This is a genomic window from Pseudomonas sp. HY2-MNA-CIBAN-0224 (assembly GCF_040310285.1).
Lineage (GTDB): Bacteria > Pseudomonadota > Gammaproteobacteria > Pseudomonadales > Pseudomonadaceae > Aquipseudomonas > Aquipseudomonas helleri.
In genome coordinates, this window is record NZ_JBEOPQ010000008.1 from 1 (window position 1) to 55,565 (window position 55,565).

Annotated in this window: 55 protein-coding genes and 2 tRNA genes (1 of these 57 running past the window's edge); 34 read left to right on the forward strand and 23 right to left on the reverse strand. The window is 58.7% G+C overall.

Translation table 11 applies throughout. The annotated features are described in order from the left end of the window. The coding region (locus AAEZ03_RS06600) for a hypothetical protein (protein ID WP_350577084.1) at positions 1-183 on the forward strand (183 nt) is incomplete at its 5' end. Between the two features lie 473 nt (positions 184-656). Here AAEZ03_RS06600 and AAEZ03_RS06605 read toward each other — a convergent pair. Further along, the gene (locus tag AAEZ03_RS06605; protein WP_350577087.1) at positions 657-1,094 is read right to left on the reverse strand and encodes a hypothetical protein; all 438 of its coding nucleotides are present in this window, start codon (positions 1,092-1,094) and stop codon (positions 657-659) included. Between AAEZ03_RS06605 and trmL the strand changes: the two genes are divergently transcribed. Beyond that, positions 1,093-1,548, forward strand: a complete 456-nt coding sequence (trmL, locus tag AAEZ03_RS06610; protein ID WP_048366782.1) for a tRNA (uridine(34)/cytosine(34)/5-carboxymethylaminomethyluridine(34)-2'-O)-methyltransferase TrmL — start codon at positions 1,093-1,095, stop codon at positions 1,546-1,548. The genes AAEZ03_RS06605 and trmL overlap by 2 nt on opposite strands. Positions 1,549-1,615: 67 nt before the next feature. Here the strand turns inward: trmL and secB are convergent, their stop codons facing one another. From secB to AAEZ03_RS06625, 3 genes are read right to left on the reverse strand one after another with little or no spacing between them, the layout of a single operon-like run. Further along, positions 1,616-2,101 (reverse strand): protein-export chaperone SecB, encoded by a 486-nt coding sequence (secB, locus tag AAEZ03_RS06615; protein WP_048366783.1) that lies wholly within the window; start codon positions 2,099-2,101, stop codon positions 1,616-1,618. 40 nt (positions 2,102-2,141) lie between these two features. After that, positions 2,142-2,396, reverse strand: a complete 255-nt coding sequence (gene grxC / locus AAEZ03_RS06620) for a glutaredoxin 3 (protein WP_048386465.1) — start codon at positions 2,394-2,396, stop codon at positions 2,142-2,144. A 2-nt stretch (positions 2,397-2,398) separates the two neighbouring features. Continuing rightward, positions 2,399-2,818, reverse strand: a complete 420-nt coding sequence (locus AAEZ03_RS06625) for a rhodanese-like domain-containing protein (protein WP_350577092.1) — start codon at positions 2,816-2,818, stop codon at positions 2,399-2,401. Between the two features lie 147 nt (positions 2,819-2,965). Between AAEZ03_RS06625 and gpmI the strand changes: the two genes are divergently transcribed. The 4 genes from gpmI to AAEZ03_RS06645 all read left to right on the forward strand — a co-directional run bounded on the left by gpmI (position 2,966) and on the right by AAEZ03_RS06645 (position 8,133). After that, complete coding sequence (gene gpmI / locus AAEZ03_RS06630) at positions 2,966-4,501, forward strand: 2,3-bisphosphoglycerate-independent phosphoglycerate mutase (protein WP_350577095.1); 1,536 nt, start codon at positions 2,966-2,968, stop codon at positions 4,499-4,501. A 210-nt stretch (positions 4,502-4,711) separates the two neighbouring features. Continuing rightward, positions 4,712-5,998: a murein hydrolase activator EnvC family protein gene (locus tag AAEZ03_RS06635; RefSeq protein WP_048366787.1), complete on the forward strand. Its 1,287-nt coding sequence runs from the start codon at positions 4,712-4,714 to the stop codon at positions 5,996-5,998. Positions 5,999-6,034: 36 nt separating this feature from the next. Continuing rightward, positions 6,035-7,348, forward strand: coding sequence for a S41 family peptidase (locus AAEZ03_RS06640; protein WP_350577098.1), 1,314 nt, complete (start codon positions 6,035-6,037; stop codon positions 7,346-7,348). 2 nt (positions 7,349-7,350) lie between these two features. Next, the gene (locus AAEZ03_RS06645) at positions 7,351-8,133 is read left to right on the forward strand and encodes a divergent polysaccharide deacetylase family protein (RefSeq protein WP_273220838.1); all 783 of its coding nucleotides are present in this window, start codon (positions 7,351-7,353) and stop codon (positions 8,131-8,133) included. 70 nt (positions 8,134-8,203) lie between these two features. On the opposite strand, the gene AAEZ03_RS06650 is transcribed toward AAEZ03_RS06645, so the two are convergent. After that, entirely contained in the window at positions 8,204-8,959 is a 756-nt protein-coding gene (locus AAEZ03_RS06650; protein ID WP_273220839.1) for a substrate-binding periplasmic protein, read from the reverse strand. Positions 8,960-9,159: 200 nt separating this feature from the next. On the opposite strand from AAEZ03_RS06650, the gene AAEZ03_RS06655 reads away from it, so the two are divergent. Further along, positions 9,160-10,869 (forward strand): hypothetical protein, encoded by a 1,710-nt coding sequence (locus AAEZ03_RS06655; protein WP_350577101.1) that lies wholly within the window; start codon positions 9,160-9,162, stop codon positions 10,867-10,869. An 87-nt stretch (positions 10,870-10,956) separates the two neighbouring features. Continuing rightward, positions 10,957-12,618, forward strand: a complete 1,662-nt coding sequence (locus AAEZ03_RS06660; RefSeq protein ID WP_350577104.1) for a trypsin-like serine peptidase — start codon at positions 10,957-10,959, stop codon at positions 12,616-12,618. A gap of 130 nt (positions 12,619-12,748) precedes the next feature. Here the strand turns inward: AAEZ03_RS06660 and hisF are convergent, their stop codons facing one another. The 6 genes from hisF to AAEZ03_RS06690 all read right to left on the reverse strand — a co-directional run bounded on the left by hisF (position 12,749) and on the right by AAEZ03_RS06690 (position 17,638). Next, the gene (gene hisF, locus AAEZ03_RS06665) at positions 12,749-13,519 is read right to left on the reverse strand and encodes an imidazole glycerol phosphate synthase subunit HisF (RefSeq protein WP_048388931.1); all 771 of its coding nucleotides are present in this window, start codon (positions 13,517-13,519) and stop codon (positions 12,749-12,751) included. A 10-nt stretch (positions 13,520-13,529) separates the two neighbouring features. Next, positions 13,530-14,267, reverse strand: a complete 738-nt coding sequence (gene hisA / locus AAEZ03_RS06670) for a 1-(5-phosphoribosyl)-5-[(5-phosphoribosylamino)methylideneamino]imidazole-4-carboxamide isomerase (protein WP_048388929.1) — start codon at positions 14,265-14,267, stop codon at positions 13,530-13,532. 39 nt (positions 14,268-14,306) lie between these two features. Further along, complete coding sequence (locus AAEZ03_RS06675; protein WP_048366793.1) at positions 14,307-14,567, reverse strand: DUF2164 domain-containing protein; 261 nt, start codon at positions 14,565-14,567, stop codon at positions 14,307-14,309. Next, entirely contained in the window at positions 14,567-15,205 is a 639-nt protein-coding gene (hisH, locus tag AAEZ03_RS06680; RefSeq protein ID WP_350577109.1) for an imidazole glycerol phosphate synthase subunit HisH, read from the reverse strand. Before hisH ends, AAEZ03_RS06675 begins: the two co-directional genes overlap by 1 nt. Then, the gene (hisB, locus tag AAEZ03_RS06685) at positions 15,205-15,798 is read right to left on the reverse strand and encodes an imidazoleglycerol-phosphate dehydratase HisB (RefSeq protein ID WP_019411757.1); all 594 of its coding nucleotides are present in this window, start codon (positions 15,796-15,798) and stop codon (positions 15,205-15,207) included. Before hisB ends, hisH begins: the two co-directional genes overlap by 1 nt. Positions 15,799-15,976: 178 nt before the next feature. Then, positions 15,977-17,638, reverse strand: coding sequence for an OFA family MFS transporter (locus tag AAEZ03_RS06690; protein ID WP_350577113.1), 1,662 nt, complete (start codon positions 17,636-17,638; stop codon positions 15,977-15,979). A 294-nt stretch (positions 17,639-17,932) separates the two neighbouring features. Between AAEZ03_RS06690 and AAEZ03_RS06695 the strand changes: the two genes are divergently transcribed. The 7 genes from AAEZ03_RS06695 (at position 17,933) to AAEZ03_RS06725 (ending at position 23,890) form a co-directional block, all read left to right on the forward strand. Beyond that, complete coding sequence (locus tag AAEZ03_RS06695; RefSeq protein ID WP_350577116.1) at positions 17,933-20,146, forward strand: AsmA family protein; 2,214 nt, start codon at positions 17,933-17,935, stop codon at positions 20,144-20,146. Further along, positions 20,143-21,210, forward strand: a complete 1,068-nt coding sequence (gene mutY / locus AAEZ03_RS06700) for an A/G-specific adenine glycosylase (protein ID WP_123751023.1) — start codon at positions 20,143-20,145, stop codon at positions 21,208-21,210. Before AAEZ03_RS06695 ends, mutY begins: the two co-directional genes overlap by 4 nt. Next, the gene (locus tag AAEZ03_RS06705; RefSeq protein ID WP_048366799.1) at positions 21,207-21,479 is read left to right on the forward strand and encodes an oxidative damage protection protein; all 273 of its coding nucleotides are present in this window, start codon (positions 21,207-21,209) and stop codon (positions 21,477-21,479) included. The genes mutY and AAEZ03_RS06705 overlap by 4 nt, the downstream gene beginning before the upstream one ends. A 104-nt stretch (positions 21,480-21,583) precedes the next feature. After that, a tRNA-Phe gene (locus AAEZ03_RS06710) sits at positions 21,584-21,659 on the forward strand. 167 nt (positions 21,660-21,826) lie between these two features. Further along, positions 21,827-22,297 carry a hypothetical protein gene (locus AAEZ03_RS06715; RefSeq protein ID WP_350577119.1) on the forward strand — a complete coding sequence of 157 codons (471 nt, stop codon included), beginning with the start codon at positions 21,827-21,829 and terminating at the stop codon, positions 22,295-22,297. 59 nt (positions 22,298-22,356) lie between these two features. Continuing rightward, positions 22,357-23,226 carry an alpha/beta hydrolase family protein gene (locus tag AAEZ03_RS06720; protein ID WP_502947901.1) on the forward strand — a complete coding sequence of 290 codons (870 nt, stop codon included), beginning with the start codon at positions 22,357-22,359 and terminating at the stop codon, positions 23,224-23,226. A 412-nt stretch (positions 23,227-23,638) separates the two neighbouring features. Further along, positions 23,639-23,890: a DUF3077 domain-containing protein gene (locus AAEZ03_RS06725; RefSeq protein WP_350577121.1), complete on the forward strand. Its 252-nt coding sequence runs from the start codon at positions 23,639-23,641 to the stop codon at positions 23,888-23,890. A gap of 89 nt (positions 23,891-23,979) precedes the next feature. On the opposite strand, the gene AAEZ03_RS06730 is transcribed toward AAEZ03_RS06725, so the two are convergent. Further along, positions 23,980-24,225, reverse strand: a complete 246-nt coding sequence (locus AAEZ03_RS06730) for a DUF1272 domain-containing protein (RefSeq protein ID WP_082148605.1) — start codon at positions 24,223-24,225, stop codon at positions 23,980-23,982. Between the two features lie 170 nt (positions 24,226-24,395). On the opposite strand from AAEZ03_RS06730, the gene AAEZ03_RS06735 reads away from it, so the two are divergent. Both AAEZ03_RS06735 and AAEZ03_RS06740 read left to right on the forward strand, forming a co-directional pair. Further along, the gene (locus AAEZ03_RS06735; RefSeq protein WP_123751019.1) at positions 24,396-25,001 is read left to right on the forward strand and encodes a biliverdin-producing heme oxygenase; all 606 of its coding nucleotides are present in this window, start codon (positions 24,396-24,398) and stop codon (positions 24,999-25,001) included. Beyond that, the gene (locus tag AAEZ03_RS06740; RefSeq protein WP_350577124.1) at positions 24,998-27,235 is read left to right on the forward strand and encodes an ATP-binding protein; all 2,238 of its coding nucleotides are present in this window, start codon (positions 24,998-25,000) and stop codon (positions 27,233-27,235) included. The genes AAEZ03_RS06735 and AAEZ03_RS06740 overlap by 4 nt, the downstream gene beginning before the upstream one ends. A 90-nt stretch (positions 27,236-27,325) precedes the next feature. Here AAEZ03_RS06740 and gabP read toward each other — a convergent pair whose 3' ends face one another. Continuing rightward, a complete protein-coding gene (gene gabP / locus AAEZ03_RS06745) occupies positions 27,326-28,717 on the reverse strand; it encodes a GABA permease (RefSeq protein WP_350577127.1) in 1,392 nt (463 codons plus the stop codon). Positions 28,718-29,268: 551 nt separating this feature from the next. On the opposite strand from gabP, the gene AAEZ03_RS06750 reads away from it, so the two are divergent. From AAEZ03_RS06750 to AAEZ03_RS06770, 5 genes are read left to right on the forward strand one after another with little or no spacing between them, the layout of a single operon-like run. After that, complete coding sequence (locus AAEZ03_RS06750) at positions 29,269-30,042, forward strand: ABC transporter ATP-binding protein (RefSeq protein WP_048366815.1); 774 nt, start codon at positions 29,269-29,271, stop codon at positions 30,040-30,042. A 13-nt stretch (positions 30,043-30,055) separates the two neighbouring features. Further along, positions 30,056-30,805: an ABC transporter substrate-binding protein gene (locus AAEZ03_RS06755; RefSeq protein WP_048388912.1), complete on the forward strand. Its 750-nt coding sequence runs from the start codon at positions 30,056-30,058 to the stop codon at positions 30,803-30,805. A 58-nt stretch (positions 30,806-30,863) separates the two neighbouring features. Further along, positions 30,864-31,556 (forward strand): ABC transporter permease, encoded by a 693-nt coding sequence (locus AAEZ03_RS06760; protein WP_278939292.1) that lies wholly within the window; start codon positions 30,864-30,866, stop codon positions 31,554-31,556. Next, positions 31,556-32,248, forward strand: a complete 693-nt coding sequence (locus AAEZ03_RS06765) for an ABC transporter permease (RefSeq protein WP_371924568.1) — start codon at positions 31,556-31,558, stop codon at positions 32,246-32,248. Before AAEZ03_RS06760 ends, AAEZ03_RS06765 begins: the two co-directional genes overlap by 1 nt. Next, positions 32,229-33,443, forward strand: coding sequence for a methyltransferase (locus AAEZ03_RS06770; protein WP_350577131.1), 1,215 nt, complete (start codon positions 32,229-32,231; stop codon positions 33,441-33,443). Before AAEZ03_RS06765 ends, AAEZ03_RS06770 begins: the two co-directional genes overlap by 20 nt. Positions 33,444-33,566: 123 nt before the next feature. Here the strand turns inward: AAEZ03_RS06770 and uraH are convergent, their stop codons facing one another. Continuing rightward, positions 33,567-33,977: a hydroxyisourate hydrolase gene (gene uraH / locus AAEZ03_RS06775; RefSeq protein WP_153390724.1), complete on the reverse strand. Its 411-nt coding sequence runs from the start codon at positions 33,975-33,977 to the stop codon at positions 33,567-33,569. 15 nt (positions 33,978-33,992) lie between these two features. Next, positions 33,993-34,475: a GlcG/HbpS family heme-binding protein gene (locus AAEZ03_RS06780; protein ID WP_350577135.1), complete on the reverse strand. Its 483-nt coding sequence runs from the start codon at positions 34,473-34,475 to the stop codon at positions 33,993-33,995. A gap of 135 nt (positions 34,476-34,610) precedes the next feature. On the opposite strand from AAEZ03_RS06780, the gene AAEZ03_RS06785 reads away from it, so the two are divergent. Then, on the forward strand, positions 34,611-35,285 hold the full coding sequence (locus tag AAEZ03_RS06785) for a heavy metal response regulator transcription factor (RefSeq protein ID WP_123751012.1): 675 nt from the start codon (positions 34,611-34,613) through the stop codon (positions 35,283-35,285). Beyond that, positions 35,278-36,708: a heavy metal sensor histidine kinase gene (locus AAEZ03_RS06790; RefSeq protein WP_350577138.1), complete on the forward strand. Its 1,431-nt coding sequence runs from the start codon at positions 35,278-35,280 to the stop codon at positions 36,706-36,708. Before AAEZ03_RS06785 ends, AAEZ03_RS06790 begins: the two co-directional genes overlap by 8 nt. Before the next feature lie 41 nt (positions 36,709-36,749). Here the strand turns inward: AAEZ03_RS06790 and AAEZ03_RS06795 are convergent, their stop codons facing one another. The 6 genes from AAEZ03_RS06795 to AAEZ03_RS06820 all read right to left on the reverse strand — a co-directional run bounded on the left by AAEZ03_RS06795 (position 36,750) and on the right by AAEZ03_RS06820 (position 44,767). Then, complete coding sequence (locus tag AAEZ03_RS06795; protein WP_123751010.1) at positions 36,750-37,823, reverse strand: PAS domain S-box protein; 1,074 nt, start codon at positions 37,821-37,823, stop codon at positions 36,750-36,752. An 85-nt stretch (positions 37,824-37,908) separates the two neighbouring features. After that, complete coding sequence (locus tag AAEZ03_RS06800; RefSeq protein WP_350577141.1) at positions 37,909-38,877, reverse strand: PDR/VanB family oxidoreductase; 969 nt, start codon at positions 38,875-38,877, stop codon at positions 37,909-37,911. 69 nt (positions 38,878-38,946) lie between these two features. Further along, on the reverse strand, positions 38,947-40,395 hold the full coding sequence (locus AAEZ03_RS06805) for an NAD-dependent succinate-semialdehyde dehydrogenase (protein WP_123751008.1): 1,449 nt from the start codon (positions 40,393-40,395) through the stop codon (positions 38,947-38,949). 59 nt (positions 40,396-40,454) lie between these two features. Beyond that, positions 40,455-41,576, reverse strand: coding sequence for an aromatic ring-hydroxylating oxygenase subunit alpha (locus tag AAEZ03_RS06810; protein ID WP_123751007.1), 1,122 nt, complete (start codon positions 41,574-41,576; stop codon positions 40,455-40,457). Between the two features lie 171 nt (positions 41,577-41,747). Then, a complete protein-coding gene (locus AAEZ03_RS06815; protein WP_350577146.1) occupies positions 41,748-43,385 on the reverse strand; it encodes a BCCT family transporter in 1,638 nt (545 codons plus the stop codon). 299 nt (positions 43,386-43,684) lie between these two features. Next, complete coding sequence (locus AAEZ03_RS06820; RefSeq protein WP_048388895.1) at positions 43,685-44,767, reverse strand: tartrate dehydrogenase; 1,083 nt, start codon at positions 44,765-44,767, stop codon at positions 43,685-43,687. Between the two features lie 76 nt (positions 44,768-44,843). Between AAEZ03_RS06820 and AAEZ03_RS06825 the strand changes: the two genes are divergently transcribed. Beyond that, positions 44,844-45,791: a LysR substrate-binding domain-containing protein gene (locus tag AAEZ03_RS06825; RefSeq protein WP_088500274.1), complete on the forward strand. Its 948-nt coding sequence runs from the start codon at positions 44,844-44,846 to the stop codon at positions 45,789-45,791. Between the two features lie 61 nt (positions 45,792-45,852). Beyond that, a tRNA-Thr gene (locus tag AAEZ03_RS06830) sits at positions 45,853-45,928 on the forward strand. A gap of 266 nt (positions 45,929-46,194) precedes the next feature. Here the strand turns inward: AAEZ03_RS06830 and AAEZ03_RS06835 are convergent. Then, positions 46,195-46,668: a helix-turn-helix domain-containing protein gene (locus tag AAEZ03_RS06835; RefSeq protein ID WP_153335858.1), complete on the reverse strand. Its 474-nt coding sequence runs from the start codon at positions 46,666-46,668 to the stop codon at positions 46,195-46,197. Between the two features lie 50 nt (positions 46,669-46,718). Next, on the reverse strand, positions 46,719-47,072 hold the full coding sequence (locus tag AAEZ03_RS06840) for a type II toxin-antitoxin system HigB family toxin (protein WP_123751003.1): 354 nt from the start codon (positions 47,070-47,072) through the stop codon (positions 46,719-46,721). A gap of 237 nt (positions 47,073-47,309) precedes the next feature. On the opposite strand from AAEZ03_RS06840, the gene AAEZ03_RS06845 reads away from it, so the two are divergent. The 8 genes from AAEZ03_RS06845 to AAEZ03_RS06880 all read left to right on the forward strand — a co-directional run. Further along, a complete protein-coding gene (locus AAEZ03_RS06845; protein WP_048366844.1) occupies positions 47,310-48,293 on the forward strand; it encodes a helix-turn-helix domain-containing protein in 984 nt (327 codons plus the stop codon). 157 nt (positions 48,294-48,450) lie between these two features. Next, on the forward strand, positions 48,451-49,485 hold the full coding sequence (locus tag AAEZ03_RS06850; protein ID WP_350577152.1) for a DUF1254 domain-containing protein: 1,035 nt from the start codon (positions 48,451-48,453) through the stop codon (positions 49,483-49,485). A gap of 72 nt (positions 49,486-49,557) precedes the next feature. Beyond that, positions 49,558-50,400: a MipA/OmpV family protein gene (locus AAEZ03_RS06855; RefSeq protein ID WP_350577155.1), complete on the forward strand. Its 843-nt coding sequence runs from the start codon at positions 49,558-49,560 to the stop codon at positions 50,398-50,400. 52 nt (positions 50,401-50,452) lie between these two features. Next, positions 50,453-51,280, forward strand: a complete 828-nt coding sequence (locus AAEZ03_RS06860) for an acid phosphatase (RefSeq protein WP_048366847.1) — start codon at positions 50,453-50,455, stop codon at positions 51,278-51,280. Positions 51,281-51,293: 13 nt separating this feature from the next. After that, positions 51,294-52,070, forward strand: coding sequence for a hypothetical protein (locus tag AAEZ03_RS06865; protein ID WP_350577159.1), 777 nt, complete (start codon positions 51,294-51,296; stop codon positions 52,068-52,070). A 102-nt stretch (positions 52,071-52,172) separates the two neighbouring features. After that, a complete protein-coding gene (locus tag AAEZ03_RS06870; protein ID WP_031633056.1) occupies positions 52,173-52,673 on the forward strand; it encodes a sigma-70 family RNA polymerase sigma factor in 501 nt (166 codons plus the stop codon). 11 nt (positions 52,674-52,684) lie between these two features. Next, positions 52,685-53,620 carry a FecR domain-containing protein gene (locus tag AAEZ03_RS06875; RefSeq protein WP_350577162.1) on the forward strand — a complete coding sequence of 312 codons (936 nt, stop codon included), beginning with the start codon at positions 52,685-52,687 and terminating at the stop codon, positions 53,618-53,620. Positions 53,621-53,731: 111 nt separating this feature from the next. Next, a protein-coding gene (locus AAEZ03_RS06880; RefSeq protein WP_350577165.1) for a TonB-dependent siderophore receptor crosses the window boundary here: on the forward strand, positions 53,732-55,565 show its 5' portion. Its footprint extends 590 nt past the window's final position; 1,834 of the gene's 2,424 nt are visible here — the first part of the coding sequence; it begins with the start codon at positions 53,732-53,734; the stop codon falls past the right edge of the window.

The window sequence follows — 55,565 nt, forward strand, 5'->3', positions numbered from 1 at the left end:
CAAGATCAACAGATCGCGAGCAAGCTCGCTCCTACAGGGCCTTTAGAATCAATCACTTATTTCATGTTTGATAGGAGGGGCCGCCCCGTCTTCGACGCTGCGCTGTCGCGCAGCAAACAGGCCACCGAGTATCTTCAGCATCCCCCAATCGGTTCCCTCTCCTTCGGGAGAGGGCTAGGGTGAGGGGGCTCTTAGACCAAGATCAACAGATCGCGAGCAAGCTCGCTCCTACACGTTTTTGAACACCGCACCACTGGTATGCATCTCGCCCCACTTCTGTGCACTGCACATCCCAACGCCTCTGACCTGCTGCGCTCAACACACCCGCCCCACACACAAAAGCCCCGGATTACGGGGCTTTTGTGTCTATGCAAAGAAAATAACAGCCAAAAAACAAAACTGGCACGCGCCCTGCAATAACCCTGTTACCTAAGCAACACTGGTTTAGGGGACCTTGGTACAGGCAGGCCAGGACTCCCCACTTTTACACCGCAGCCTTGATGCCATCTGCATCAACGCGCACAACGCTTTTAGGGAACCCGGTACAGGCAGGCCGGGACTCCCTTCTTTTACACCGCAGCCTTGATGCCACCCGCATCAACGCGTTCAACGCTTTTGGGGAGCCTGGTACAGGCAGGCCGGGACTCCCTCTTTTATTACTCTTGCAGGTTCACCTGCAGCCGCCAGCGCCCATCCTGCGGCGCACCGGCCCAGTCGCCCTTCAAGGCGCGGGCCGCCACCAGGGTCAGCATCACACCCGCATCGGTGCGACTCACCCGCCAGTTCACATCCCTACCGTTCACCTTAAGCTGGCCGTTTTGCGGCTGGCCCTTGGCCACGAATAACAGCCCGAGGGTGCCGTCTACCCATTCGCCGTGCAGCTTGGGCTCGTGGTTAAACCACACCACTAAACCCTGCGGCTGGACCTCTATCTGCTGCAGCTCAGTCGGCTCAGGCATCGTCAAACGGCCGATCATCATCCCGACCATCACACCGACTATCGCCAAAGAACCTAAAACCCGTGGCCATAGTTTCGGCCTTGGGTCCTCATCAGGCGTAGAATGCTGCCCATCTTTATATTCGGAGCCGTGCATGTTTCACGTCATCCTTTTTCAACCAGAAATTCCGCCGAATACCGGCAACATTATCAGGCTCTGCGCCAACAGCGGCTGCCACCTGCACTTGATCGAGCCTATCGGTTTTGAGCTGGACGACAAGCGCTTGCGCCGGGCAGGCCTGGATTATCACGAATACGCGCCGCTCAAGCGCCATGCCGACCTGGCCAGTTGCCTGGAAAGCCTGGGCCATCCGCGCCTGTTCGCTTTTACCACTAAAGGCTCGCGGCCGTTCCACGATGTGCAGTTTGCTGAAGGCGATGCCTTTATCTTCGGCCCTGAAAGCCGTGGCCTGCCGCCAGAGGTGCTCGACGCGCAAGACAGCGATCACCGCCTGCGCCTGCCCATGCGCGAAGGCTGCCGCAGCCTGAACCTGTCCAACACCGTGGCTGTGGCCGTTTACGAAGCCTGGCGCCAGTTGGGGTTTAAGTAGCCGCGGATACAACGTTACCCATAAAAAAAGCGCCATTCAGGCGCTTTTTTTATGGGCGGGGCGCTGTTTACTGAACAGTCGCGCTGCCTTCTTCTTGCATGCGCTGCAGCTCTTGAGCGTACAGAGCATCGAAGTTCACCGGAGCGAGCATCAACGCCGGGAACGAACCACGAACAACCAGGCTGTCCAGAGTTTCGCGGGCATACGGGAACAGCAGGTTCGGGCAGAACGCGCCCAGGGTGTGGCTCATCGACGCTTGATCAAGGTTTTTGATCAGGAAGATGCCAGCCTGCTGAACTTCAGCAATAAACGCCACTTCTTCAGCGTTTTTCACGGTGACCGACAAGGTCAGAACCACTTCAAAGAAGTCGCCTTCCAGTGGCTTTTGACGGGTGTTGAGGTCCAAAGCAACGCTCGGCTCCCACTGCTGACGGAAGATGGCCGGGCTTTTCGGCGCTTCAAACGACAGGTCACGTACGTAAATACGCTGCAGGGAGAATTGTGGAGCAGTGTCTTCGTCGCTAACAGCAGCGGTGTTCTGTTGGTCAGTCATCACAGATCCTTGATCATCTTGGGGCTTTAGAGAATGAGAGTCAGACGTTCAGCAGCGCATCCAATTTACCTGCGCGTTCGAGCGCAAACAGGTCATCGCATCCACCCACATGCCGGTCGCCGATCCAAATTTGCGGAACGGAGGTACGACCTGCTTTTTGGGTCATTTCTGCACGAACTTGAGGCTTGCCGTCGACTTTGATTTCTTCGAAGGCAACACCCTTTTTCTCCAGCAAAGCCTTGGCTCGCATGCAGTAAGGGCAATAGTCGCTGGAATATACGATGACCTTGGACATAGTTACTTCACCACTGGGAGGTTATCTGCACGCCAGGTCGCAATACCGCCGGACAGCTTGGCGGCGTTGTAGCCGGCTTTAAGCAGTTCGCGTGCGTGCGTGCCGGAGTGCTGGCCAGCCGCATCCACCAGGATCAGGGTCTTGCCCTTGCCCTTGTGCTTGTCCAGTTCGGCAATGCGCGCCATCAGTTTGTCTTGCGGAATGTTCAGCGCACCCACAATGTGGCCGGCAGCAAAGTCTTTGGCCGGGCGAATATCAATCACCACGCCTTCGTCGCGATTGACCAGACCGGTCAGTTCGCCGGTGCTGACGCTGCGGCCGCCGCGGCTCACCTCATGGGCGATCAACAACGCCAACAAGATGACAAACGCGCCTACAAGCAGGTAGTGAGAAGTGGCAAATGCAATCAGGTGATCAACCATCAGAAGGTTCCAGGGCGTGAAAATGTGGGCCAGTATACACAGGCACCATGGCCCGCCAAACCCCGCCCGGCGGTGACGCCACATGAACTTCGCTTTAAACTGCGCATCTTCTTGATACTTCTATTAACCACGCCACGAGTGGGATCTATGACTACCACGCCTAAACCTCTGATCCTGATCATCCTGGATGGCTTCGGTCACAGTGAAAGTCACGATTACAACGCCGTCTATTCAGCCAAAAAACCTGTGCTTGATCGCCTTACCGCCAGCATGCCAAACGGCCTGATCTCAGGTTCGGGCATGGATGTGGGGCTGCCGGACGGCCAAATGGGTAACTCCGAGGTCGGCCACATGAACCTCGGCGCCGGGCGCGTGGTTTATCAGGATTTCACCCGCGTCACCAAGTCGATCCGCGACGGCGAGTTCTTCGAGAACCCGACCATTTGCGCAGCGGTAGACAAAGCCGTTGGCGCGGGCAAAGCCGTGCACATCATGGGCCTGCTGTCGGATGGCGGTGTTCACAGCCACCAGGACCACTTGGTCGCGATGGCCGAGCTGGCCGTTAAACGCGGCGCTGAAAAAATCTACCTGCACGCCTTCCTGGATGGCCGCGACACGCCGCCTAAAAGCGCTGCATCGTCGATCGAGCTGCTGGACGAGGCCTTCAAAACCCTCGGCAAAGGCCGTATCGCCAGCCTGATTGGCCGTTACTTCGCCATGGACCGCGACAACCGTTGGGACCGCGTGGCGCAAGCCTACAACCTGATCGTCGACGGCAAAGGCGAGTTCAACGCTGCCACCGCGCAACAAGGCCTTGAAGCCGCGTATGCCCGTGGCGAGAGCGATGAGTTCGTCAAAGCCACCACCATTGGTGAACCAGTGACCGTTGAAGACGGCGACGCCGTGGTCTTCATGAACTTCCGTGCCGACCGCGCCCGTGAGCTGACCCGCGCGTTTGTGGAAGACGGCTTCAAGGAATTCGAACGTGCACGCCAGCCGAAACTGGCCGGCTTCGTCATGCTGACCCAATACGCGGCCAGCATCCCGGCCCCGAGCGCTTTCGCACCGGGCAGCCTGGAAAACGTGCTCGGCGATTACCTGGCAAAAAACGGCAAGACCCAGCTGCGCATTGCCGAAACCGAAAAATACGCCCACGTGACGTTCTTCTTCTCGGGTGGCCGCGAAGAACCGTTCCCGGGTGAAGAGCGCATTTTGGTGCCGTCGCCGAAAGTCGCGACCTACGACCTGCAACCAGAAATGAGCGCGCCTGAAGTCACCGACAAAATCGTCGATGCCATCGAGCACCAGCGTTACGACGTGATCGTGGTCAACTACGCCAACGGCGACATGGTCGGCCACAGCGGTGTGTTCGACGCCGCCGTCAAAGCCGTTGAATGCCTGGACGCCTGCGTGGGCCGTATCGTTGAAGCGCTGGACAAAGTGGGCGGCGAAGCGCTGATCACCGCTGACCACGGCAACGTTGAACAGATGGAAGACGAGTCTACTGGTCAGGCGCACACCGCCCACACCTGCGAACCCGTACCGTTCATCTATGTCGGCAAGCGCTCACTCAAAGTCCGCGAGGGCGGTGTATTGGCTGACGTCGCACCGACCATGCTCAAGCTGTTGGGGCTACCACAGCCCAAAGAAATGACCGGCACCAGCATCCTGGTCGACGCCTAAGCACCCTGTAGCCGCTGCCGCAGGCTGCGATGGGGCGCGCAGCGGCCCTGCTTTATTAAAGGGCCTTCGGCCCTTATCGCAGCCTGCGGCAGCGGCTACAACGTCCTCAACACACTGGATTCAGGCCACAATTTCACCTTCATCCATTCCTTATAGACAACGTTGGCGGGCATACTAGGCCGTCCCGTTCCTCCAGGTGTCGCCCGCCCCATGCTTCGCGCCCTTATAGCTCTGACCCTCACATGCCTGCTCCAACCGGCGTTTGCCGACGAGCGCGCGCAAACTCAACAGCAGCTGGAAGCCACGCGTCAGGACATCGGCGAGCTGAAAAAGCTCCTCGGCAAGCTCCAGGAAGAAAAATCCGGAGCACAAAAAGACCTGCGCAGCACCGAAACTGAAATCGGCAAGCTGGAAAAGCAGGTGGAGGCCCTGCAACAAGAACTAAAAAAGAGTGAAGGCGAGTTGCTGCGCCTTGATAGTGAGAAGAAAAAACTCAACAGCGCAAAAGTTGAACAGCAACGTCTGATCGCCATTCAAGCCCGGGCCGCGTATCAAGGTGGCCGTCAGGAATACCTCAAACTGCTGCTTAACCAGCAGAACCCCGAGAAGTTCGCCAGAACCCTCACCTATTACGATTACCTGAGCCAGGCCCGTCTGGCCCAGCTCAAAGGGTTTAACGAAACCCTGCGCCAGTTGGCCAATGTCGAATCCGACATCAACACCCAACAAGCACAACTGCTGACACAAAAAAGCAGCCTGGACAGCCAGCGCGCCGAACTCGACAAAGTCCGCGCTGACCGCCAGCAAGTGCTGGCCAAGATCAACGCCGACGTCAAAAACCGCGATCAAAAGTTACAAGCTCGCGAGCAGGATCAGGCAGATCTGGCTAAAGTCCTCAAGACCATTGAAGAAACCCTCGCCCGTCAGGCCCGCGAAGCCGAAGAGGCGCGGCAAAAAGCTCTGATCGCGCAGCAAGAAGCCGAAAAGAAACGCCAGCGTGAGGCTGAATCGGTGGCTACCGACGCCCCGCGCAAAGTGGTCAAGTCCACCCCAGGTGCCTTGGTTTCAAGTGCGGGCGTCTCTTATGGCGGACCTTTTTCTCAGGCACGGGGCAAACTTCCTTGGCCGGTTGATGGTCGATTGCTTGCCCGCTTCGGTGAAAGCCGTGGCGATGACGCCCGTGCCAAGTGGGACGGGGTGATGATCAGCGCCAATGCGGGCACCCAGGTGCACGCGGTGCACGGCGGTCGGGTGGTGTTTGCCGACTGGCTGCGCGGCGCCGGGCAACTGGTCATTCTGGACCACGGTAACGGTTACTTAAGCTTGTATGGCCACAATCAGACCCTGCTTAAGTCTGCTGGAGACATTGTAAAAGCTGGCGATGTGATCTCCACCGTGGGCAACAGCGGTGGGCAAGCCACACCAGCGCTGTACTTTGCTATTCGTCAGCAGGGCCGCCCCAGCGACCCTGCACAATGGTGCCGCACTCAAGGATGAGTGCCATCACCTTTAATACGTAGGAGTTCGTTCAACATGCCGCACTTGTCCCGCCTCAACTCGCTGGCCCTGACGATCGCTCTGGTGATTGGATCACCCCTGGTGTTTGCTGCCCAGCCAGTCGCTCAGCCTGCGGCCACTGCCAGCGCCAAGGCACCGCTGCCGCTGGAAGAGCTGCGTACATTTGCCGAGGTCATGGACCGCATCAAGGCCGCGTATGTTGAACCGGTAGACGACAAGACCCTGCTGGAGAACGCCATCAAGGGCATGCTCAGCAACCTTGACCCGCACTCTGCGTATCTGGGCCCCGAAGACTTCGCCGAGCTGCAAGAAAGCACCAGCGGCGAGTTCGGTGGCCTGGGCATCGAAGTCGGTTCGGAAGACGGCAATATCAAAATCGTCTCGCCGATCGATGACACCCCTGCCAGCAAGGCCGGTATCCAGGCGGGCGACTTTATCGTCAAGATCAATGGCCAGCCTACCAACGGCCTGACCATGACCGAAGCCGTGGACAAAATGCGCGGCAAGGTCGGCCAGAAAATCACCCTGACCCTGGTTCGCGGTGGCGGTGCGCCGTTCGACGTGACGCTGACCCGCGCCAATATCCAGGTCAAGAGCGTCAAGGCACAACTGCTCGAAGACGGCTACGGCTATATCCGCATTACCCAGTTCCAGGTCAAGACCGGCGAAGAAGTCGCTGCGGCGCTGGCCAAACTGCGCAAAGAAAACGGCAACAAGAAGCTCAAGGGCATCATCCTTGACCTGCGTAACAACCCGGGCGGCGTGCTGCAATCAGCCGTTGAAGTGGTCGACCACTTCATCAAAAAAGGCCTGATCGTGTACACCAAAGGCCGCCTGCCAAACTCCGAACTGCGCTTCTCGGCCACCGGCAAAGACTTGAGCGAAGCTGTGCCGCTGGTGGTGCTGATCAACGGCGGCAGCGCCTCGGCATCCGAAATCGTCGCCGGTGCCCTGCAGGATCAAAAGCGTGGCGTGGTCATGGGCACGCCAAGCTTCGGCAAAGGCTCGGTGCAGACCGTCTTGCCACTGAACAACGACCGCGCACTGAAGATAACCACTGCGCTGTACTACACCCCGAACGGGCGCTCGATTCAGGCCCAGGGCATCGTACCGGACATCGAAGTCAACCGCGCCAAGATCACCCGCGAGCAAGACAACGAGTACTACAAAGAGGCCGACCTGCAAGGTCACCTCGGCAACGGCAACGGCGGTGCAGACAAACCGACTGGCTCCGGTACCAAAGCCAAACCCATGCCGCAAGACGATGACTACCAGTTGAGCCAGGCCTTGAGCCTGCTCAAAGGCTTGAGCATCACGCGCGGCAATTAAGGGTGCGCTTCTGGTCTGTCATCGCCCTGCTCTGCTGCCTGAGCGGCGCCGCCCACGCGGCGCCTGCCAACGCCCCCGAGGCACCGCGCAAGGCGTACCTGACCCTGATCATCGACGACCTGGGGCAAAACCTGCCCCGTGATCGGCGTGTACTGGCCTTTCCGGGGCCGGTGACCACGGCAATCATGCCCGACACTCCGCACGCCGCTGAATTTGCCCGCGAGGCGCACAAGGCGGGCAAAATCGTCATTCTGCATATGCCAATGGACCCGGCCACGGGGCCGTTTGCCTGGCACCCTGACCTGCCGCTGGAGGAACTGGCCAAACGCCTCGATGCGGCATTCAAGGCCGTGCCCTACACCAGCGGCATCAACAACCATGAAGGCAGCCGCATGACCGCTCAGCCGCAGGCGATGGCCTGGTTGATGGGCGAGTTGCAACAGCGGCACAAATTCTTCGTCGACAGCCGCACCAGCGCCAAAACGGTTGCCGCGGCCGAGGCGCAAAAAATCGGCCTGGCCAGCGTGTCGCGGGACGTGTTCCTGGACAACGTACGCACCGAAGACGCCATCACCCAGCAGCTCAACACCGCGATCAAACACGCACGCAGCCACGGCTCGGTGGTCATGATCGGCCACCCCTACCCGCAAACCCTCGCCGTGCTCGAACGCGAACTGCCCACGCTCAAAGCCCAGGGCATCGACTGGATCGACATCAAACAAATGATCGGCGTGCGCAGCAATCAGGCGATGGACGCGCATGGCAAGAATGGGATTTATCGTTGAAACACTCTGTAGGAGCGAGCTTGCCTCGCGATCTTTTTAAAGATCAAAAGATCGAGAGGCAAGGGTTGGGTCAGAGGTAGCGGGCGCGGATTTTGTCCAGTTCGCCTTCGGCCTTGAGCTCATCCAGCGCGGCTTGCAATTTGCTCACCACGGCATCGGGCACTTGCTTGTTCAACGCCAGAAACAGCTCAGCCTGATTAAACCGCAGCACCGTCTTGAACCCTGAAATACCCACTTGTCGGGCCAAAAACTGCCCCGCCGGATCACCCGTGGCCCACAGGTCGATGTGACCGGCCTGCAGCTTTCTGGCGTTGTCCTGGTCGCGTAACACAATCACCGGCGCGTAGCCCTGCTTCTCCAGGAACATGGCGATCACATCGTCCTTGTAAGCGCCTATTCGATAGGCCCGCGCTTGCTCAAGCGTGGTCAGCTGAATGGGGCTATTGGCCCGCGCCAGCAGCACCCAGTCGTCCGGGCCAAGCGGGCCGACCCACTTGAACAGGTGTTCACGCTCAGGCACCCGCGCCGTCACAAACACGCCGTAATTGGGATTATCCATCGCCAGGTTGTAGATACGCTGCCAAGGGAAGCGCAAGGTCATGCTGTAGTCGACGCCTGCACGCTCGAACGTTTCACGCAGAATATCGACGGCAATGCCTTCAAGATTCTGGTTCTGCGCAAAATTCTTGCCGTTTTTGGCCATGTTGTAAGGCGGGAAATTTTCAGTCAGCAGCACCAGCGATGGCCGCTCGGACGGGGCTGCAAACACGCTACTCACCAGCAACATCGTGCAACTGGCAAGCAAGAGACAAAGACGCTTAAACATAACGTTTACCCAAATCCATGGTGTGACAAGAGTGCCGTGGTCTCGTCAAGCTGTCCAGCACGCGTTTGGCTAACGCAACGTTACACACCTGCACTAACTATTTTAAAAGGCGCTATATAACTACTCCCTCACAAGCGCTGCCCTATGACCTACTGCTTCCCGTCTTTATAAAACACTCATATATAGAGTAGGGATTGCCCATGAATACTTTAACTATTCGCTTTCTATCAATAGCGTTAATAAGCGTAACGTCCAACGTGTATGCTGAAACTTTCGAACACTCCGCCCACACCATTGCCAGCGGGCTTGTTCAACTCTCAGACAACCCCGCCCACCTGTCCCATACATGGACAGGCATTGGCCGACTTCGAGGCCCCCGCGCGTCTTACTGTACCGCCAGCCTGATCGATACACGTGACAAAGAGCAACCTTCAGACACATCACCGGCCTATATCATCACTTCGCAGCGCTGCTTAAACAGCAGCAACGCAGGCAACTATACGTATGACGGTGGTGTACAAAAGAACGCCCCCATTGAGGGCAACGTCTATTTCAACAACTTTGAAAATACACTCGGCCATACTAAAAAATACGCATTTAAAAGCATCGCCTGGCAAAGTGACGGAGGTTTGAACCTGGCGATTATCGAATTGAACGACACCCTGTCGAACCTGATGAAAGCAGGCGTTCAGCCATTAACCATTGCCTCCGCTACGCCTCCTGCGGGTACCGAAATCCTCACCTTGGGTATTGCGCACACCAGCAATCTATACGCCACGTCTTGTACACAACTGCCCCGTGTCGATGTCTTAAGCCACCCTTGGGTCAGCACTCAAATGCTGCCCAACCACTGCACAGCCCTTACAGAAGGCGGACGAGGAGCCGCGGTTCTGGACAAGGACCACAACGAGTTGATCAGTCTGATTGTTGTAAGCACCCATGGCACTGACAGCGTCAATAAATGCCAAGCGCTTTCGCCTTGTGAAATCAAAGACAAGGCCTCCCTCTGGAGTGCAGATACTCACTACGCCCTTCCTGTCTCATTTCTCAATCAATGTTTCACAGGCGGTCTATTCGCCCATGACTCGCCCAATTGCAGCCTGAAAAATCAGGCCGCCTCATTATTCAAAGATCCGCACAGTTTTCCGGCCCGCCTACTGGAAAGAGTGAACACCAACACCGTCGTCGCGACTGAAAAAATCGAAGTGAAGCTCAATGATGACGTACCTTTCTACCGCTACAAATACAGCCATGATGTAAATGCCTGTAATTCGGGTGCGGGTTATAGCGATCCGCTAGACACAAAAAAAATCCCCCTCATACTTGAACTCGACAATACGCCAGGCATACACCTGTTGTGCGTGCTCGGATTGAGTGCCCCAAACATATCGTTAGGACAAGTCACGTCCAAAGAAATAATAGCGCTGGAACGCTTCAAAGCCACCCAGATCTTTGAACCGAAGTTACAGACTAGATATAACGACAACCCCCTGCATGGCTTACAGTCTTACAACAGCAAAGTCGGCATCTACTGGGAAGATTTATCATTTATTGATACGACTAAGCACAGCGTATTCTGGGATCACGTCTCACCGTTCAGCGAACATTACGAATATAAGTATGGGCCTTATGCATCGACCGACTGCTTAGACCCTGAAGGCTATGAAGCCGTCGTCGACATGGATTTATGGATCGCCAACTTACTGGCCTCTGGCACTGTAGATACCTACCTTTACAGCGAAGTTGATTTAAGTTCTGATGCCTCAAAACGGATCATGGGTCACCTGGGCGGTGTGCGCAGCCACAAGAAACTTGGACACAATGACGACACTGTAAAATTATGCACCATCGTCTATAACCAAGAAAACATGCCCTCCCCCCCTTACGTCCATGTATTAAAACAGCTGTAACTTCTAACTACTCCAACACGCCTGGACGCTCAACGCTGCGGGCCAATAGCAAATAAATGACCTGACTATTATTTTCAAGGGACGCCCATGAACATCACTTCAAGCTTTCTATTACTGACAATACTCAGCACACTCGCATTAAATGCAATAGCCGACACATCGCCCTCTGACACAAAGCACTCGCTCGCGGATCTGGTTAATCTTTCTGACGTACCTGGCCATCCATCGACCCTTTGGACCGGAATTGGTCGTCTACGAAGTTCAAGAAATTCTTACTGCACAGCGACGTTGATCGACACACGAAATACGGCTGCATATTCTGACAGTGCGCCCGCGTATATCATCACCTCACAACGTTGTTTAAATACTGACAGTGCCGGGGAATATTCTTATTACGGGGGCATTCAGCGCAATGTTCACGCGGTAGGCATGGTTCACTTCAACAACTTCGAAAACAAGCTTGGACAGACTAAAAGCTACGCATTCAAAAAAATTGCCTGGCAAAGCGACCTCAACCTGGATATCGCATTAATTGAGTTGAAAGCGCCTTTATCTCAACTCATAAGGGCCGGTGTACATCCATTAAAAATTGCACCGACAACACCACCCTCCGGCACAGAGATCATTGCATTTGGCATTCCGAAAAGAAGTCACCTCTCAGCTTCCCAATGCACACAATTGCCAGCTGTGGCGATTGCCAGCGCGCCTTGGGTGAACACGAACGTCCTGGCAAATAACTGCGCAGATATCACACACGGCGGGCGTGGCGGCCCCGTTCTCAATAAAGCAAGCAACGAATTGATCAGCGTGACCGTGGCAAGCACCTACGCAAAGAACGGCAATGAAAAGTGTCTTGACCTGGCTCCCTGTGAAATCAAAGAGGGAGAGTCTCACTGGAGTGCGAATACTCACTACTCCGCTCCAGTGTCTTTTCTTAACACCTGTTTTTCACAGGGTGAGCTCGACGCGGATGCCTTGAATTGCGACCTGAATAATCGGCTATCAATCGTGTTCGATCATGGGCAACAACTCCCTGCACGCCTGCTGGAAAAAGTAGCCACTGACAAGGCGCCTGAGCCCGACACCTTTAATATTCCCTTTACAGTGAAAACTCCCTTTTATCGTTACAAATACACCCATAACCTTGCGGCGTGCCAAACGGGCCACGGCTACAGCGCCCAAACCTCATCAGTTAGCGCCATCATCAACTTAAAGGTTGATAACAGGGTGGGCATGCACTTTCTATGTATTATCGGCCAGCCCGAAGCAGACAGCGCACTCACAGCCGTCCAGCTAAACAATGCAAAAATCATGGCGACTGATCGCTATGCTTCCACGGCCAACATCACCCCTGCAGACTACGTACACAGACAATCAACCAACAGCGATAAGTACTCAATTTCATTTACACACATATCCCCCTTCTTTGAGCGTATTGTTTATAAGTACGGTCATTATGACGAACTGGATTGCACCGACTTACAGGGGTATATAACTTTATTTCCGATTGGCTATGACGGCTACCGTTTACCGGTCGGAGATCAATACCCTGATTTGGTCGGCGTCAATTTACCAGAATATTCAACCCTGATGATTCCACCCACCAACCCCACAGAAGCGTCGTGGTTTGGTCAAACCGTCAAGATCAATATCACTGTCAAAGACCATGCCATCAAAGTGTGTACGATCTCGTACAACCGCGAGAATATTGCAATGACTCCACTCACTTATGTCATCAAACCCCTGTGAGTGAGTTCGCTTAGTCTTAAGCTGTGCAAGTCACTCGTCAGGCTCAATCCATGACCGTTACCGTCATGGATTGAGCCAAAGCATTTAAGCACGTGCCCAATTCAGCCCTTGCGGCTGATTCGCCGCTTCTTTAGCGCACCACAATCCCGCGCTCGGCCATATAGGCCTTGGCTTCTGGCACGGTGTATTCGCCGAAGTGGAAAATGCTCGCGGCCAGTACGGCGCTGGCGTGGCCTTCCAGGATGCCGTCAGCCAAGTGCTGCAGGTTGCCGACGCCCCCGGAGGCGATGACCGGAATGCCCAGCGCGTCGCTGATGGCACGGGTCACGCCCAGGTCAAAGCCGCTTTTCATGCCGTCCTGATCCATGCTGGTCAGCAGGATCTCACCGGCGCCCAAGCCTTCCATCTTCATCGCCCACTCGACCGCGTCGAGCCCGGTCGGCTTGCGCCCGCCGTGGGTGAAGATTTCCCAACGCGGGGTTTCACCCGGCTGTGAAACCTTTTTCGCATCAATGGCGACCACGATGCACTGCGAGCCGAAATGCTGCGCAGCTTCGCCCACAAACTCCGGGTTGAACACCGCCGCCGTGTTGATCGACACCTTGTCGGCACCGGCATTGAGCAGGTTGCGAATGTCTTGAATGCAGCGCACGCCGCCGCCCACGGTCAGCGGGATAAACACCTGGCTGGCCATGCGCTCAACGGTATGCAGCGTGGTGTCGCGGCCATCGACGCTGGCGGTGATGTCGAGAAAGGTAATCTCGTCAGCCCCTTGCTCGTCATAGCGACGGGCGATCTCGACCGGGTCACCCGCATCGCGGATGTTCTCAAATTTAACGCCCTTCACAACCCGGCCGTTATCCACGTCCAGGCAAGGGATGATGCGTTTGGCCAGCGCCATGCGGTTCTCCTCAGCCCTTGTAGCTGTCGCAGAAGGCTTGCGCTTCGGCGACATCCAGGGTGCCTTCGTAGATGGCGCGGCCAGTGATGGCGCCCACGATGCCCGGTGCCTTGGCGTCCAGCAGGGCTTTGATATCGCCCAGGTTGTGGATGCCGCCCGACGCGATCACCGGGATGCGGGTGGCCGCGGCCAAGGCTGCGGTGAATTCCACGTTGCAGCCCTGCATCATGCCGTCTTTGGCGATGTCGGTATAAACGATGGCAGACACGCCGTCGGCTTCAAAGCGCTTGGCCAGGTCGATGACCTGCACGGTGCTGACTTCAGCCCAGCCGTCAGTGGCCACGAAGCCATCTTGTGCATCCATGCCGACAATGATTTTGCCGGGGAAGGCACGGCACGCTTCAGCCACGAACTCCGGGTTCTTGACCGCTTTGGTGCCCAGAATCACGTAGCTCACGCCCGCCTTGACGTAGTGCTCGATGGTTTCCAGCGAGCGAATGCCGCCGCCAATCTGGATCGGCAGGTGCGGGTAACGCTTGGCGATGGCAGTCACCACCTCACCGTTGACCGGCTGGCCTTCAAAGGCGCCGTTCAGGTCAACCAGATGCAGACGACGGCAACCGCCTTCTACCCATTTGGCGGCCATGCTCACCGGGTCATCGGAGAACACCGTGGAATCTTCCATACGGCCTTGGCGCAGACGTACACAGGCACCGTCTTTAAGATCGATAGCGGGGATAATCAGCATCTGGCAAACCTTCAAATTCGGGAGTCAGTGACTCGAAAATCAATTCTTTTCAAGTGCCCACAGGTCGCTTTCGATGCTCTCGAACCTCTCTTTGAGGTGCGTCTGCACATCGAAAATCGCGCGATTGTAGTAATGCGGCGCGATTTCGCGAGTGAACAGCTCAAGGATTTCAGCCGCTTCAAACGAACCCAGGTCCAGTTCGAAGCGGTCTTCCATAAAGCGTTTAATTTTGCTGGTGGCTTCGCTCTCTTGCTCTGGGGTGAGCGTGAGAATCGGCAGCTTCGGCTTGCGCGGCGCCATTACCAGCGGCCGTCCCAGGCGACGAAGTTTTCCAGCAACTGCAAGCCGTGGGTGTGGCTCTTCTCGGGGTGGAACTGCACCGCGAAACGCGAGCCTTCGGCCAGCGCAGCCGCGAAGTCGACGCCGTAATGCCCGCCACCGACCACCTGGCGAGGGTTGCCCGCCGAGATGTAGTAGCTGTGCACAAAGTATAAGCGCGCCAGGTCCGGGATGCTGTGCCACAGCGGGTGATCGACCTTCTGCTGCACTTCGTTCCAGCCCATGTGCGGCACCTTAAGATGCTCGCCCTCTTCATGCAGGTCTTTGCCGAAAAACTTCACCTGGCCCGGGAACAGGCCGATGCAGTCGACGCCGCCGTTCTCTTCGCTGCTGTCGAGCAGGGCTTGCATGCCCACGCAAATACCCAGAAAAGGACGGTCCTGGCTGACTTCACGCACCAGCGAGTCGAAACCCAAACGGCGGATTTCAGCCATGCAGTCGCGAATCGCGCCCACACCCGGAAACACCACGCGGTCGGCTTCGCGAATCACGTTGGCATCGCTGGTGATCAACACCCGACCGGCGCCCACGTGCTCCAGCGCCTTGGCCACCGAGTGCAAGTTGCCCATGCCGTAATCGATAACCGCCACTGTCTGCATCAGAGTACGCCCTTGGTCGATGGCATTTGCCCGGCCATACGCTCATCGAGCGTGATCGCCATGCGCAGTGCGCGGCCGAAAGCCTTGAACACGGTTTCGATCTGGTGGTGGGTGTTGGTGCCGCGCAGGTTGTCGATGTGCAGCGTCACGTTGGCGTGGTTCACAAAGCCCTGAAAGAACTCTTGAAACAGGTCAACGTCGAAACCGCCAACGGTGGCGCGGGTGTACGGAATATGCATTTGCAGGCCAGGACGGCCAGAAAAGTCGATGACCACGCGCGACAGCGCTTCATCCAGCGGGACATAAGCGTGACCGTAGCGGGTCATGCCTTTTTTGTCACCGACCGCTTGGTTGAAGGCTTTACCCAGGGTAATGCCAACGTCCTCGACGGTATGGTGATCGTCGATATGCAGGTCGCCTTTGCACTCGATGTCCAGGTCGATCAGCCCATGCCGGGCGATCTGGTCGAGCATGTGCTCAAGAAAAGGCACACCGATATCAAATCGGGCCTTACCGGTACCATCCAAGTTGATCGAGGCTTTGATCTGGGTTTCCAGAGTATCGCGCTCGACTGACGCCTTACGTTCGGCCATCACCAGCTCCGCAAAATCATTGGGCGAAAAAGGTGGCCATTATAGGCACGGGTCAGGCAAACAGAAACATGGAAGGGGATGAGCGTACGCAAAACACTGTAGGAGCGAGCTTGCCTCGCGATCTTTTGATCTTTAAAGATCGCGAGGCAAGCTCGCTCCTACAGATTAACCACGGGTATTAATGAAACAGCACCGCTGTTTTCTGCACCGTGACCCACACACCCCACAACAGCGGAATGCCCACCGCCAACCACGCGGCAATGGTCAAGGGACGGCTGCCCGGCGCGGCTTTCCATTCCAGCGAGGTCGTTACATCGGCGCCTTTGTCATGCCCCAGCGCTTGCTCAGCCGCCAGTTGCGCGTCGGTCATGAAGTACTTGTCAGCCACCGGGCGCACCAGCAGGTTGCAGATAAAGCCCAGCACCAGCAGGCCCGCAAGGATGTACAAGGTGATGTCATAGGCCGCCGCGCGTGGCACCCCGATGCTCAACTGGTACTCGCGCAGGTAGTTGACCAAGACCGGCCCCAGCACGCCCGCCGCTGCCCAAGCAGTCAGCAAGCGACCGTGAATGGCTCCGACCATTTGCGTGCCGAACAAGTCCGCCAAGTAAGCCGGCACCGTGGCAAAACCACCGCCGTACATCGACAAGATGATGCAAAACGCCGCCACAAACAGCGACACGTTGCCCAGATGCCCCAGGTTGGGAACCATCGCGTACAGCGCAAAGCCCAGCGCGAAGAACACAAAATAGGTGTTTTTACGCCCCAAGTAGTCCGAGAACGATGCCCAAAAGAATCGCCCGCCAATGTTGAACAAGCTCAACAAGCCGGTGAACCCGGCCGCGATGGCTGCGATCTGGCCCAGCTGCACAGCGTCCAGCTGGCTGAACGACAAGTCGTTGCCCAGCAACTTGCCGGCGAATACCTCCTGCAACAACGGCGAGGCCATACCCAAAATACCGATACCGGCCGACACGTTCAGGCACAACACCAGCCACACCAGCGCAAACTGCGGTGTTTTCCAGGCCACGCTCACGTGCACATGGCGCTTGGTGATCATCGAGTTGGCCACCTTGTTAGGCGAAGGCGTCCAGCCTGCGGGCTTCCAGCCGGTCGGCGGCACGCGGTACGACAAGGCGCCACCGATCATGAACACGAAGTAAATCGCCGCCATCGCCACAAAGCTCTGCCACACGCCCACGCCATCCGGCCCGGCAAAATACCCCATCAGCGCTGTCGCCAACGGCGCGCCCACCATGGCCCCACCGCCGAAGCCCATGATCGCCATGCCAGTGGCCATGCCGCGTTTGTCCGGGAACCACTTGATCAGCGTCGACACGGGCGAAATGTAACCCAGGCCCAGACCGATACCGCCGATTACCCCCGAACCCAGCCACATCAGCCAGATCTGGTGGGTATAAATGCCCAGCGCCGAAATCAGCAAGCCGCCGCACCAGCACAATGCCGAGACAACACCCGCCTTGCGTGGCCCGGCATGTTCCAGCCAACCGCCCCACACCGCTGCCGAGCAGCCCAGAAAGATGAAGAACAAAGTGTAGATCCAGCCGAGCATCGAGATCGGCCAGTCGCATTGCGATGAGAACACCTGCGCGATAAAACTCATGTCCGGCGCGCAAGCAACCGCTTGGGTGATGCCGACCGCTTTGGACAATGGCAGCCAAAACACGGAAAAACCGTAAGCCATGCCGATGCACAAGTGAATGGCCAACGCGGCGGGCGGTACCAGCCAGCGGTTGAAGCCGGGTTTTGCGATGATGCGTTCTTTGGACAAAAATGCAGGCTGCGAGGCAAGGCTGCCCGCGACAGTACTGGTTGTCATTGTTATCTCCCCCATGGATGGAATGTTCCCCAGGTACGCTCAACCCCCGACTTTGGCGCCTTATAGCGCACAGCCATTTTGTAGGATTCAGATCAAGGCAAGACACTACGCCCTGGAAGCCCTGGAAAACGGACGGAGATTACCATTTGAGCGTAGGCCAAAGCCTGCGCTGATGCGGTCTTTCATCGGCAAACTGTTCTGACACTATCCGCGCCCCAGTCCGTCATCGCGTGGCGCTATACTCAGCGGCTAAATTTGAAACTCACCTCCCAACAGACTTACAAGGACTCGCCCATGAAAGCGTTCGGCAAAATCCTGGGTCTGGTGCTTCTCGGGTTGTTGCTGATCATCGTGGCGCTGGGCTTTGCCCTCAGCCACCTGTTCGATCCCAACGATTACAAAGACGAGATCCGCCAGATAGCCCGTGACAAAGCCCACATTGAGCTGACCCTCAATGGCGACATCGGTTGGAGCCTCTTCCCGTGGCTTGGCCTGGAACTGCACGACGCCAGCGTGGCGACCCTGACAGCCCCCGACCAGCCTTTTGCCGACTTGCAAATGCTCGGCCTGTCAGTGCGGGTGCTGCCACTGCTGCGCAAAGAAGTGCAAATGAGCGACGTTCGGGTCGAAGGCCTGAACCTGCACCTGACCCGCGACAAAGACGGTCGCGGCAACTGGGAAGACATTGGCAAGCCTGCACCCGCTGCGCCCGGCACTGAAACAGCCGCCACCGACAGCACCAAGCCTGCTGCCGCAGACACCGCCAGCCAGCCGATCAAGCTCGACATCGACAGCCTGACCGTGAACAACGCCCGCGTTGAATACAGCGACGAGCTGACCGGCAAGCAGTTCAGCGCCGAGAGCATCCAGCTGAGCACCGGCCCGGTTCATGAGGCCACCAGCATCCCGGTCAAACTGACCGCCTTTTTGGGCACCAACCAGCCGGTGATGCGAGTCAAAACTGAACTCGACGGCAAGCTGCGCTTTGACCGCGTGCTCAAGCGTTATCAGCTCGAAGACATGAAGATCGTGGGCGAAGCCTCGGGCGAGCCGCTGCAAGGCAAAACCATGAACTTCTCGGCTTCAGGCCAGCTTTTGGTTGATATGGCAGCGAACGTCGCCGAATGGAGCAGCTTGAAGATTTCTGCCAACCAGTTGCGCGCCCTCGGTGAACTCAAGGCCAACAGCCTCGACAAAACCCCGCAAATCAGCGGCGGCCTGTCGATTGCCCGGCTCGACCTGGCCAAGTTCCTCGACAGCATCGGCCAGCCCCTGCCCACTATGGCGCCGGGCAGCCTGAGCAAGTTCGAACTGGTCACCCAGCTCTCCGCTACGCCGACTAGCGTGAGCTTTGATGACCTCAAGCTGAACCTCGATGACAGCACCTTCAATGGCCGCATTGCCGTCGAAGACTTCGCCAAGCAAGCCTTGCGTATTCAGCTCAAAGGCGACACGTTCGACGCTGATCGCTACCTGCCGCCTAAATCAGCCGAAGCCAATGGCGCCAAGGCTGCGCGTCAGGCCGAAGTGCAAGGCAGCGAAGCCAGCGCCCTGACCGCCTCGGGTGACAGCCCGCTGCCGGATGCACCGACCAAAAGCGGCTGGAGCACCACCAAGATCATCCCTGTTGAGCGCCTGAAAACCCTGGACCTGAACGCCGACATCAGCTTTGGCCAACTGACCCTGAGCAAATTGCCTATCCAGAATGCTGCGCTCAAAGCCAACAGCAAAGACGGCGTACTGACCCTCGAAAACCTCAGCGGCAGCCTCTACAAAGGCACGTTTGCCGCCAACGGCAGCCTGAATGTGCAGCCGGTGTTGCCGGTGGTCAAACTGCAAACCCGCATCACCAGTGTGCCGGTTGAGAAGATCCTCCAGAGCCAGGGGCAAACATCACCCGTCACCGGTTTGTTGACCCTCAACAGCAACGTGACCGGCAGTGGCAACAGCCAGAGCGCGCTGATCCAGAGCCTCAACGGCACCGCCAGCTTCGCCCTCAACAACGGCGTGCTGCTCAATGCCAACATTGAACAGCAACTGTGCAAAGCCATCTCCACGCTCAACCGCAAAACCCTGAGCGGCGCCCCGCTGGGCAAAGACACGCCCTTCAACGAACTCAAGGGCAGCCTGGTGTTCCGTAACGGCGTGGCCAGCAACCAGGACCTGGTGGTGCGCATCCCCGGCCTGAGCGTCAAAGGCGATGGCGACATCGACCTGCGCGTCCTGGGCATGGACTACCGCATTAGCATCACCATCGAAGGCGACACCCGTCCCATGCCCGACCCGGCGTGCCAGGTGGGCAAGAACTTCGTCGGTATCGAGCTGCCCTTGCGCTGCCGTGGACCGCTGGAACTGGGCGCCAAGGCCTGCCGCCTGGACAAAGAAGGTTTGGGCAAAGTCGCCGTTAAAGCCGCCGGCAACAAACTGAGCGAGAAACTTGAAGAAAAACTCGGTGACAAAGTCAGCCCCGAACTCAAAGACGCGCTCAAAGGGCTGTTCAAACGATGAGGGATGAGCAGTTCGCAAGTGCCGTGCTCGATTGGTATGACCGCCACGGCCGCCACGACTTGCCCTGGCAACAGGGCATCACCCCTTACCGGGTGTGGGTCTCGGAAATCATGTTGCAGCAGACTCAAGTCAGCACCGTGCTCAACTACTTCGACCGTTTCATGGCGTCATTGCCAACGGTCGAAGCCTTGGCCGCAGCCCCAGAAGACGAAGTGCTGCACCTGTGGACCGGCTTGGGCTACTACACCCGCGCACGTAATTTGCAAAAGACCGCGAAGATCGTCGTCGAGCAGTTCGGCGGCGAATTCCCGCGTGACGTTGAGAAACTGGTCGAACTGCCCGGCATTGGCCTGTCCACCGCCGGGGCGATTGCCAGCTTGAGCATGGGCCTGCGCGCGCCGATCCTCGACGGCAACGTCAAACGGGTGCTGGCCCGCTTTACCGCGCAAGAAGGCTACCCGGGCGAACCCAAGGTCGCCAAACAGCTGTGGGCCACCGCAGAACGCTTCACGCCCTATGACCGGGTCAACGCCTACACCCAGGCGATGATGGACATGGGCGCCACGCTCTGCACCCGCAGCAAGCCCAGTTGCCTGCTGTGCCCGCTGGAAACGCACTGCGAAGCGCACATGCTCGGCCTCGAAACGCGCTACCCAATCCCCAAGCCGCGCAAAACCATCCCGCAAAAGCGCACGCTGATGCCCATGCTAGCCAACGCCGACGGCGAAATCCTGCTTTACCGCCGCCCGTCGACTGGTTTGTGGGGCGGCCTGTGGAGCCTGCCCGAGCTGGACGACTTCAATGACATCGAGTCACTGGCCCAGCAACACGCGCTGGCCCTGGGCGAACACCACGAACTGCCCGGCCTGACCCACACCTTCAGTCACTTCCAACTGGCCATTGAGCCCTGGTTGATCCAGGTCCAGGAGGCAGGCCATCACGTGGCCGAGGCTGACTGGCTCTGGTATAACCTCGCCACCCCGCCGCGCCTGGGCCTTGCTGCCCCGGTGAAGAAGCTGCTCAAACGCGCAGCCGACCTAATCCACGCAGGAGAGACCTCATGACCCGCACCCTCATGTGCCGCAAATACAAAGAAGAACTGCCCGCCCTCGAGCGCGCCCCATTCCCGGGCGCCAAAGGTCAGGACATTTTCGACCACGTCTCGGCAAAAGCCTGGGCTGACTGGCAAAAACACCAAACCTTGCTGATCAACGAGAAGCGTTTGAACATGATGAACGCCGAAGATCGAAAATATTTGCAGGGCGAGATGGATAAGTTCTTCAGCGGCGAAGAATATGCCAAGGCAGAAGGCTACGTTCCGCCAAGCGAATAAACCCCGGTTTTAAAGGGTTTGGTCCGTAAGCGACGGTAATAATTAAAATTTTTTGAAAAAAGTGTTTGACGGACCCTCAGAAAAAGCTTCTAATGCGCCCCGTTGCCCAGATAGCTCAGTCGGTAGAGCAGGGGATTGAAAATCCCCGTGTCGGCGGTTCGATTCCGTCTCTGGGCACCACATTCAGCTTTGATGTGGTGTTCACGCCACGCCAAAGCAAACAAAAAACCCGCCTAGTGCGGGTTTTTTGTTGCGCGCGATTTTTATCCGTAAGCGCCACCTCTCTTGGCGATTGCAAAGAGATGAGGTTCAATCCTCTCTTCAGCCTGCAAGGACACACCCTTTTAATGTCATCGCCTAAAAAACAGCAAAAGAATGCGCAGCGGGCCAAATCCAAGGCCAAGCAGAACCGCATCGGCAAGCCGGCCAAAACGTCGGCCAGCAGCTTGATGGATCATCCGTTCGATGACGTCAAAATCGATCTGAGCACGTTTAACTTCCAGGACATCCTCGACAACGGTTTTGACCCGGCCGATTACGATGATCTGTTCCAGGTCATGAAGGCCGCCGAGGCCATTAACCTGCAAGCGTTGTGCACGGTGTTCCTGCAGTACCCGGTGCTGGAGCTGGTGATTTCCGAAGAGGAAGAAGAACCGGCCACGGACTTTTTGATGGGCTTGTTGATCGAGTACCGCATTGCCATTCACGGCGATGACGAAGACAGCGCCGTGGCCTGGATCGAAACACCGGCTTTCCAGAAAGCCTATGTCGAGGCCTCGCGCGTGCTGCAAGAGCGCAACACCCGGAGCGCGCACTGACCGCAGCGCTGACCCCACCTGTCAGCCGGGCGTTTACCGAGCCCGCCGCTGACGGTTATGTGCTGGGCGGTGTTGAGTGGCGCCATGGCGCTGGCGACCCGACGCGTGCAGTGGTGATCATCAACGCCGCGACGTCGGTGCGCTGCACGTATTACTCGCGCTTTGCTGAGTACCTGTTTAGCCACGGGCTGGACGTGATGCTGTTTGATTACCGGGGCATCGGGGTTTCTCGTGTCGGCTCGCTGCGCGGGTTTAAAGCGTCATGGTCGGATTGGGGCGCGCTCGACTTTGAAGCCCTGCTCCAGCGCGCACAGCGCGAATATCCCGGCCAACCGGTCGATGTGGTCGGTCATAGCTTTGGCGGCTGTGCAGCGGGCCTGGGGGCGTCCGGGGCGGTGATTCGCAATCTGGTGACGGTGGGCGCGCAGTTTGCCCACTGGCGCGACTATGCGGCGGATCAGCGCTGGCAGATGCTCGCCAAATGGCATGGGGTGATGCCGTTGCTGACGCGGGTGTGCGGCTACTTCCCGGGCAAACGCCTGGGCTGGCTCGAAGACACCCCGGCAGGTGTGGTCAGCGACTGGTGCGGCCTGGGCACGCGCTACGAGCAGCTGCCCAGCGCACGCAAGCGGACTGCCCTGCCCTTTTCATCGATCACGGCCAACACCCTCGCCATCAGCCTTAGCGACGATCCTTTTGGCACAGTGGCAGCCACTGAGCGCCTGCTGAGCCATTTCAGCGCCAGCCCGCGTACGCACTTGCGCATAGACCCACAAGAAATCGGCGAGGCGGCCATTGGGCATTTCGCGTTTTTTCATAGCCGTTTTCAAGGCAGCTTGTGGCCGATTGCATTGCAATGGTTGCGACAGGGGGAACTGGCGGCGGGGATGCCGGGGCGGGTGTGTTCCTTTAAAGCGCCCTCACCCTAGCCCTCTCCCGGAGGGAAAAGGAACTGATTGGGGGATGCTGAAGGCTGCACGCTGACGGTACTGCGCTGAATCTGAAAACAACTCGGTAAAGCTCCTTCTCCCTCCGGGAGAGGGTTGGGGTGAGGGGCTTTTGAGCCTATTGCCAATAGCGGGTGTGAACGTTAGAGTCCGCTGCGTCGCGGTCAATCCCGTGGCCGGGCTTGGAAACCCGAATCGTAAACGGTGCTACAGCGCCAAAGTCAGTATTTCAGGCGTTTTTTTATGCCTGCAATATCACTTTATGGCGGCTGTGCGCGGGAGGCTTCGTGCCTGCCGGGTTCCGTTTACCCCGGTTTTCCAACCTGCGTACAGCTGCCACCCATTCGCTTGGAAACGAACGTGGTAGCTCCAACCTGTAAACGGAGCTTCACTCATGACCCAATCCCACACCAACGCCCTCGCCTTCCATGAAACCGGTCGCAACCATTTGCTGTTCAACGTCAGGCCCGACATTCCCGCTGCCGATGCGTTGCATAGCGCCTCGGAACTGCTGTCTGCCGCCGCTCACTTACTGGACGCCGTAGCCACCGGTACCGCCCTGATCGACGCTCATCAAGCCTTCCTGCTGTGTCACGCCCTGCGCGCGGCCAAAGCGACGGTCGACTCGCTGATCCCTGACGCGTAAACACCCGCTTTACCTCTGCGAGCGAATCCCAAGATCAAAAGATCGCGAGACAAGCTCGCTCCTACACAGTGAATAGCCTTACTTAAACCTCACCTGGCAAAACACCCGTCGGGTTTGTACACCCGCGCTGTCGACGGCGGGTTGTTTGCGAGTTTGCTCGCGGGGCGGCGCGGGCGTGGCAACAGCTCGCCTTCACAGTTAGGGCAGATGCCGCCCAGTTTCTGTTCAACGCACGCCGCACAAAACGTGCATTCGAACGAGCAAATCCGTGCTTGAGCGGAGTCTGGCGGCAGGTCCAAATCACAACATTCGCAACTGGGGCGTAGTTCGAGCATGAGTACCTCTCTGTCGACAAAAAAAACGTTCCTGTGTGCAGTTAAGACGTTTCCTACAAAAAACCAACTGCTAACCTGCTAGCAAAATAATTGCACTTTTTTAACGCGCCGCATTCAGATAGTAATGAGCGCCTTTTCATTAGCGCACACAGAGAGCCCCGTAACACCGCATGCCACATGACACGCTTACCCCATCACTGCCTTCGGTTTTGGCCGAGTTACGTTCTGGCACTCACACCCTGCATGTCGCCCTGGAGAAGCGCTTGCCGTTTTTCTCGGACAGCCTTGATACGGGGCTCTATACACGTTTACTGGCAGCCTATTACGGGTTTTATCAGGCGATAGAAGACGCACTCACACACAGTGCATGGATCCCGCCGGGCTTTGATCTGCACGCCAGGCTCAAAACCCCCGCTCTGGAGCAAGACCTCCAGGCCTTGAACATCAACCCCGGCACCCTGGCACAGTGCCCTACCCTGCCGGCCATGAACAGCCAGGGCAGCGTACTCGGGGTGTTGTATGTGCTTGAAGGGGCAACCTTGGGCGGCAATGTGCTGCGTAAACGAATCGCTGAACACCTGGGCCTGGACGCCCACAACGGGTGCGCTTTTCTTTACGTGTATGGCGAAGCCACTGGCCGCCAGTGGAAGTCGTTTCTGGAATTTCTGAGCGACGTTCCGCTGGACGCCCAAGGATGCGATGAAGCCGTCAACGCTGCCTGTTCCACTTTTAGCTGTTTCGAGCGCTGGCTCGAGCGCCAGGAGGTGTTGTTATGACCCCATTAGATACGCAAACCTTTGAAACCCTGTTGGCCAATTGCGCCGACGAGCCGATTCGCTATCCGGGCGCTATTCAGCCCCACGGCCTGCTGCTGACCTTGTCCGAGCCGGACCTGCACATCCAGCAGATCAGCGCCAACGTCGAAAACCTGTTCGGCCTGGCACCGGCTGCGCTGTTGAATCAGCCGCTGGCGACCCTGACCGGCCCGCACGCGTCGACCATCGTCGAGCAAGCGGCGCAGTTCGCCGGGCAGGTTGATGTGCCGCCCCTGGAGCTGACCCTGCAAGGCATTGCCTACGAAGGCCTGCTGCACAGAGACAACGGCCTGCTGATTCTGGAGCTTGAGTTAAAGCCCGATCAGGCTGAGCTGGTGGGCACTATGGCCAAGATCCGCAACCTGAGCCGCGTGCTGCAAAGCCTGCAAGCGGCCAAGACGCTGCCTGCGCTGTACGACATTTGCGTCAAGGAGATCCAGGCGCTGACCGGGTATGACCGGGTGCTGATTTATCGCTTCCAGGAAGAGGGCCACGGCCAGGTGATCGCCGAGGCCTCGTCGCCGTCGATGGAGCTGTTCAAGGGCATGTTCTTTCCGGCCTCGGACATTCCGGAACAGGCGCGCGAGCTGTACCGCACGCACTGGTTGCGCATTATCCCGAATGCCGACTACACGCCGGTTGAGCTGGTGCCCCGGCTGCGCCCCGATACGCAGCAACCGCTGGACCTCAGCGGGGCGACGTTGCGCAGTGTGTCGCCGATTCACTGCCAGTACATGAAGAACATGGGCGTGTTGTCGTCGATGAGCATCTCACTCATGGATGGCGACCGCTTGTGGGGCCTGATCAGTTGCGGCCACCGCACGCCGCTGCACGTGCCGCACGAGCTGCGCATGGCCTGCCAGACCATCGGCCAGGTGCTGTCGCTGCAAATCAGCGCCTTGCAAACCCTGGAGATCAGCCGCCAGCGTGAAGCCAAAATGGACGCCTTGGTGCGTCTCAACAGCGCGATGGTGCAAGGCCCGGAAAACGTCTTCGACGGCCTGGCGCAAGAACACGCCTTGCTCATGGACCTGACCCAGGCCAGCGGCGTGGCCATTCTTGAAGACAACGTGCTGCACCGTTATGGCCAGTGCCCCAAGCCCGAGCAGATTCGTGAGCTGTACCAATGGTTCAAACAGAACGATGCGCCCGTGTTCTCCACCCATAACCTGTCCACGCTGTTCGCCCCGGCAGCAGACTACAAGGACATTACCAGCGGCCTGTTGGCCATGAGCCTGCCCAAGCCCGTGGACAATGGCGTGCTGTGGTTTCGCACCGAGGTCAAAGAGAGCATTCCCTGGAGCGGCGACCCGAGAAAGCCGCTCAACCTGGAGTCGAGCGAGACCGGTTTGCGCCTAAGCCCGCGGACTTCGTTCGAGCTGTGGAAAGTCGAAATGGACGGTATTTCGACCAAATGGAGCCATGGCGACCTGTTCGCCGCCAATGACCTGAGGCGCTCGGCGCTGGAAAACGACCTGGCCCGCCAGGTGCGTCGCGAGCAACAGGCGGTGCGGGCACGGGACGAGCTGGTGGCCGTGGTGTCCCACGACTTGCGCAACCCCATGACGATCATTTCGATGCTCTGCGGGATGATGCAAAAAACCTTCAGCAGCGACGGCTCGCACGCGTCCAGACGCATCACCACGGCCATCGACACCATGCAGCAGGCCAGTAGCCGCATGAACATCCTGCTGGAAGACTTGCTCGACACCTCCAAGATCGAAGCGGGCCGCTACACGATCTCGGCGCAGTCTCTGGACGTGACGCAGATATTTGAAGAGGCCCTGTCGCTGCTAATGCCGCTGGCGAGCGAGAAGCAGGTTGAGCTGACCTTTCACGCCGAGCCCGACCTGCAGATTCACGCCGACCCTGAGCGCTTGTTCCAGGTGCTGTCCAACCTGATCAGCAACGCGATCAAGTTCACCCCGGCCGACGGCAAAATCGTGGTGGCGGCCATGTCCAACGGCGATGACATCGTGTTCAGCGTGCGTGACTCCGGCAAAGGTATCCCCGCCGAACAACTGCCGCATATCTTCGACCGTTACTGGACGGCCAAAGAAGGCAACGCCACGGGCACAGGCCTTGGGCTGTACATCTCACAGGGCATCATCAAGGCCCACGGTGGCCAGTTGCTGGCCGAGAGTACGCCGGGCGAAGGCAGCGAGTTCCGCTTTACGGTGCCTAAAATCAGCTGATCGCCCACGGTTGTAACGCCCACAAAAAAGGCCGCCATCGCGAACGATGGCGGCCTTTTGCTGGACTCAACGTTGAGGGCCGTCCTGGCCTCAGTTAAGTACCGATGCCCCCGCTTTCTCTGCACTGCGACGACGTGTGACCAACAGGCCCGCCGCCACCACCAAAATGCTCAACAGGCCGGTGGCCATGATTTCAGCCTGATGCTCTGGCTGGAACAGCATGATGGTCAAAATAGCCACGATGAACACGATCACCGCCCAGGTCAGGCCCGGGAACAGCCACATTTTGAACTCGATTTTCTCGCCCTTCTCGGTGCGTTTTTTACGCATGCGCAGTTGCGACACCGCGATCACCAAGTACACCAGCAGCGCGATGGCGCCAGAGCTGGCGAGCAGGAATTCAAACACCGCAGCAGGCGCCACGTAGTTGGCAAACACGGCCACGAAGGCTGCGCCGGTGGAGATCATGACGGCCCAGTAAGGCGTGCCGCTGGCGTTGGTGCGCTTGGCCGCGGCCGGTGCGTCACCACGTTTGCTCAGGGAGAAGAGCATGCGCGAAGCGGTGTAAAGCGCCGAGTTCAGGCAACTGGTGACCGCAATCAGAACCACGATATCAACGATCAGCTTGGCATTCGGGATGCCCATGCTCACCAGTGCAGTCTGATAGGAGCCAACGCTGGCCAGGCTTGGGTCGTTCCATGGCACCAGGGCCACAACGATGAAGATCGACACCAGGTAGAACAAGCCAATCCGCCAGATCACCGAGTTGGTGGCCTTGGTGATTTGCTTGCTCGGGTCTTTGGATTCCGCCGCCGCGATAGTGACGATTTCGGTGCCCATAAACGAGAACATGGTGGTCAGCATGGCGGCCAGTACAGCGCCCATGCCGTTAGGCATAAAGCCGACGGTGTCGACCAGGTGCGACACACCGCTGACGCCACTGGTGGGCAGCAGGCCGAAGATGGCCGCAAGGCCCAAGCCAATGAAGCCCACGATCGCCAGCACTTTGACCAGCGCAAACCAGAACTCGAACTCGCCGTAGTTCTTGACGCTGAACAGGTTGGTGATGGTCAGCAACAAGGTGATGACCAGGGTAAACACCCAGATCTCCACGCCCGGGAACCAGGCATGCAGGATAGTGCCGGCCGCCACCGCTTCCAGCGGGATAACCAACACCCAGAACCACCAGTACAGCCAACCGATGGTGAAACCGGCCCAGTGCCCGATGGCACGGTCGGCGTAGGTGGAGAATGAACCGGTGTCCGGCGAGGCGACGGCCATTTCGGCCAGCATGCGCATCACCAACACCACTAACGTGCCTGCTGCGGCGTAGGCCAGCAGCACGGCAGGGCCTGCTTGGGCAATCGCGTGTCCGGAGCCGACGAACAAGCCGGCACCGATGACCCCCGCGATAGACAGCATGGTCACATGCCGCGGCTTGAGACCTTGCTCCAGGCCGTTAGAGGTTTGTGTATTGCTCATTGGGACTACCTTTGCAGTGAAAGCCATTCCGAGCGCCGCGCTTGATTACCTTCTCGTAAAAAGTAACCAACGGGGCGTTTAGAATTATTTACGCAATAAATGAGCCAAAATGTGACAGGTGCACGGTTTGCGCGGCCTGTAAGGCATTTGCGATGTGTTTGTAACCTGTTGAGCGTAATGGCTTTTTGCCTATTTGTTACCGTAACACTCAGTTACAGGGAACCTCGCGCACCAAAAAAAAGCAAATCTACCCATATAGCCCCAAACCGGGGCGCATCTTTGACCTTTAGTAGGTTCGTGCTTCCAACACAGGGCCAAAACTGGCACCATCGCGACCTTTTTTACGCGACACCTCTCTGGCCGAACGGCAAAATACGGGGCTTGGTTGTTGTCGGCGCGACAGTCTTCTATCGCGATGCGACAAACGACCACACTCGTGCCTTTTGGGCTGGTGGTGCGGCTGGTTGCCTTGGCGACCCTATGCTAGCTTGGCCCTCGCCAGGAAGGCCGCCCAATAGCAGGATCGCACCCGAACACAATGAGGACCGCACATGGCTTTGGCCACGCCCGCGCTTGAAATCCGCAATTTGCATAAACGCTACGGCGAGCTTGAGGTACTTAAAGGTATCTCGCTGACCGCACGCGACGGCGACGTGATCTCGATCCTGGGTTCTTCCGGTTCCGGCAAGTCCACTCTGCTGCGCTGTATCAACCTGTTGGAAAACCCGCACGAGGGCCAGATCCTCGTTGCCGGTGAAGAGCTCAAACTCAAAAAAGCCAAATCGGGCGAGCTGGTTGCCGCCGATGGCAAACAAATCAACCGCATGCGCAGCGAACTGGGTTTTGTGTTTCAAAACTTTAACCTGTGGCCGCACATGACCATCCTCGACAACATCATCGAGGCGCCGCGCCGCGTGCTGGGCCAGAGCAAGGCCGAGGCCATCGAAGTGGCCGAAGCGCTGCTGGCCAAGGTAGGCATCGCTGATAAACGCCATGCCTACCCGTCGGAACTGTCCGGTGGCCAGCAGCAACGTGCCGCTATCGCTCGCACGCTGGCCATGCAACCTAAAGTGATCCTGTTCGATGAGCCCACATCAGCACTTGACCCGGAAATGGTCCAGGAAGTACTTAGTGTGATCCGCGCGCTCGCCGAAGAAGGTCGCACTATGCTCATGGTCACCCACGAAATGGGCTTTGCCCGTCAGGTGTCCAGCGAAGTCGTGTTTTTGCACCAAGGCCTGATCGAAGAGCAAGGATCGCCTGACCAGGTATTTGATAACCCGGTCTCAGCGCGCTGCAAACAATTCATGTCCAGCAATCGCTAACGGAGCAATACGAATGCAGAACTATAAAAAACTTCTCCTGGCTGCTGCCGCCACCTTGGTGTTCAGTGCTAATGCCTTGGCTGTTGATAAGTACAAAGTCGGTATTGAGGGCGCTTACCCTCCGTTCAACAACAAGAACGCCAGTGGTGAGGTGGTCGGTTTCGACCCGGACATCGCCATGGCTCTGTGCGCAAAAATGAAAGCCGAGTGCGAGATCGTCACGTCCGATTGGGACGGCATCATCCCGGCGCTGAATGCCAAAAAGTACGATTTCATCGTGTCGTCACTGTCGATCACTGACGAGCGCAAGCAAGCGGTCGATTTCACCGACCCGTACTACTCCAACAAACAACAGTTCATTGCTCCAAAAAATGTCGACTTCAAAACCGACATCGCTTCACTCAAAACCAAAAAGCTCGGCACCCAACGCTCAACTCAAGCCGCCACCTGGCTTGAAGACAACGTGGGCGACGACATCTCGTTGTATGACACCCAGGAAAACGCCTACCTCGACCTGACCTCGGGCCGTGTCGATGCGTTGCTGGCAGACAAGTACGCCAACTACGACTGGCTCAAAAGCCCAGCTGGCCAGGCTTATGAGTTCAAGGGTGAACCGGTCAACGATGACGACAAGGTTGGCATTGCTCTGCGCAAAGGCGACAACGAACTGCGCGCCAAGCTGAACCTCGCCCTCAAGGAAATCGTTGAAGACGGTACCTACAAGAAGATCAACGACAAGTACTTCCCGTTCAGCATCTACTGACCTGCCTGACCGGTGCTGCCTTGTGCAGCGCCGGTCCCTAGCAAAGCCTGCCTAACCCATGACTATCGATTTATACGGATTCGGCCCGGCGCTTGCCGCTGGCGCACTGATGACCGTCAAACTGGCACTCACTGCGCTGTGTCTGGGCCTGGTGCTCGGCCTGCTCGGTGCATTGGCCAAAACTTCGCCGTACAAGCCGCTTAAATGGCTCGGCGGCACTTATTCAACGCTGGTTCGCGGCGTGCCGGAACTGCTCTGGGTGTTGCTGATTTACTTCGGCAGCGTGAACGCAGTGCGCGGCCTCGGCGAACTGATCGGCATGCCCGACCTCACCCTCAGCGCCTTTGCGGCCGGTGTTATCGCGCTGGGTCTGTGCTTTGGCGCGTATGCGACCGAAGTGTTTCGTGGCGCTATTCTGGCGATTCCTAAAGGCCATCGCGAAGCGGGCCTGGCTCTGGGCCTGAGCAAACCGCGCATTTTCACCAAGCTGGTGCTGCCACAAATGTGGCGTATCGCCCTGCCCGGTTTGGGCAACCTGTTCATGATCCTGATGAAAGACACCGCGCTGGTCTCGGTCATCGGGCTGGAAGAAATCATGCGTCAGGCGCAAAACGCCGTGACCTTCGCCAAACACCCCTTCACCTTCTACATGGTGGCTGCCGTGATGTACCTGGGCCTGACCATATTGGCCATGGGCACCATGCACGTGCTTGAGAAACGCGCCGCACGCGGCTTCGTGAGGAGAACGTAATGCTGGTGTGGGAACTCTTCATCAAGTGGCTGCCCAAGCTGATTCAGGGCGCGACCCTGACGCTGGAGCTGACGGCACTGTCGGTCATCGCCGGTTTGATCGTGGCCATTCCGCTGGGCATCGCTCGCTCCTCCAAGCTGTGGTACGTGCGCTCGCTGCCGTACGGCTACATCTTTTTCTTTCGCGGCACGCCGCTGCTGATCCAGCTGTTTTTGGTGTATTACGGGCTGGGGCAATTTGAGGTGGTGCGTGAAAGCGTGCTGTGGCCGTACCTGCGCGACCCGTTCTGGTGTGCGGTGCTGACCATGACCCTGCACACGGCCGCTTATATCGCAGAAATTTTGCGGGGCGCCATTCAGGCCATTCCGCCGGGTGAAATCGAAGCAGCCCGTGCCCTGGGCATGTCACGCGGCAAAACCCTGCTGCACATCGTGCTGCCGCGTGCTGCACGCATCGGCCTGCCGGCGTATAGCAACGAGGTGATCCTGATGCTCAAGGCCAGTTCGCTGGCGAGCACCGTGACCTTGCTGGAACTGACCGGCATGACCCGCACCATCATCGCCCGCAACTACCAGACGGTGGATATGTTCCTGATCGCCGGGGTGATCTACCTGGTCATGTCGTTTGTGCTGATCCAGGGGTTCAAACTGCTGGAGCGCTGGTTGCGCGTCGATGCCTGCCAAGGCCGTTAACCTTGAGGGCGAGCAACTGCTCGCCCGCTTTGAGGCACTGGACGCGTTTTTACGTGAGCACCAGTCGCTGTGGCGCCCACGGCCATTCACGCAGCTGAATATGCCGTGGGAAGCCCACCATCCTGAACTGTCCCAATGGTTGCGCCAGCGCTCGTTGCACGACGCTGAGGCCAGCCATAACCAGCCTCATCAGCTAGGCGCCCCCGCACCGTTTACGGCACTGGCAGCCACCGCCCTTGCACTAAGCCACCTTGAGCGTTTACCCGTTCAGGCCCTGGCGCCAGCCGCGCCGCGCTTGCAGGTGGATGTACCGGGGCGCAAATGGCAGCAAATCGAAGCCTTCGCACAAAGCCTGACCTTTAAGCAAAACCCCACGCATTGGCTCGACTGGTGCTCAGGCAAAGGCCATTTGGGCCGCCGCTTATTAAGCGCCGAACAGCAACTGACGTGCCTGGAATACGACCCGGCGCTGGTCGAGGCCGGGTTGGCGCTCAGCCAGCGGCATGGGCTCAATGCCCGGCATGTGCAACAGGACGTGATGGCGGCACTTGAACTACAACCCGGCATGACCCCCGTGGCCCTGCATGCCTGCGGCGATTTGCACGTGCGCCTGCTGCAACTGGCCAGCGCGGCGGGCTGTGCGCAACTTGCCCTTTCGCCGTGCTGCTACAACCGCATCAGCGCGCCGCACTACACGGCGCTATCCACAGCCGCCAAGGCCTCGGCTTTGCAGTTATCGCTGGAAGACCTGAGCTTGCCGATGAGCGAAACCGTGACCGCCGGCAGCCGCGTGCGGCGCCAGCGCGATGAGTCGATGGCACGGCGTTTGGGGTTTGATGGGCTGCAACGCCAATTGCGTCAGTGCGATGAATACTTATCCACACCCTCTCTGCCCAGCGCCTGGTTGAACAAGCCGTTTGCCCAGTACTGCGAAGATCTCGCAGCGTTGAAAAACTTATCCACAACCGGGACAGAAGACTGGGCTGCGCTTGAAGCGGCGGGCTGGGAGCGGTTGGCGCACGTGCGCAATCTGGAGCTGGTACGCGGCCTGTTCCGTCGCCCGCTGGAACTGTGGTTGGTGCTGGACCGCGCGCTGTACCTGCAAGAGCACGGCTATGACGTGCGCGTGGGCGAGTTTTGCGACAGCAGCCTGACGCCGCGCAATGTGATGGTGATTGCGCAGCGCTGTGAATAACTTGGGGTTATGCACATTTCTTGTGGGAGCGGGCTTGCTCGCGATGAAGGCAATGCGGTTTTTCAGATCAACCGCGGTGATGCCATCGCGAGCAAGCCCGCTCCCACACTAACTGCGTGTGGCCTACGACCCGCGATACGTCGAGAAGCCGTAAGGGCTGAGCAGCAGCGGGATGTGGTAATGCTGGTCGGCGTTTTTCACTTCGAAGATCACCGGGATCTCCGGGAAGAAGGTGTCACGCCCGGCCTTTTTGAAGTATTCGCCGGTTTTGAACACCACGCGGTATTCGCCCGCTTTAAGCGACTGCTGGGCCGGGAACAGTTCGCCAATACGCCCTTGTTCGTTGGTCACACCCTGGCTCAGCATCTGCCAGTTCTGGCCCACGTGCTGTTCGAGGGTGACGTTAACGCCCGGTGACGGTAAGCCGTTCTCCAAGTTCAGTACGTGCACGCTCAGCGGGTTACCCGCCGCCCATGCGACACTCGAAACAGCGCTCAGGCCCAAGGCCGCCAAGGTGATTTTCAACCGTTTCATGTGTGATCCTCCGGGTTAATTGCGTTGTGTGGTCAAGCCGATCTGTTGGGCAGCGCTCACCGCGCAGGCTTCGTCCTGCTCGGCGCCGCCCGCCCCGGCCACGCCCATGGCGCCGACCAGTTCAGTGCCGGCAAACAGCGGCACGCCACCGCCTAACAGCAGCAGTTCAGGGATGGAGTTGAGGTTGGCGGCTTCCGGGTTGTTGCGTGCACGTTCGGCAAACAGCCGGGTCGGCGTTTTGCTCGACAGCGCGGTGTAGGCTTTACGCTGGCTGGCCAGCAGGTTGTGCGGTCCGACGTTCTCGGGGCGCAGCGCCAGCAACACGTTGCCACCGCGGTCCAGCACGTTCAGCGCCCCGCTGCAGTGCTTGAGCGCAGCAGCGGCCAGTTGCTGGGCCGTGGCCAGATCGAGGTCGGCATGGCGCGGCAAATCCGGCGCAGCATGGGCGGCGCCAGCGGTGCCCAAGGCAGCCCACAACAGCACATTTTTCAGCTTCATCGACAAGCTCCTGTTCGAATGACGCCACCATAACCAGCGACCCCCGTCAGAACCCCGTCAGTTGGATTACAAGTTTGTAATAGGCAATACCGGCGAACACGCCTAGCCTGTTCAGACGATTGATCGAGGTGTGCGATGCGCTTGTTAGTGGTGGAAGACGAAGCCAAGACAGCTGAGTTCCTGGCCAAGGGCCTTAAGGAGTCAGGTTTTGTCGTGGATGTGGCCTTGAACGGGCTGGACGGGCGCTACCTGATTGAGCAGCAGGAATACGACCTGATCATTCTGGACGTGATGCTGCCGGGGCTTAATGGCTGGCAACTGCTGCAGTTGATTCGCCAGCGCGGCGCCACGCCGGTGCTGTTTTTAACCGCTAAAGACGCTATCGAAGACCGCGTGCGCGGCCTTGAACTGGGTGCGGACGACTACCTGCTCAAGCCATTTGCCTTTGCCGAACTGCTGGCCCGGGTGCGCACGCTGTTGCGTCGTGGCCCGATGCGTGAGGCAGAGTCGTACAGCATTGCCGACCTTGAGATCGACGTACTGCGCCGCCGCGTCAGCCGAGGCGGTCAGCGCATCAACCTGACCAACAAGGAGTTCGCGCTGTTGCAGTTGCTGGCCAGCCGTCAGGGCGAAGTGTTGTCGCGCACCTTGATTGCCTCGCAGGTGTGGAACCTGAATTTCGACAGCGACACCAACATGGTCGAGGTCGCCGTGCGCCGATTGCGCGCCAAGGTCGACGATCCGTACATGCCCAAACTTATCCACACCGTGCGCGGCGTCGGCTATCAGTTGGAAGCGCCCGATGAATAGGTCCATCGCCTGGCGGCTGGCCCTGGCTATTGCGCTGACGTGCGCGCTGGTGCTCAGCGTAATCGGTGTGTTCCTGTACCGCTCATTGGCCTCGGAACTGAGCTTTCGCGATGACATGGCGCTGCTCGGTCGCCTTGAGCGCATGCGCGCCCTGCTGCATGACAGCGACAGCCTCGAAGCCCTGCAAGAGCGCCCCCGGCTGTATCAAAACATGCTGGGCAACCGTGACAGCCTGTTGCTGGTGACCCACAGCGACGGCCGCCCGGTGATCACGATCAACCCGCACCAGCAAGCGCTGCCGCCTGTGCAGCCCCTCCCTCAGGAGCGCATGCCACAGCGCAGCGACATCCAGACGGTGGGCAACCTCGACTTGCTGAGCGGCGTGGCCGACGGCCCGGCGGACGAGCGCTTGAACGTGACTGTGGGCATGCATCTGCAAGAACGTGAGCAGATGCTCGCCAGTTACCGACTGCGCCTGTACATGGCGGTCGGGCTGGGCGCTCTGCTCGCGTTTGGCCTGGGTTTGCTGCTGTTGCGCCGTGGCCTGAAACCGTTGCGGGAACTGGCCCAAGCCATGCGCGGCATTAACCCGCGCAGCCTTGACCAACGCATGCCGGTCGACCACGTACCCACAGAATTGAAAGAACCGGTGCTGGCGCTCAACGCCATGCTCGCGCGCCTTGAGGACAACTTTGCGCGGCTGTCGCAGTTCTCGGCGGATCTGGCCCATGAAATCCGCACGCCGCTGCACAACCTGCTGGGCAGCAACAGCCTGGCCCTGAACCAGACGCGCAGCCCGGCGGAGTATCAGGACGTGCTGGCGTCCAACATTGAAGAGTACGAACGCCTGAACCGCATGGCCGAGAACCTGATGTTCCTGGCCCGCGCCGAGCACGGGCAACGGCCTGTGCACCTGCAAAACGTGGACCTGCGCGCGGTGGGCGACGAGCTGTGTGATTACTTTGACGCGCTGGCTGAAGACCGTGGCGTGCGCTTGGGCAATTCGCTCAGCGGCACGCTGACCGCAGACCTGCATCTGTTGCAGCGGGCCCTGAGCAACCTGCTGGCCAATGCCGTGCGGCATGCCGAACCCGATTCGGTGATCAGGTTGGTGCAGCGCGAAGACGCCGAGTATTGCTGGATCGGCGTGCACAACATCGGCCCCGCCATCGCGCCGCAACATGTGGGCAAAGTGTTCGATCGTTTTTACCGGGTCGACCCTTCGCGCTCGCAGCCTGGGGACTCAGGCGGGCTGGGCTTGGCGATTGTGGGGTCGATCATGCAACTGCATGGCGGCGAAGTGCGGGTGCAAAGCGACGACAGCGGGACGCTGTTTGAGCTGGGGTTTGCTCGGCACATGACCAAAACCACACCTTGTGGGAGCGGGCTTGCTCGCGATGCCGGCGACTCGGTCTATCAGTAAAACCTTGTCGGTCCAATCGCGAGCAAGCCCGCTCCCACGGGTTATGTATTGTTTTCAAGCTCAGCAATCCGGTCCAGCAGCGCTTGGCGTTCGGCGCGTTCCTGGGTGATGTCGTCGATCACGCTGATCAAGTGCTCGGGGCTGTCGTCCTGGGAGTTGCGCTGCAATGAGGTGCGCACGTGGGCCCAGATGTAATGGCCGTCTTTGCACAACAGGCGTTTTTCCAGGTCGTAGTTGCTGATTTCGCCATCCAGCAGGCGCTGCAACTGCTCAAGGTTGATTTGCAGGTCATCGGGGTGGGTGATGGCCTGAAAGGTCAGCGCCCGCAGCTCTTGTTCGCTGTAACCCAACAGCTGGCACAAGCTGTCGTTAACCCGCCGCCAGCGGCCATCGAGGTCGACATAAGCCATGGCCCCGCACGCCAGTTCAAACAAGGCCCGAAAGGCTTCTTCGCTTTTGCGCAGCGATTGCTCGGCGGTTTTGCGGGCGGTGTTGTCCATGCTGATGCCGATCATTTTTACCGGGCGCCCGGCACTGTCGTTCAGCGGCATTGCCCGCGATGAGATCCAGCGCATCTCGCCATCCGGGCGGAAAATGCGGAAGTCGTATTCGTACGGGGTGTTGTTGGCGAAGCATTCACGGTACAGCTCGTTCATCACCACTTCGTCTTCGGGCAGTACGTGCGGCCAGAAGTCTTCGTTGCGGTTGACCTGCCAGCCATAGACCCGCTCGACGTTGGCCGAATAGAACACCTCGTCGGTGATGAGGTTCCATTCCCAGGTCACGATCCCGGCGTTTTCCTGGGCCAGGGTCATGCGCGCTTCGCTTTCCATGATGTCGGCGATGTACTTGCGCCGCACATCGGTCATCGGCAGCTCGACCGACGTGGTGCCCTGAAGGTCTTGCACCGCCTGTTCGCCATAGCGCAGCCACACCCAGTTGACCTTGAGCAGGTCCGCCAGTTTGCGCAAATTGCTGTAGTCGATTTCGCCACCACGGGTCCACTTGTGCACCGCCGTGCGGGAAATGCCCAAGGCCGTACCGACCGCTTGCAGGGTCATTTTGTGGTGTTCGAGCAGCTCCTTCAGACGAAAGGCAAAGCTATCTTCGGTCATGACATATCCGTGATCACGTGAGGCGCAGGGCGCTGCGATTATACACACACGCCTGCGGCCCTCGACCCGATCACGGAAGGGAGGCTTATAAGTCCAGTACCAGGCGTTCGCCACGGGCCCGCGACACGCAAATCATCATGGTTTGCTGGGCGGCTTTTTCGTCGTCGCTCAGGTATTGGTCGTTGTGCTCGGCTTGCCCTTCAAGGATGCGCGTCTCGCAGGTGCCGCACACGCCTTCGCGGCACAGGCATTCGACGTCGACATTGGCTTTTTCGATGGCCTTGAGGATGCTCATGCCTTCTTCGACACGCAGTTCCTGACCGGATTTGGCCAGCACCAGGGTGAACGCACCGCCGGTGATCGGCGCGGCGGCGAACTGCTCCCAATGCACGCGTTCGTCAGCCAGGCCCAGTTGTTTGCCGGTGGCGATCACGGCGTCGATCAGCGGTTTAGGGCCGCACACATACACGTGCGCGTCGCTGTCCAGGTTGCCCATCAGCTCGGCCAGATTCAGCGATTGGCCCAGGCTGTCGGCGTAGGTGCGCGTGCGCTCGGCATGCGAGCCAGCGCTCAGCTCGTCGTGAAACGCGCCGTGTTCCGGGCTGCGGAAGGCGTAGTGCAGCTGGTAATCGGCGCCCGCGTCACGCAGTTCGTGCACTTGCGAGAGGAACGGGGTGATGCCGATCCCGCCCGCGATGAGGATGTGTTTGCCCGCCTTCGGGTCGATGGCGAACAGGTTGTTGGGGGTCGAAATCATCAGCTCGGTGCCGACCTCGACCTGTTGGTGCATAAACGCCGAGCCGCCTTTGGATTGCTCTTCAAGGCGCACACCAATCTGGTAGCTGGCGGTCTGGCGCGGGTCGCTCATCAACGAATAGGCGTTGCTGTGCTGACGGCCGTCGGCGTCTTTCATCTGCACGATGATGTGGCTACCGCCGGTGAAGTCGGGCAGCGGCTGGCCGTCCTGGCGTACCAGGGTAAAACGTTTGATCAGCGGCGTTACCTGCTCGACACCGATCACACGGGCGGCAAGCATTTGATAATAGTTGGCCATCGCAAAACCTCTACTGCGGTAAAGGGCGGCACGCGCGTGCCGCCTGATTTAAAACCCGGTGCTGACGGCTCAGACCGCCAGGCACAGGTATTTCAGTTGCAGGTAATCGTCGATCCCGTACTTGGAACCTTCGCGCCCCAGGCCGGATTGCTTGACCCCGCCAAACGGCGCCACTTCGTTGGAGATCAGCCCGGTGTTGATGCCGACCATGCCGTATTCCAGTTGCTCGGCGATGTGCCACACGTGGCCGATGTCGCGGCTGTAGAAGTACGCCGCAAGGCCGTACAGCGTGTCGTTGGCCAGGGCCAGCACTTCGGCGTCGGAGTGGAAGCGCACCAGCGGCGCAACCGGGCCGAAGATTTCTTCGTCCAGCAGCAACATGCCTTTCTTGATATCGCCCAGCACGGTCGGTTCGAAAAACTGCTCACCCAGCGCATGCACCTGGCCGCCCAGCAGCAAGGTCGCGCCTTTGCTGACGGCGTCGTCGATCAGGGCGCGGACTTTGTCCACCGCTTTAACGGTGATCAGCGGGCCGATCTGGGTGTCTGCCGCGTTGCCATGGCCGACCTTCAGTTCGGCCACTTTGGCGGCGAACTTACTGGCGAACTGGTCGTACACCGCGTCGTGCACATAGAAGCGGTTAACGCAGACGCAAGTCTGGCCCGCGTTGCGGTATTTGGCCGCGATGGCGCCTTCGACGGCGGCATCAATGTCGGCGTCGGCAAACACAATAAACGGCGCGTTGCCGCCCAGTTCCAGCGAGACTTTTTTAATGGTTTCGGCGCACTGGCTCATCAGCAAACGGCCGATCGGGGTCGAGCCGGTGAAGCTGAATTTGCGCACCAGCGGGTGGCCGGTGAGTTGCGCGCCAATGGCCGGGGCGTCGCCGGTGACGATGTTCAACACGCCTGCCGGGATGCCTGCACGCTGCGCCAGTTCCGCCAGGGCCAGCGCCGAAAACGGCGTTTCGTTGGCCGGTTTGACCACGATGGTGCACCCGGCGGCCAGCGCAGGTGCGACCTTGCGGGTGATCATCGCGGCGGGGAAGTTCCACGGCGTGATCGCGGCGCACACGCCGATGCCTTGCTTGACCACAATCAGGCGTTTGTCGCCGGACGGCGAAGGGATCACGTCGCCATAAACGCGTTTGCCTTCTTCAGCAAACCACTCGATAAACGAGGCCGCGTAACGGATTTCGCCCACCGCTTCGTGCAGTGGCTTGCCCTGTTCCAGGGTCATGATCCGGGCCAGATCGTCTTCGTGTTGCAGGATCAGTTCAAACCAGCGACGCAGGATCTGCGCGCGGTCTTTGGCCGTGCGTTCACGCCAGGCCGGCAAGGCTGCGTCGGCAGCCTGAATGGCGCGGATCGCTTCGGCGCCGCCCATCAACGGCACAGTGCCCAGCAACTGGCCTTGGGCCGGGTTGGTCACGTCGACCGTTTGACGGCTGTCGGCATCTGCCCAGGCGCCATCAATAAACGCCTGTTGACGAAACAATTGGGGGTCTTTGAGCTGCACGCAGGACACTCCTCTAAATAGGGCCAGGGCGCCGCAGCGTGGCTGCGGCGCCCGGCAGATCAGTCGTCCAGGTGGGCCACGGCGATCAGGTTGTGGAAGTGCGCGATGCCGTGTTCGCTCATGCCGCTGCGCTGACGGTCAGCCATGATCCGGCCTTGGCCGCGATAGCCGCGCGATTGCAGGCCGCGTTGCACGCTTTCGACCAGACGCAGGTCTTCTGGACGGAACACGTCGCGGTACCACTCGATCAGCGATTGCTGCTCGGGAGTGATCTCTTTGTTGAGGAAGTAGATGTCGTAGTGCTGCATGGTCACGCCCGCGCTGACCGGGAACTCGTAGATCACGGTCATGAAGTTGCCACCGGGTGGCGCGTTGAACATGGTGCACGGCCAGGCCCAGAAGCCGCTGAAGGACGGGTCTTTGATCGACTCGTCGAACTTGAAGGACTTCTCTGACGACTTGGCGTGGCCAAACTGCAACGACCAGTTGCCGTGCAGGGTGTGCCAGTACTCGTCCACGCTCACCGAATCGGCGAAGCCCGGGTGAGCCGGGGCGCAGTGGTAGCACTCCAGGTAGTTGTCGACGATAGACTTCCAGTTGGCCGGGGTGTCGCTGACAAAACGCGCCGCCAGGTGCAGGTCATCGACCACCGGGCAGGCTTCGCGCAGACGCGCTTCCAGGCCCGGCAGTTGTTCTTCAACGGTGCCCGCTTCGTTGTTCATGTTGATGTAGATGAAACCGGCGTATTCCTCGACGCGCAGCGACACCAGGCTGGAGTTTTCTTTGTCGAAGTTGACCACGTTGTCGCAGTTGCGCGCGTGTGCCAGCTCGCCGTCGAGCTTGAAGGTCCAGGCGTGGTACGGGCAGGTGATGACGTTTTTGGCCTTGCCGCTGCCGCTCAGCAATTGGTGACCACGGTGCGGGCACACGTTGTAGAACGCACGCAGCACGTTGTCACGACCGCGAACGACGATGATGCTTTCGCCGATGACTTCACGGGTGATGTAGTCGTTGCTGTTGGCCACTTCGCTGCGGTGGCCGACACAGATCCAGGTATTGGCGAAAATCTTCTCTTTTTCGACCTCGAACACGTCCTGGTTGGTGTAGTACGACGCCGGAATGGTGTGTGCTACGTCAGCATTGGTGCAGAAGTCAGCAGGCAATTTCACGATTGTGTTCATTCTTTTTCTCTCTCAAGCGCTTAAGAGGGTTGTGCTCGACACCCTGTTTCGGGTTGTTTTTGTGTAACTCATGAATAACAAGAAACCCATGGTTAACACGACGCGCAAAAAAAATCGCTCAGGTCCCGGCACCGTGGTGCCGGAGCCTGCGCGTGGTTCAGTCAGCAACACTTAACTCAGGGCTGCGGGTACCGCCTTGGCTTTGGGAACAACACCCGGTGTTGGCGTCACCTGCTCAAACGGGGCGACGTAATCCAGATTCTGCTCGCGCTCCACCGACTCTTCCTCGATCAAGTAAGCCGGCATCGCGCCGTAGTCCTTGAACATCCAGGTCAGGAAGCCGTAGATCTTGGTCATCAGGATCACCAGGAACGGGATCGCCGTCAGCACCACCGCGGTTTTCATGGTCGACAGCGACACCTTGGCAAACAACATCGCCAGCGGGATCAGGGTCAAGGCGATGCACCAGAACAGACGGTGCGTCGGCGATGGGTCCTGGCCTTCCTGCATGTTGCGGGTGCTGGTGGCCGCCACGGCGTAGGCCGCTGCGTCCATGTGCGAGGCACAGAACACCGCCATGATGAACAGGTAAACCCCGAGGAAGATCTGACCGAACGGCAAGGCGTTCAGCAACATCTCGACGGCGGTTTCACCGCCCTGCTCCGTGAGGATGCGTGGCACGTCGATAGCGCCGGTGATGAACTGATGCATGCTGTAGCTTTCGAGCGTGCCGAAGAAGAACCAACAGCCAAAACTGCCGCCCATCAACATCGCTGCGACCACTTCTTTCATCTTGCGGCCCTTGGACACACGGGTCACAAACATCGCGACACCCGGCGCGTAGGACACCCACCACAACCAGTAGAAAACCGTCCAGTTGCGGGTGAAGGCACCGTCACCTTGCGGGTCGGTAAACAGGCTCATGTGCACGTAGTTCTGCATCATCAGACCAATGGAGTTGGCCGTGTTGTTGATGATGAACTGCGTTGGGCCCACGACCAGTACCACGGCCGCAAACACTAGCGCACCAATGCACACCATCTTCGACAGACGCTGCATGCCACTGGCAATACCGATGTAGGAGCTGAGCGAGAACACCACCGCCACCACACCAATGACTGACAACTGCGTGACGAAGGTGTCCGGCATGCCGGTGAGTGCCGACAGGCCACGGGTCAAGGTGGACGCGGTGAGCACCAGCGATACGGTCAAGGCGCCGAACATGGTCAGCAGGAACACCAGGTCGACGAGCCGGCCCACTGGGCCGTGCGCTTTGAAGCCGGCCACTGCCTCGACGATCGAAGACAGGCTCAGGCCGCTCTTCTTACGCACGTGGAAGTGATAAGCCATCGCCAACGACGACAAGGCATACAGCGACCAGGCACTGATACCCCAATGGAAGAACGAGTAGCTGACGCTGTAATCCAGCGCTTCACGTGAGCCTGCGGCAATGTTCAGACCGGGCGTCTGGTAGTAATACGCCCACTCCATCACGCCCCAGTAAAGGGTCGATGAGCCCATACCGGCGCAGATGAACATGAAAACCCACGTCACGGTCGGGTATTCAGCTTTACCATTGCCCAGGCGAATGTTGCCGTACTTGCTGAACGCGATGTACAGCACCACCAGGGCGCAGCAGAACACAAACACTTGCACCGAGGTGCCAAACGTCCGAGACGACAGCTCAAACAGCATATTGGCGGTGACTTCGGCTTGTTGCGGATAAACGGCAAGACCTACAACGGTAATCAGTACAGCAATCAGGCTAGTTGATATCAAAAAGACATCTTTTTTATTGTTATTGGACATTTAAGTCTCCAGATAGAGAGTTTTTCTCTTACTGCGTGGCTCTAGATCAGCGTTTACAGCTGTTAGGGACTCCTTCCATATCGTTGAACCCTGAGCGTTAACCATCGGTTAACGCATACCTTTCGGTTAACAATATGCTCCGAGATTTAAGCTTTTGCAACTGGAATTGTTGAAATTTCACACGTCTAAAACGGCTGTTTCAACACGCCAAAGAGCCCGCGAAAGTCCCCGTATTCCGGGCATTTCGCAGGCTTGTAAAGCGTCTATTTCGCGGCGCTGATCAGCGCCGTTTGGTCAACTCACGCCAGGGCGGCGGCGATGGCTGCACCGACTTCTTGAGTCGAGGCCTTGCCACCCAGGTCCGGGGTTTTCGGACCACTGGCAATCACGTCCTCGATGGCGCGCAAAATGCCATCGTGTGCCGCCTGATAACGCTCATCCCCTTTGCCCAAAAATTCCAGCATCAGCGCGCCCGACCAGATCATCGCAATCGGGTTGGAAATGTTTTGCCCGTAGATATCCGGCGCCGAGCCGTGAACGGGTTCGAACAGCGACGGGAAATTACGCTCGGGGTTGAGGTTGGCCGATGGCGCGATGCCGATGGTGCCGGCGCACGCTGGGCCGAGGTCGGACAGAATGTCGCCAAACAGGTTGGACGCCACCACCACGTCAAAACGGTTGGGTTGCAGCACGAAGCGCGCACACAGAATGTCGATGTGCTGCTTGTCCCACGTCACTTGCGGGTAGTTGGCCGCCATGGCTTCGGTGCGCTCGTCCCAGTACGGCATGCTGATGGAGATGCCGTTGGACTTGGTCGCCGAGGTCACGTGCTTGCGCGGACGCTCTTTGGCCACCTCGAAGGCGTACTTCAGAATGCGGTCCACACCGCGTCGGGTGAATACCGACTCTTGCAGGACAAATTCGTTTTCGGTGCCTTCAAACATGCGCCCGCCTACCGAGGAGTATTCGCCTTCGGTGTTTTCTCGGATCACCACAAAGTCGATATCGCCCGGCTCACGGCCTGCCAACGGGCACGGCACACCCGGGAACAGACGCACAGGGCGGATGTTCACATACTGGTCAAAGTCGCGGCGGAACTTGAGCAGCGAACCCCACAGCGAGATGTGATCCGGCACCTTGTCCGGCCAGCCCACAGCGCCGAAGTAGATCGCGTCAAAGCCTTTGAGCGTCTCAAACCAGTCGTCCGGCATCATCTGCCCGTGGCGCTCGTAATAGTCGCAACTGGCCCACTCGATGATCTCGATCGACAGATCAAGGTTCCACTTTTTAGCCGCCGCCTCCACAACGCGCAGGCCTTCTGGCAGTACTTCGTTACCAATACCGTCACCGGCGATGGCGGCAATTTTGAATGTCTTGCTCATGGGGGGGCACTCTTGAAAATGGACAGTGGGCCCATGGTATAAAGCGCCAAAAGAAAGATAATCAGGCGAAGTGAAGATGGATAAGACACGGTTCGTGAATAATCTGCCCAACCTCGAAGACCTGCGCGTGTTCGTGATCGTGGCCCGCCGCTCCAGCTTTGCCGCCGCCGCCAGCGAACTGGGCGTGTCGCCGGCGTATGTCAGCAAGCGCATCCAGTTGCTGGAGCACAACATCGGCGTGCGCCTGCTGCACCGCACCACCCGGCGCGTGGCCGTGACCGATGACGGCGAGCGCGTCTACCGCTGGGCGCTGCATATATTTGATGCGGTCGAACAGATGAGCGACGAAGTCTCGGCCCTGCATCAAGAACCGCGCGGCCAGTTGCAAATCATCAGCAGCTTCGGCCTGGGCCGCCGCCACGTCGGCCCCGCGCTCTCCGAACTGTCCCAGCGCTACCCGGCCCTGGACATCCGCTTTGACATGTTCGACCGCCTGGTGGACCTGATAGAAGAAGGCTTCGACCTCGACATCCGCATTGGCGACAACATCGCCCCCAACCTCATCGCCAAACTGCTGGCCAACAACGCCCGCGTGCTCTGTGCCAGCCCCGAGTACCTGCAACGCCACGGCGAACCGCGCACCCTGGCCGAACTGGCGGGCCACGAATGTTTGGTGATCAAAGAGCGCGACCACCCGTTCGGCCTGTGGCGCCTGCAAGGCCCGGAAGGCGAAGAAAGCGTCAAAGTCACCGGCGCCCTGTCCGCCAACCACGGCGAAGTCGTCCACCAATGGGCGATAGATGGCCGAGGCATCCTGCTGCGCTCCCACTGGGACGTACGCGAGAGCCTCGAAAGCGGCAAATTGGTGCACATCCTCCAGGACTACCGACAACAAGCCAACATCTGGGCCGTCTACACCGCCCCCCTCGCCAACTCCGCCAAAATCCGCGTCACCGTTGAGTTTCTGCGCCAGTACTTCAGCGAACGCCACCCCGCCACACCCCAGCGGCAAAAAGAATCGTGAAAATAGTCTGTAATCAGGGGTTTACAAGCCACGCCATCCGCGTATACTCCTCGCCCATAACGCCGGTATAGCTCAGTTGGTAGAGCAACTGACTTGTAATCAGTAGGTCCCGAGTTCGACTCTTGGTGCCGGCACCATACGCAATACCGAAAAAGGCTCACCGCAAGGTGGGCCTTTTTTGTTTCTGGGGTTTAAGTCTTGGTTGGCCGCGGTGCCGTTCACGGAACGCTTACGATTTATATTTATCACGCTACACATTGAACTTCATTCGGCCATTAAAAAGCCCCAAATCACCTTAAGTGTGGAGGGGCTTTAGATACACTGCTATGCATATTTAATACTAAGTTATTGTTGTACCCACCCAATAGCTTCATTGTTTTATGCACAAAAAACCAACCATTCTTTAGACCGCACCGCGCATAAAAAACTCTACTGGAACCTTAAAGAAATCTGCAAATCCTCTTATCTGGGAAACCGTCATTTTTCTTTTATTATTTAAAATTTCAGAAACAGCACTTTGCGTTGCTATATCAGACAAATCTTTTTGCTTAACTCCCCTGTCCGAAATCAGAAACGCGAGCGCTTCAGACTGGGAAGATAGAGGTATCAACACCGTTTCAGTTTCGTACTCATACACTCGATCAGCAACCAGCTCCGCAAAACGCGCTGCTGCGTGCTCTTCACTATCAGCATGAGAGTAGAGTTCATCAATTAGCGCCATCCGCCCCTGCAAGTCTTCATCATCTTTAATAGGATCATGACATGCAGACAACAACTTGGACATTGTGGCTATCTGATCACTCAGGCCATCAAGCATTGGTGAAATATTAGCTATGAAGGAATCTAGTCCAGTGGATTCGACCTTATCACGCTTCATCTTGTCACCTATAATTACAGTAATTAAATAGAGCCAATCTTCCTGATCAGCTACTTAACATCACTTCTGCACCACTTATCATATCCGGCGTGGGGCAGAATCTCCTTCAGGTAAATGGTGCCGGTTCGCGTATTGATCCACGCGATGATTCGACACTCATTTTTCTTGATATCAAAAATATAGATATCAAGAGGCCCTTTTTTACTCGTGTTCCTCAGCTTTGAGTGCGGGATGCGATCAACGTTCCACCCTGATGCTGCGACCCAAACGTCGCGAATTTGCTCAAAAGACTCAAACCGAAGGGGCGGTCTGTCAAAGATGGTTAGCCAAAGGTTGAGTGCTTCTTTCCACTGGCTGTACTTTTCAATGGCTTGTGCAACCGCCGTCTTTGTTACCACTCGCATGTTATTGGTCTCCGGCGTGCTTGCATGTGGCGAACTTTATCTGCCAAACAGATATCTGTCAAACAGATAAATCCCTTGCAGAGCTTCGCGACATCAACCTACACACCCCTCACCCCACCGCCTTGTCCCTGAAACAAACATCGTGTTAACTGTGCCATCACCCGCGCTTACAGGCGCAAACACCCTATTCCCGCTGCTCCCTGCCGATTTTTTGCCTTTTGATCAGGTATGAACGCGATGACGAATGCTGCGCCCTCGATAAAGCTCAGTACGCTTCGGCAAATTGCTCCTTATCTGGGGATGCGCGGGGTGTCGCCGCTGGAGTTTTTTCGGCGTTATGGGATTTCTCCGCAAGTGTTTCAGAACCCTGAGGCATGGATTCCGCGCGCGGCGTGTTTTCATATTGCCAATGAGATGGCGGCGGTCGCTCAGGACCCGTTTGCCGGGGCGTCGGTGGGGCATTTGATTGAGGTGCGTTCGCTCGGTGTGTGGGGCGAATGGGTGTTGGGCTCGACCAATCTGGCTCAGGCGTGCGCGCTGGCGGCGGTGCACACGGATTTGCTGCACCAAGGCAGTGACGTGAAGATCATCACCGAAGGCCGGATGACGAAGCTGGTTCATCACTTTAACGGGCACCACGGGGCCGACCCCAAGCAGGTGATTTTGGGCACGTTGGCACTGCTGAGAAAGATCCCGCTGATGTCCGGCGAGCCCGGCGCCATTCGTGTGCATCTGAAAAACCCGCGAGAGCGCGGCGATGAGGCGCTTGAGGAGTATCTGGGGCCGAATCTGGTGATGAATGCGGAGCACAACATGATCGAGTTCGATCGTGACTTGCTCGAAACGCCTTTGCAGCCTGTTCGGGACAGTGCCTGGAAAACCACCTTGGCCTTAAAGTCGACCTCCGACGCCGCGGACGCGCTCGTGCAGCAGATCGCGGATCAGGAGTTGTCCAAACTTGTGACTGTTTCACGAAAGATCGGGCTGTCTGCCCGCACGCTCCAACGGCGTCTGGAACATTGCGGTATCGACTTCGATGCATTGCGTGACGAGACTCGTCGCAGTGAAGCCATGCAGTTGATTGCCAGCGCCAGATACAGCGCCACCGAAATTGCCTACATGGTCGGCTACAGCGACCCCGCGCACTTTACTCGCGCCTTTAAACGCTGGACCGGCAGCCCGCCGTCGCACTATCGCAGCCTCTTGAAACAAGACCGTTAATCCCCCCGCCTAACCCTCCTCCACTGTGCGCGGCCCCTTTACGGGGCGGCCTTCGCGTGCGCGCTCACATTGCTTTTGGCACCAAATGGCAAGTTTGCGCCAGGGCGTTCTTATACAGTCAAAAAACTAACGCCAATCAATAAACCCAGAGGTTTAAATGCCCCCTTTACATGCGATCTGCATCCTTGCCATGGCGCTGGCAGTAGTTGGAAGTGCGAACGCTCAATCCTCCCCAGAGGCGGCGATACCGGTGGGCGTGGATAACTTTGCCCGTGCCGAGTCCGACCTTTACTTGGGCAAGATGGTGGCAACGGGCAGTTTGGGCCGCTTTGTTCATAGCCGCGAGGCCGTGCCCATCGACGCCCAAAATGTGGTGCGCATGAACCGGGACACGCTCTATTCGTCAGCGGTGTTCGATCTTGATGCAGGCCCCGTCACCATCACCTTGCCTGAGGCCGATGGGCGTTTCATGTCGATGGCGGTGATCAATGAAGATCACTACGTGCCCCTCGTCACTTACGGCGCCGGTCGCCAGACACTGACCAAAGAATCCGTCGGCACCCGCTATGTCTTTGTGGCGGTGCGCACCTTCTTCGATCCCGCTGATCGCAAAGACCTCGAAAAGGTCCATGCACTGCAAGACGCAATGACAGTCAGCCAGGCCAAGGTTGGCGAATTTGTGGTGCCTAAGTGGGACCCGGCCAGCCAGGCCAAAGTGCGTGCGGCGCTGGAGGTGTTGGGCTCGACGATCCCTGACTACAACCAGTCCTTTGGCCCCAAGGGTGCGGTCAACCCGATCCATCACTTGATCGGTACTGCCACGGGATGGGGCGGCAACCCGGCCAAGGACGCCATCTACCTGGGCGGCGTGATGCCGCAGAACGACGGGCACGCCGTTTACCGCCTGAAAGTAGGCGAAGTCCCGATCAAAGGTTTTTGGTCGGTCAGTGTTTATAACGCCGACGGTTACTTCCAGAAGAACCCCCAAGACGCCTATTCGTTGAACAACCTCACCGCCAAGAAAAGTGAGGATGGCTCGATTGTCATTCAGTTCGGCGGTTGCAACGCGACGATCGCCAATTGCCTGCCTACCACTCCCGGCTGGAACTACACGGTCAGGCTTTATCAGCCGAGCGAACAACTACTCAATGGCCAATGGAGCTTCCCCAAGCCAGAGCTTGTCGCCCGCTAATCAATAACACCCGACGTCTATAACCCGGCACACACGCTCACACGTTTGGTTTTACAACCAAGGAAACAAGCAATGACAACCATCGGCGGTTCAAACTTTCTCAAGCATCCCGTGGCCTTCATGACAGGTGCGACGCTCGCATTGGCGATGGCTCTGCCGGCACACGCAGACAACGCAAATGAGCCATCCGTGACGGTGGGTGGCGGCCTTGGTGTCGGCCCGTTGTACGAAGGTTCTTCGCACTACGCAGCCTTCCCGTCGTTGAAATTGAAGGCCGTGTTGCCGACCCAAGAGTGGGGCACGTTCAGCGCGGCGTTCCCTGAGGGCCTGCGTTGGGACTTGCCGGGCTTGTCGCCTTTTGGCTTTGCGCTGCTGATCGGTTATGACCAGGGCCGCAAAGAACGAATCCACACCTTGGACGGCCGCGATGACTATCTGCGGGGCATGGGCAACCTGGACAGCACCGCACTGGTGGGGGCTGAGGCGTACTGGACGCTGCCGGCCGGTCGCCTGTTTGTGCGCGGCCTGCGCTCGAGCGACAACCGCAATTACGGCGGCGAGCGCCTGGGCAAAACCGCCTACCTTGAAGCCGGTTTTGCCACGGCTTACGCGCTGTCTTCAACATTGACCCTGGACTCGACGCTGTACGGCACCTGGAGCAATGAGAACGACATGATGGCGCGCTTTGGCGTCACAGCTCAGCAAGCGGCCCGCACCCAGTTCGAGGAATACCACCCAGGCGGCGGGATGCGTGACGTGACCTTGAAGCTGGGCCTCACCTGGCAATGGCAGCCACAGATCGCCCTTGAAGGCGGGGTCAAAACCTACGCTCTGGTCTCCGATGCCCGCAACAGCCCGCTCACGGGTGAAAAGGTCGGCGCCGGGGCCTATCTGAACGCGCTGTACTCGTTTTGATTAACCGCTCACACCGCTGCCATCCGCCACAGGACCAACAAGGGAACACGCGATGAAACAACGACATAAGCAGTTGGGGCTGACCGTGTCCCTGACTGGCCTGCTGTGGTCGGGGCTGGTGCTGGCCGAAGAGGCGGCCACCAAGATCACGGACCCTCATTTCAAGCTGGCTCCGGGCTACCTCAACCCGGCCGACTTGCCGCTGCGCCTGGCGTTGCTCGGCGCGCCGCCCAAGCCCGACTCTGCGGCGCTGGCGCGGGATGAAGAAGCCCGGCGGGCAGCGCTGGCACTGCGTGGCACGGCCCGGGAGGCACTCGCAGCAACGGATGCAGAGTTGTCGTTCCCAGGCCCGGCCAACACGTTTTCGTGCGCGATGGGGACGCAGATCAGCGAGAAGACCACCCCGCATCTGTATACCTTGATGCAGCGCACGCTGACGGATGCCGGTGGCTCCACGTATGCCGGGAAAAACGCCTACAACCGCACCCGTCCGTTTGTGGTGCATGACGAAGGCACCTGCCGCAAAGACATGGAACCGCTGCTGCGCACCGACGGTTCCTGGCCTTCCGGGCACTCGGCGGCGGGCTGGGCCTGGGGCTTGATCCTCGCAGAAGTGAACCCGGCACGCGCCACTGAACTGATGACCCGTGGCCTGGCGTATGGCCAAAGCCGCGTCATCTGCAACGCCCACTGGCAAAGCGATGTAGATGCCGGGCGCATCATGGGCGCTGCCACCGTGGCCAGCCTGCACAGCAATCCGGCGTTCCTGAAGGACCTGGCAGCGGCGAAGGAAGAAATCCAGGCGGCGCAAAAAGCAGGTAACACGCCGACAGAAAACTGCGCCGCCGAGGGCGTCGCGCTCTCGTTGACGCAGCACTGAACGGGGATGCGCCATGAGGCTCAGTAACACTTCGTTGCGGCGTAAACACGTGCATCTGGCCCTGCTGTTCGGGGCCTTGGCGAGCGCTGCAGGCGGCCTGCCGACGGCTGCCAACGCGGCAGAAAATGATGAATGGCAGTTCAACGGTGGGCCATACCTGTGGGGCGCCGGTATTCGTGGGCACGTCGGCCACAAAAGCACCGGGACGGCCTCTGTGAAGTCCGACTTCTCAAACATCGCACGTACCGTCGACATGTCGTTGATGTTCATGGGCGAAGCGCGGCGCGGGCCTTACAGCGTGCTCGCCGACCTGATGTACATCGACACCGACACCCGCAACCGCCTGCCAACCGGGTCCAAGCTGGAAGTAGAAGGCAAGACGGCGTCAGGCTTTTTGGGCGGCGGCTATACCGTTCTGGGCGATGACGATTATCGGGTCGACGTCGCGGGCGGCGTGCGCGTCTGGTACAGCAGCACCACCCTGACCCTGCATGGTGGGCAGGCTTCGGGGCACTCCGGCTCTGACAACGCCACGTGGGCAGACGCCATGGTCGGGCTGCGGGGGCGCTATGCGCTCAATGAGCGGTTCTGGTTGTCTTCCTGGGGCATGGTGGGTGCCGGGCAATCCCGTGAAGACTGGGACCTGGCAGCGCTGGCAGGCTGGGAGTTCACCCCCGGATTTTCGGCTGTGGCCGGCTACCGGGCCATGGGCGTGAACTATCGCAACGACGGTTTTGTGTACGACATCGTGCAAAAAGGCCCGTTGCTGGGCATTAGCGGACGGTTTTAGGCGTTTGCAGCCCGTAAGGTAGTTGCCCCTCCCCCCTTGCATTACTGCCGTGCCATCACGACAATGAGAGCGATTACCATTTACGCTTTTGGTGACTCTCTCATGTCGTCGCTCGATCATTCAGCGCTTCATCAGCTGTACAGCGAACACAACAGTTGGCTGAAAGGCTGGTTGCGCGTGCGGCTCGGTAATGCGGCCGATGCTTCGGATTTGGCTCAGGACACGTTTGTGCGGGTGATGACGGCCCGCCATGACGTGCCCATCCGCGAGCCTCGGGGCTATCTCAGTGCCATTGCCCGCTCGCTGCTGATCGACAAGTCCCGTCGCCGCACCATTGAGCAGGCGTATCTGTTTGCGTTGGCGCAGCGGCCAGAGCCGGTGGAGGTGTCGCCGGAGGTGCGGTTGTCGATCATCGAGATGCTGATCTCAATCGATACGCTGCTCGACGAACTGGGCCCCAGAACCCGGGAGATTTTCCTCGCTGTCCAGCTGGAAGGGCTGACCTACGTGGCCGCAGCCGAACGCTTTGGGGTGTCGGTGACCACGGTCAAAAACCACCTGATTCGCGCCATGACCCGCTGCCTTTTGCTGGTTGACGCGTGAGGCCACCTGACATGGACATCAAAACCCTCGAAGCCGCCGCCACCTGGTATGTGCAACTCAATGACGGCACGGTCAATGAGGCGCGGCAGCGGGCCTGGCACACCTGGCTGCACGCCAGCCCGCAGCATGCGGCAGCCTGGGCACGGGTCGAAATCCTCCAGCAGCAGTGGTCCAAAATGCCCCGGCAAGCGGCTTTGTCCAGCTTGGGGGCAGCCAAGGCCCAGCGCCGTGATGTGCTGAAAATCCTCAGCATGCTGGTGGCCGTGGGCGGGTGTTCGTGGCTGGCCGTTGAGCAGGTGCCCTATCGCTCGATGCTGGCAGAACTGAGCACCGGCAGCCGTGAGCGCCGCTCGCTGCGGCTGGAAGACGGCTCGCAATTGGAGATGAACGCCGGCACCGCGCTGGATATTCACTTCGATGCAACGCAGCGACAGATCCAGTTGTATCGCGGCGAAATCCTGCTGCAAACCGCCCAGCCCGCCGACCCGCGGCCCTTGGTCGTGCAAACGGTTGACGGCAGCGTGCGGGCGCTCGGCACCCGCTTCAGTGTTCGCCAACTGCCCGCTTACACCCGCGTCGGCGTGCTACAGGCTGCGGTTGAGGTCCGCCCGCTTCGCCATGCCGATCAGCCTCTGCGGCTGGAGGCCGGGCAGCAAGTCACGTTCGATCGCGATGCGGTGAGCGCGGTTGGGCTTTTACCGGCTGAATCGGCCGCCTGGGTGCAGGGCATGTTGAGCGTCAATGACTGGCCCCTGGGGGACTTTATCGAAGCGTTGGGCCGTTATCGCCCCGGCGTACTGCGGTGCGACCCAGCGGTTCAAGGGTTGAGCATTTCGGGGGCGTTTCGCATCGATGACACCGACACCGTGCTGGAAAACCTGAGCAAGACCTTACCGGTCAAGGTGCGTTATGTGACGCGTTATTGGGCCAACATCGAGCCGGTCTGAGTTTATTTAGAAAATCCCGGCGCGCGGCCTTGCTGATTTTGATTCTCATCCGTCTTTGACACAAACCGCGATCACAGCGGCTATCTGCCAGACTAACGGAAGGATCACCGAATGCCCCCGCTCCCCCTCAATGCCAGTACCCAGATAACGCGCGCTGTGCGCATGGCGGTGTTCGGCGCGTCGCTGGCCAGCCTGCCCGCCCTGGCGCTGATGCCCACCCAGGCGTCTGCGCAAAGCCAGACGGTGTATGAGATTGCCCCAGGCCCGTTGGGCAGCGCCCTGACCCAGTTTGGCGTGCAGGCGGGGGTGACTATTTCGTTCGACACCGAACAGGCTCGCCACCTCCACACCAGCGGGCTGGAAGGCTCATACAGTGTTGAAGAAGGCCTGGAGCGCTTGCTCGCCAACAGCGGCTTGCACGCCGAGCGCCAGAGCAATGGGGGCTATGTACTGGTCGCACGCAACGCGCAATCGGCCTTGGAGCTGGGCGCCACTCAGGTCACCACCAACCAGCTGGGGTCTGTTACCGAGGGCACGGGTTCCTATACGCCGGGCACCATCGCCACGGCCACGCGGCTGGTGTTGACCCCGCGAGAAACGCCGCAGTCGATTTCGGTGGTGACCCGCCAGGTCATGGACGATTTCGGACTCAACGCCATTGATGACGTGATGCGCCACACGCCGGGCATCACCGTATCGACGTATGACACTGAGCGCACCAATTACTACTCGCGCGGTTTTTCCATCGTCAACTTTCAATACGATGGCATACCGACTCTACGGGACGCGCAATACTCGGCCGGGCAGACCCTGACCGACATGGCCCTGTATGACCGGGTTGAAGTGCTCAAGGGCGCGACCGGCCTGCTCACCGGGGCTGGCGGTCCTGGCGGCACCATCAACCTGATTCGTAAAAAACCCACCTCGCAATTCATGAGCAGCATCGAGGTGGGCGCCGGCTCCTGGGACAACTACCGCACACAAATCGACGTGAGCGGCCCGCTGACCGAGACCGGCAACGTGCGCGGTCGGGCCGTTGCGGCGTATCAGGACAAAAAGTCATTCCTGGACCACTACTCGCGCAAAACCGGCGTGTACTACGGCATTCTTGAGGTCGATCTGGATGAAGACACGCTGCTCACCCTGGGCGCCGACTATCAGGACAGCAACCCCAAAGGCTCCAGCTGGACCGGCACCCGAACCATTTTCGATGCGACGGGCAATAAGCTGGATCTGCCGCGCTCATTCAACAACGGCCCCAAATGGAGCAGTTGGGAGCAGTACAGCCGAACCGTGTTCGCCACCCTGGAGCACAACTTTGACAATGGCTGGGTGACCAAAGGCCAATACAACCATCAGATCAATGGCTACGACGCGCCGCTGGGTTACATCTCACAGGACTCCGCAACCGCCAGTTCGATTTATGCGCGCAAATATACCGGCGAAACCACCCGTGACAGCCTCGATGTCTATGCCTCGGGACCTTTTGAGTTGTTTGGCCGCGAACACCAATTAGTCGTGGGCCAGTCCCTGTCCATCTCTGACTGGAAAGGCAAGGACTACTCAAACGCCACCTACTTCGACAACAACTACGATTTCTATCAATGGCACGGCCAAGCCATTGAGCCGCTATGGAATCAGCCCACCAAAATAAACGATGAGACCACTCGCCAAAGCGGGACTTACATCGCCGGGCGCTTCAGCCTGATGGATGACCTGCACGTGATGCTCGGCACCCGGGTTGCCAACTACCAAGTCACCGGCACCAGCAAAACCAAGGCCAGCGGCAAGGTCGTGCCCTATGCCGGTGTGGTGTATGACCTCAATGACAATGTCTCGGCCTACGCCAGCTACACCGAAATTTTCCAGCCGCAGACGCAGTACCGTGACCGCACGCGCAAGATGCTTGCCCCCGATGAAGGCAAAAACTATGAACTGGGGCTTA

What these genes read in the sequence shown, in the direction of transcription:
- hisH (WP_350577109.1), bottom strand. Translation starts at nt 15,205, where the DNA reads ATGCAGACAGTGGCGGTTATCGATTACGGCATGGGCAACTTGCACTCG.
- grxC (WP_048386465.1), bottom strand. Translation starts at nt 2,396, where the DNA reads ATGTCCAAGGTCATCGTATATTCCAGCGACTATTGCCCTTACTGCATG.
- AAEZ03_RS06690 (WP_350577113.1), bottom strand. Translation starts at nt 17,638, where the DNA reads ATGACAACCAGTACTGTCGCGGGCAGCCTTGCCTCGCAGCCTGCATTT.
- hisA (WP_048388929.1), bottom strand. Translation starts at nt 14,267, where the DNA reads ATGCTGATTATCCCCGCTATCGATCTTAAAGACGGTGCCTGTGTACGT.
- AAEZ03_RS06865 (WP_350577159.1), top strand. Translation starts at nt 51,294, where the DNA reads ATGAGGCTCAGTAACACTTCGTTGCGGCGTAAACACGTGCATCTGGCC.
- AAEZ03_RS06635 (WP_048366787.1), top strand. Translation starts at nt 4,712, where the DNA reads ATGCTTCGCGCCCTTATAGCTCTGACCCTCACATGCCTGCTCCAACCG.
- AAEZ03_RS06655 (WP_350577101.1), top strand. Translation starts at nt 9,160, where the DNA reads ATGAATACTTTAACTATTCGCTTTCTATCAATAGCGTTAATAAGCGTA.
- AAEZ03_RS06845 (WP_048366844.1), top strand. Translation starts at nt 47,310, where the DNA reads ATGACGAATGCTGCGCCCTCGATAAAGCTCAGTACGCTTCGGCAAATT.
- hisB (WP_019411757.1), bottom strand. Translation starts at nt 15,798, where the DNA reads ATGGCCGAACGTAAGGCGTCAGTCGAGCGCGATACTCTGGAAACCCAG.
- AAEZ03_RS06815 (WP_350577146.1), bottom strand. Translation starts at nt 43,385, where the DNA reads ATGTCCAATAACAATAAAAAAGATGTCTTTTTGATATCAACTAGCCTG.
- AAEZ03_RS06850 (WP_350577152.1), top strand. Translation starts at nt 48,451, where the DNA reads ATGCCCCCTTTACATGCGATCTGCATCCTTGCCATGGCGCTGGCAGTA.
- AAEZ03_RS06755 (WP_048388912.1), top strand. Translation starts at nt 30,056, where the DNA reads ATGCAGAACTATAAAAAACTTCTCCTGGCTGCTGCCGCCACCTTGGTG.
- AAEZ03_RS06715 (WP_350577119.1), top strand. Translation starts at nt 21,827, where the DNA reads ATGTCATCGCCTAAAAAACAGCAAAAGAATGCGCAGCGGGCCAAATCC.
- AAEZ03_RS06625 (WP_350577092.1), bottom strand. Translation starts at nt 2,818, where the DNA reads ATGGTTGATCACCTGATTGCATTTGCCACTTCTCACTACCTGCTTGTA.
- AAEZ03_RS06675 (WP_048366793.1), bottom strand. Translation starts at nt 14,567, where the DNA reads ATGGCGCCGCGCAAGCCGAAGCTGCCGATTCTCACGCTCACCCCAGAG.
- AAEZ03_RS06870 (WP_031633056.1), top strand. Translation starts at nt 52,173, where the DNA reads ATGTCGTCGCTCGATCATTCAGCGCTTCATCAGCTGTACAGCGAACAC.
- AAEZ03_RS06735 (WP_123751019.1), top strand. Translation starts at nt 24,396, where the DNA reads ATGCCACATGACACGCTTACCCCATCACTGCCTTCGGTTTTGGCCGAG.
- AAEZ03_RS06765 (WP_371924568.1), top strand. Translation starts at nt 31,556, where the DNA reads ATGCTGGTGTGGGAACTCTTCATCAAGTGGCTGCCCAAGCTGATTCAG.
- AAEZ03_RS06820 (WP_048388895.1), bottom strand. Translation starts at nt 44,767, where the DNA reads ATGAGCAAGACATTCAAAATTGCCGCCATCGCCGGTGACGGTATTGGT.
- AAEZ03_RS06875 (WP_350577162.1), top strand. Translation starts at nt 52,685, where the DNA reads ATGGACATCAAAACCCTCGAAGCCGCCGCCACCTGGTATGTGCAACTC.
- AAEZ03_RS06640 (WP_350577098.1), top strand. Translation starts at nt 6,035, where the DNA reads ATGCCGCACTTGTCCCGCCTCAACTCGCTGGCCCTGACGATCGCTCTG.
- AAEZ03_RS06790 (WP_350577138.1), top strand. Translation starts at nt 35,278, where the DNA reads ATGAATAGGTCCATCGCCTGGCGGCTGGCCCTGGCTATTGCGCTGACG.
- AAEZ03_RS06740 (WP_350577124.1), top strand. Translation starts at nt 24,998, where the DNA reads ATGACCCCATTAGATACGCAAACCTTTGAAACCCTGTTGGCCAATTGC.
- AAEZ03_RS06695 (WP_350577116.1), top strand. Translation starts at nt 17,933, where the DNA reads ATGAAAGCGTTCGGCAAAATCCTGGGTCTGGTGCTTCTCGGGTTGTTG.
- AAEZ03_RS06840 (WP_123751003.1), bottom strand. Translation starts at nt 47,072, where the DNA reads ATGCGAGTGGTAACAAAGACGGCGGTTGCACAAGCCATTGAAAAGTAC.
- trmL (WP_048366782.1), top strand. Translation starts at nt 1,093, where the DNA reads ATGTTTCACGTCATCCTTTTTCAACCAGAAATTCCGCCGAATACCGGC.
- AAEZ03_RS06750 (WP_048366815.1), top strand. Translation starts at nt 29,269, where the DNA reads ATGGCTTTGGCCACGCCCGCGCTTGAAATCCGCAATTTGCATAAACGC.
- mutY (WP_123751023.1), top strand. Translation starts at nt 20,143, where the DNA reads ATGAGGGATGAGCAGTTCGCAAGTGCCGTGCTCGATTGGTATGACCGC.
- uraH (WP_153390724.1), bottom strand. Translation starts at nt 33,977, where the DNA reads ATGAAACGGTTGAAAATCACCTTGGCGGCCTTGGGCCTGAGCGCTGTT.
- AAEZ03_RS06810 (WP_123751007.1), bottom strand. Translation starts at nt 41,576, where the DNA reads ATGAACACAATCGTGAAATTGCCTGCTGACTTCTGCACCAATGCTGAC.
- AAEZ03_RS06825 (WP_088500274.1), top strand. Translation starts at nt 44,844, where the DNA reads ATGGATAAGACACGGTTCGTGAATAATCTGCCCAACCTCGAAGACCTG.
- AAEZ03_RS06730 (WP_082148605.1), bottom strand. Translation starts at nt 24,225, where the DNA reads ATGCTCGAACTACGCCCCAGTTGCGAATGTTGTGATTTGGACCTGCCG.
- gabP (WP_350577127.1), bottom strand. Translation starts at nt 28,717, where the DNA reads ATGAGCAATACACAAACCTCTAACGGCCTGGAGCAAGGTCTCAAGCCG.
- AAEZ03_RS06770 (WP_350577131.1), top strand. Translation starts at nt 32,229, where the DNA reads ATGCCTGCCAAGGCCGTTAACCTTGAGGGCGAGCAACTGCTCGCCCGC.
- AAEZ03_RS06795 (WP_123751010.1), bottom strand. Translation starts at nt 37,823, where the DNA reads ATGACCGAAGATAGCTTTGCCTTTCGTCTGAAGGAGCTGCTCGAACAC.
- AAEZ03_RS06785 (WP_123751012.1), top strand. Translation starts at nt 34,611, where the DNA reads ATGCGCTTGTTAGTGGTGGAAGACGAAGCCAAGACAGCTGAGTTCCTG.
- AAEZ03_RS06605 (WP_350577087.1), bottom strand. Translation starts at nt 1,094, where the DNA reads ATGCACGGCTCCGAATATAAAGATGGGCAGCATTCTACGCCTGATGAG.
- secB (WP_048366783.1), bottom strand. Translation starts at nt 2,101, where the DNA reads ATGACTGACCAACAGAACACCGCTGCTGTTAGCGACGAAGACACTGCT.
- AAEZ03_RS06780 (WP_350577135.1), bottom strand. Translation starts at nt 34,475, where the DNA reads ATGAAGCTGAAAAATGTGCTGTTGTGGGCTGCCTTGGGCACCGCTGGC.
- AAEZ03_RS06660 (WP_350577104.1), top strand. Translation starts at nt 10,957, where the DNA reads ATGAACATCACTTCAAGCTTTCTATTACTGACAATACTCAGCACACTC.
- AAEZ03_RS06650 (WP_273220839.1), bottom strand. Translation starts at nt 8,959, where the DNA reads ATGTTTAAGCGTCTTTGTCTCTTGCTTGCCAGTTGCACGATGTTGCTG.
- gpmI (WP_350577095.1), top strand. Translation starts at nt 2,966, where the DNA reads ATGACTACCACGCCTAAACCTCTGATCCTGATCATCCTGGATGGCTTC.
- AAEZ03_RS06705 (WP_048366799.1), top strand. Translation starts at nt 21,207, where the DNA reads ATGACCCGCACCCTCATGTGCCGCAAATACAAAGAAGAACTGCCCGCC.
- hisF (WP_048388931.1), bottom strand. Translation starts at nt 13,519, where the DNA reads ATGGCGCTGGCCAAACGCATCATCCCTTGCCTGGACGTGGATAACGGC.
- AAEZ03_RS06835 (WP_153335858.1), bottom strand. Translation starts at nt 46,668, where the DNA reads ATGAAGCGTGATAAGGTCGAATCCACTGGACTAGATTCCTTCATAGCT.
- AAEZ03_RS06760 (WP_278939292.1), top strand. Translation starts at nt 30,864, where the DNA reads ATGACTATCGATTTATACGGATTCGGCCCGGCGCTTGCCGCTGGCGCA.
- AAEZ03_RS06725 (WP_350577121.1), top strand. Translation starts at nt 23,639, where the DNA reads ATGACCCAATCCCACACCAACGCCCTCGCCTTCCATGAAACCGGTCGC.
- AAEZ03_RS06800 (WP_350577141.1), bottom strand. Translation starts at nt 38,877, where the DNA reads ATGGCCAACTATTATCAAATGCTTGCCGCCCGTGTGATCGGTGTCGAG.
- AAEZ03_RS06860 (WP_048366847.1), top strand. Translation starts at nt 50,453, where the DNA reads ATGAAACAACGACATAAGCAGTTGGGGCTGACCGTGTCCCTGACTGGC.
- AAEZ03_RS06855 (WP_350577155.1), top strand. Translation starts at nt 49,558, where the DNA reads ATGACAACCATCGGCGGTTCAAACTTTCTCAAGCATCCCGTGGCCTTC.